This is a genomic window from Flavobacterium cyclinae (assembly GCF_021172145.1).
Lineage (GTDB): Bacteria > Bacteroidota > Bacteroidia > Flavobacteriales > Flavobacteriaceae > Flavobacterium > Flavobacterium cyclinae.
In genome coordinates this window covers 1,210,165-1,267,835 of sequence record NZ_CP089095.1, presented here as the reverse complement: position 1 = coordinate 1,267,835, position 57,671 = coordinate 1,210,165, and the positions used below count along the sequence as shown (strand labels likewise).

Annotated in this window: 56 protein-coding genes and 1 other RNA gene (2 of these 57 only partly in view); 28 read left to right on the top strand and 29 right to left on the bottom strand. The window is 31.5% G+C overall.

What is annotated here, in order from left to right:
- Positions 1-70: the 3' end of a hypothetical protein gene (locus LOS86_RS06025; protein WP_231843718.1), read on the top strand. 491 nt of this gene lie to the left of the window's left edge; 70 of the gene's 561 nt are visible here — the last part of the coding sequence; the start codon falls outside the window, past its left edge; it ends in the stop codon at positions 68-70.
- 1 nt (position 71) lies between these two features.
- Here the strand turns inward: LOS86_RS06025 and LOS86_RS06020 are convergent, their stop codons facing one another.
- Both LOS86_RS06020 and LOS86_RS06015 read right to left on the bottom strand, forming a co-directional pair.
- Positions 72-452: a DUF779 domain-containing protein gene (locus LOS86_RS06020; RefSeq protein ID WP_231843717.1), complete on the bottom strand. Its 381-nt coding sequence runs from the start codon at positions 450-452 to the stop codon at positions 72-74.
- Between the two features lie 190 nt (positions 453-642).
- Positions 643-2,148 (bottom strand): aldehyde dehydrogenase family protein, encoded by a 1,506-nt coding sequence (locus LOS86_RS06015; protein WP_231843716.1) that lies wholly within the window; start codon positions 2,146-2,148, stop codon positions 643-645.
- A 268-nt stretch (positions 2,149-2,416) separates the two neighbouring features.
- Between LOS86_RS06015 and pheT the strand changes: the two genes are divergently transcribed.
- From pheT to LOS86_RS05975, 8 genes are all read left to right on the top strand, one after another.
- On the top strand, positions 2,417-4,846 hold the full coding sequence (pheT, locus tag LOS86_RS06010; RefSeq protein ID WP_231843715.1) for a phenylalanine--tRNA ligase subunit beta: 2,430 nt from the start codon (positions 2,417-2,419) through the stop codon (positions 4,844-4,846).
- A 100-nt stretch (positions 4,847-4,946) separates the two neighbouring features.
- Complete coding sequence (locus LOS86_RS06005) at positions 4,947-5,705, top strand: Rossmann-like and DUF2520 domain-containing protein (RefSeq protein ID WP_231843714.1); 759 nt, start codon at positions 4,947-4,949, stop codon at positions 5,703-5,705.
- Complete coding sequence (locus LOS86_RS06000) at positions 5,689-6,216, top strand: KdsC family phosphatase (RefSeq protein ID WP_231843713.1); 528 nt, start codon at positions 5,689-5,691, stop codon at positions 6,214-6,216. Before LOS86_RS06005 ends, LOS86_RS06000 begins: the two co-directional genes overlap by 17 nt.
- Before the next feature lie 213 nt (positions 6,217-6,429).
- On the top strand, positions 6,430-7,347 hold the full coding sequence (locus LOS86_RS05995) for a geranylgeranylglycerol-phosphate geranylgeranyltransferase (RefSeq protein WP_231843712.1): 918 nt from the start codon (positions 6,430-6,432) through the stop codon (positions 7,345-7,347).
- Positions 7,340-7,933: a Maf-like protein gene (locus tag LOS86_RS05990; RefSeq protein ID WP_231843711.1), complete on the top strand. Its 594-nt coding sequence runs from the start codon at positions 7,340-7,342 to the stop codon at positions 7,931-7,933. Before LOS86_RS05995 ends, LOS86_RS05990 begins: the two co-directional genes overlap by 8 nt.
- Positions 7,917-8,453 (top strand): mechanosensitive ion channel domain-containing protein, encoded by a 537-nt coding sequence (locus LOS86_RS05985; protein WP_231843710.1) that lies wholly within the window; start codon positions 7,917-7,919, stop codon positions 8,451-8,453. Before LOS86_RS05990 ends, LOS86_RS05985 begins: the two co-directional genes overlap by 17 nt.
- 84 nt (positions 8,454-8,537) lie before the next feature.
- On the top strand, positions 8,538-10,985 hold the full coding sequence (locus tag LOS86_RS05980) for a PIG-L family deacetylase (protein ID WP_231843709.1): 2,448 nt from the start codon (positions 8,538-8,540) through the stop codon (positions 10,983-10,985).
- A 183-nt stretch (positions 10,986-11,168) separates the two neighbouring features.
- The gene (locus LOS86_RS05975; protein WP_231843708.1) at positions 11,169-12,851 is read left to right on the top strand and encodes a sodium:solute symporter family protein; all 1,683 of its coding nucleotides are present in this window, start codon (positions 11,169-11,171) and stop codon (positions 12,849-12,851) included.
- Between the two features lie 59 nt (positions 12,852-12,910).
- Here the strand turns inward: LOS86_RS05975 and LOS86_RS05970 are convergent, their stop codons facing one another.
- From LOS86_RS05970 to LOS86_RS05935, 8 genes are all read right to left on the bottom strand, one after another.
- Positions 12,911-13,612 carry a sulfite exporter TauE/SafE family protein gene (locus LOS86_RS05970; protein WP_231843707.1) on the bottom strand — a complete coding sequence of 234 codons (702 nt, stop codon included), beginning with the start codon at positions 13,610-13,612 and terminating at the stop codon, positions 12,911-12,913.
- 32 nt (positions 13,613-13,644) lie between these two features.
- The gene (locus LOS86_RS05965) at positions 13,645-14,094 is read right to left on the bottom strand and encodes a FixH family protein (protein WP_231843706.1); all 450 of its coding nucleotides are present in this window, start codon (positions 14,092-14,094) and stop codon (positions 13,645-13,647) included.
- Between the two features lie 103 nt (positions 14,095-14,197).
- Positions 14,198-15,616 carry a cytochrome c oxidase accessory protein CcoG gene (gene ccoG / locus LOS86_RS05960; RefSeq protein WP_231843705.1) on the bottom strand — a complete coding sequence of 473 codons (1,419 nt, stop codon included), beginning with the start codon at positions 15,614-15,616 and terminating at the stop codon, positions 14,198-14,200.
- A 60-nt stretch (positions 15,617-15,676) separates the two neighbouring features.
- Entirely contained in the window at positions 15,677-16,621 is a 945-nt protein-coding gene (locus LOS86_RS05955) for a cbb3-type cytochrome c oxidase N-terminal domain-containing protein (RefSeq protein ID WP_231843704.1), read from the bottom strand.
- A 102-nt stretch (positions 16,622-16,723) separates the two neighbouring features.
- Positions 16,724-16,894 carry a CcoQ/FixQ family Cbb3-type cytochrome c oxidase assembly chaperone gene (locus tag LOS86_RS05950; protein WP_231843703.1) on the bottom strand — a complete coding sequence of 57 codons (171 nt, stop codon included), beginning with the start codon at positions 16,892-16,894 and terminating at the stop codon, positions 16,724-16,726.
- 5 nt (positions 16,895-16,899) lie between these two features.
- Complete coding sequence (gene ccoN / locus LOS86_RS05945; RefSeq protein WP_231843702.1) at positions 16,900-19,077, bottom strand: cytochrome-c oxidase, cbb3-type subunit I; 2,178 nt, start codon at positions 19,075-19,077, stop codon at positions 16,900-16,902.
- Positions 19,078-19,079: 2 nt separating this feature from the next.
- Positions 19,080-19,277 carry a cbb3-type cytochrome oxidase assembly protein CcoS gene (gene ccoS / locus LOS86_RS05940; protein WP_231843701.1) on the bottom strand — a complete coding sequence of 66 codons (198 nt, stop codon included), beginning with the start codon at positions 19,275-19,277 and terminating at the stop codon, positions 19,080-19,082.
- A gap of 83 nt (positions 19,278-19,360) precedes the next feature.
- Positions 19,361-21,736: a heavy metal translocating P-type ATPase gene (locus LOS86_RS05935; protein ID WP_231843917.1), complete on the bottom strand. Its 2,376-nt coding sequence runs from the start codon at positions 21,734-21,736 to the stop codon at positions 19,361-19,363.
- Between the two features lie 109 nt (positions 21,737-21,845).
- On the opposite strand from LOS86_RS05935, the gene LOS86_RS05930 reads away from it, so the two are divergent.
- The 3 genes from LOS86_RS05930 (at position 21,846) to LOS86_RS05920 (ending at position 23,749) form a co-directional block, all read left to right on the top strand.
- Complete coding sequence (locus LOS86_RS05930; RefSeq protein ID WP_231843700.1) at positions 21,846-22,523, top strand: Crp/Fnr family transcriptional regulator; 678 nt, start codon at positions 21,846-21,848, stop codon at positions 22,521-22,523.
- A gap of 59 nt (positions 22,524-22,582) precedes the next feature.
- Positions 22,583-23,209, top strand: coding sequence for a hypothetical protein (locus LOS86_RS05925; RefSeq protein WP_231843699.1), 627 nt, complete (start codon positions 22,583-22,585; stop codon positions 23,207-23,209).
- A 129-nt stretch (positions 23,210-23,338) separates the two neighbouring features.
- A complete protein-coding gene (locus LOS86_RS05920) occupies positions 23,339-23,749 on the top strand; it encodes a hypothetical protein (RefSeq protein ID WP_231843698.1) in 411 nt (136 codons plus the stop codon).
- Between the two features lie 72 nt (positions 23,750-23,821).
- Here the strand turns inward: LOS86_RS05920 and LOS86_RS05915 are convergent, their stop codons facing one another.
- Positions 23,822-24,130 (bottom strand): rhodanese-like domain-containing protein, encoded by a 309-nt coding sequence (locus LOS86_RS05915; protein WP_231843697.1) that lies wholly within the window; start codon positions 24,128-24,130, stop codon positions 23,822-23,824.
- Positions 24,131-24,259: 129 nt separating this feature from the next.
- Here LOS86_RS05915 and LOS86_RS05910 point away from each other — a divergent pair, with 129 nt between their 5' ends.
- From LOS86_RS05910 to LOS86_RS05900, 3 genes are read left to right on the top strand one after another with little or no spacing between them, the layout of a single operon-like run.
- Positions 24,260-24,712: a MarR family winged helix-turn-helix transcriptional regulator gene (locus LOS86_RS05910; protein ID WP_231843696.1), complete on the top strand. Its 453-nt coding sequence runs from the start codon at positions 24,260-24,262 to the stop codon at positions 24,710-24,712.
- 16 nt (positions 24,713-24,728) lie between these two features.
- The gene (locus tag LOS86_RS05905) at positions 24,729-25,361 is read left to right on the top strand and encodes an NAD(P)H-dependent oxidoreductase (RefSeq protein ID WP_231843695.1); all 633 of its coding nucleotides are present in this window, start codon (positions 24,729-24,731) and stop codon (positions 25,359-25,361) included.
- 32 nt (positions 25,362-25,393) lie between these two features.
- Positions 25,394-25,957, top strand: a complete 564-nt coding sequence (locus LOS86_RS05900; RefSeq protein ID WP_231843694.1) for a YceI family protein — start codon at positions 25,394-25,396, stop codon at positions 25,955-25,957.
- 84 nt (positions 25,958-26,041) lie between these two features.
- Here the strand turns inward: LOS86_RS05900 and LOS86_RS05895 are convergent, their stop codons facing one another.
- Positions 26,042-26,893 (bottom strand): DUF2911 domain-containing protein, encoded by an 852-nt coding sequence (locus LOS86_RS05895; protein WP_231843693.1) that lies wholly within the window; start codon positions 26,891-26,893, stop codon positions 26,042-26,044.
- 135 nt (positions 26,894-27,028) lie between these two features.
- Here LOS86_RS05895 and LOS86_RS05890 point away from each other — a divergent pair, with 135 nt between their 5' ends.
- From LOS86_RS05890 to LOS86_RS05875, 4 genes are all read left to right on the top strand, one after another.
- Positions 27,029-27,493, top strand: a complete 465-nt coding sequence (locus LOS86_RS05890) for an SRPBCC family protein (RefSeq protein ID WP_231843692.1) — start codon at positions 27,029-27,031, stop codon at positions 27,491-27,493.
- Between the two features lie 39 nt (positions 27,494-27,532).
- Positions 27,533-28,231 carry an SDR family NAD(P)-dependent oxidoreductase gene (locus LOS86_RS05885; protein ID WP_231843691.1) on the top strand — a complete coding sequence of 233 codons (699 nt, stop codon included), beginning with the start codon at positions 27,533-27,535 and terminating at the stop codon, positions 28,229-28,231.
- An 82-nt stretch (positions 28,232-28,313) separates the two neighbouring features.
- A complete protein-coding gene (locus LOS86_RS05880) occupies positions 28,314-29,600 on the top strand; it encodes a cryptochrome/photolyase family protein (RefSeq protein WP_231843690.1) in 1,287 nt (428 codons plus the stop codon).
- Positions 29,601-29,636: 36 nt separating this feature from the next.
- Complete coding sequence (locus LOS86_RS05875) at positions 29,637-31,097, top strand: cryptochrome/deoxyribodipyrimidine photo-lyase family protein (protein ID WP_231843689.1); 1,461 nt, start codon at positions 29,637-29,639, stop codon at positions 31,095-31,097.
- Here LOS86_RS05875 and LOS86_RS05870 read toward each other — a convergent pair.
- The 7 genes from LOS86_RS05870 to LOS86_RS05840 all read right to left on the bottom strand — a co-directional run bounded on the left by LOS86_RS05870 (position 31,094) and on the right by LOS86_RS05840 (position 36,858).
- Positions 31,094-31,750: an HAD family hydrolase gene (locus tag LOS86_RS05870; RefSeq protein WP_231843688.1), complete on the bottom strand. Its 657-nt coding sequence runs from the start codon at positions 31,748-31,750 to the stop codon at positions 31,094-31,096. The two genes, LOS86_RS05875 and LOS86_RS05870, sit on opposite strands and share 4 nt — an antisense overlap.
- A 138-nt stretch (positions 31,751-31,888) precedes the next feature.
- Positions 31,889-32,794: a ribonuclease Z gene (locus LOS86_RS05865; RefSeq protein ID WP_231843687.1), complete on the bottom strand. Its 906-nt coding sequence runs from the start codon at positions 32,792-32,794 to the stop codon at positions 31,889-31,891.
- Positions 32,795-32,863: 69 nt separating this feature from the next.
- Positions 32,864-33,196 (bottom strand): ribonuclease Z, encoded by a 333-nt coding sequence (locus LOS86_RS05860; RefSeq protein ID WP_231843686.1) that lies wholly within the window; start codon positions 33,194-33,196, stop codon positions 32,864-32,866.
- Between the two features lie 5 nt (positions 33,197-33,201).
- On the bottom strand, positions 33,202-33,495 hold the full coding sequence (locus tag LOS86_RS05855) for a hypothetical protein (RefSeq protein WP_231843685.1): 294 nt from the start codon (positions 33,493-33,495) through the stop codon (positions 33,202-33,204).
- Between the two features lie 32 nt (positions 33,496-33,527).
- Positions 33,528-34,457, bottom strand: coding sequence for an aspartate carbamoyltransferase catalytic subunit (locus tag LOS86_RS05850; RefSeq protein ID WP_194096931.1), 930 nt, complete (start codon positions 34,455-34,457; stop codon positions 33,528-33,530).
- A gap of 38 nt (positions 34,458-34,495) precedes the next feature.
- Positions 34,496-35,035: a bifunctional pyr operon transcriptional regulator/uracil phosphoribosyltransferase PyrR gene (pyrR, locus tag LOS86_RS05845; RefSeq protein WP_231843684.1), complete on the bottom strand. Its 540-nt coding sequence runs from the start codon at positions 35,033-35,035 to the stop codon at positions 34,496-34,498.
- 203 nt (positions 35,036-35,238) lie between these two features.
- Positions 35,239-36,858, bottom strand: coding sequence for an ABC-F family ATP-binding cassette domain-containing protein (locus LOS86_RS05840; protein WP_231843683.1), 1,620 nt, complete (start codon positions 36,856-36,858; stop codon positions 35,239-35,241).
- A gap of 154 nt (positions 36,859-37,012) precedes the next feature.
- Between LOS86_RS05840 and LOS86_RS05835 the strand changes: the two genes are divergently transcribed.
- Together LOS86_RS05835 and LOS86_RS05830 are read left to right on the top strand one after the other, a co-directional pair.
- The gene (locus LOS86_RS05835) at positions 37,013-38,416 is read left to right on the top strand and encodes a TlpA family protein disulfide reductase (RefSeq protein ID WP_231843682.1); all 1,404 of its coding nucleotides are present in this window, start codon (positions 37,013-37,015) and stop codon (positions 38,414-38,416) included.
- Between the two features lie 15 nt (positions 38,417-38,431).
- Positions 38,432-38,944 carry a hypothetical protein gene (locus LOS86_RS05830; protein WP_231843681.1) on the top strand — a complete coding sequence of 171 codons (513 nt, stop codon included), beginning with the start codon at positions 38,432-38,434 and terminating at the stop codon, positions 38,942-38,944.
- A 54-nt stretch (positions 38,945-38,998) separates the two neighbouring features.
- Here LOS86_RS05830 and fsa read toward each other — a convergent pair whose 3' ends face one another.
- From fsa to ffs, 4 genes are all read right to left on the bottom strand, one after another.
- Entirely contained in the window at positions 38,999-39,655 is a 657-nt protein-coding gene (gene fsa, locus LOS86_RS05825) for a fructose-6-phosphate aldolase (protein WP_231843680.1), read from the bottom strand.
- Between the two features lie 211 nt (positions 39,656-39,866).
- Positions 39,867-40,670 carry an SDR family oxidoreductase gene (locus tag LOS86_RS05820; RefSeq protein WP_231843679.1) on the bottom strand — a complete coding sequence of 268 codons (804 nt, stop codon included), beginning with the start codon at positions 40,668-40,670 and terminating at the stop codon, positions 39,867-39,869.
- A 37-nt stretch (positions 40,671-40,707) separates the two neighbouring features.
- Positions 40,708-41,706: an enolase C-terminal domain-like protein gene (locus tag LOS86_RS05815; protein ID WP_231843678.1), complete on the bottom strand. Its 999-nt coding sequence runs from the start codon at positions 41,704-41,706 to the stop codon at positions 40,708-40,710.
- Positions 41,707-41,774: 68 nt separating this feature from the next.
- An RNA gene (gene ffs, locus LOS86_RS05810) (signal recognition particle sRNA small type) lies at positions 41,775-41,872 on the bottom strand.
- 88 nt (positions 41,873-41,960) lie between these two features.
- Here ffs and LOS86_RS05805 point away from each other — a divergent pair.
- Positions 41,961-43,028 (top strand): glutaminyl-peptide cyclotransferase, encoded by a 1,068-nt coding sequence (locus LOS86_RS05805; RefSeq protein WP_231843677.1) that lies wholly within the window; start codon positions 41,961-41,963, stop codon positions 43,026-43,028.
- A 21-nt stretch (positions 43,029-43,049) separates the two neighbouring features.
- Here LOS86_RS05805 and LOS86_RS05800 read toward each other — a convergent pair whose 3' ends face one another.
- Positions 43,050-44,000 (bottom strand): NAD(P)H-dependent flavin oxidoreductase, encoded by a 951-nt coding sequence (locus LOS86_RS05800; protein WP_231843676.1) that lies wholly within the window; start codon positions 43,998-44,000, stop codon positions 43,050-43,052.
- A gap of 177 nt (positions 44,001-44,177) precedes the next feature.
- Here LOS86_RS05800 and LOS86_RS05795 point away from each other — a divergent pair, with 177 nt between their 5' ends.
- Positions 44,178-46,718 carry a zinc-dependent metalloprotease gene (locus tag LOS86_RS05795; protein ID WP_231843675.1) on the top strand — a complete coding sequence of 847 codons (2,541 nt, stop codon included), beginning with the start codon at positions 44,178-44,180 and terminating at the stop codon, positions 46,716-46,718.
- Positions 46,719-46,774: 56 nt separating this feature from the next.
- Here the strand turns inward: LOS86_RS05795 and LOS86_RS05790 are convergent, their stop codons facing one another.
- The 3 genes from LOS86_RS05790 to dnaK all read right to left on the bottom strand — a co-directional run bounded on the left by LOS86_RS05790 (position 46,775) and on the right by dnaK (position 51,080).
- Positions 46,775-47,386 carry a hypothetical protein gene (locus tag LOS86_RS05790; protein WP_231843674.1) on the bottom strand — a complete coding sequence of 204 codons (612 nt, stop codon included), beginning with the start codon at positions 47,384-47,386 and terminating at the stop codon, positions 46,775-46,777.
- A gap of 101 nt (positions 47,387-47,487) precedes the next feature.
- Entirely contained in the window at positions 47,488-49,107 is a 1,620-nt protein-coding gene (locus LOS86_RS05785) for a T9SS type A sorting domain-containing protein (RefSeq protein ID WP_231843673.1), read from the bottom strand.
- Between the two features lie 86 nt (positions 49,108-49,193).
- The gene (gene dnaK, locus LOS86_RS05780; RefSeq protein ID WP_231843672.1) at positions 49,194-51,080 is read right to left on the bottom strand and encodes a molecular chaperone DnaK; all 1,887 of its coding nucleotides are present in this window, start codon (positions 51,078-51,080) and stop codon (positions 49,194-49,196) included.
- A 317-nt stretch (positions 51,081-51,397) separates the two neighbouring features.
- Here dnaK and LOS86_RS13690 point away from each other — a divergent pair, with 317 nt between their 5' ends.
- The 3 genes from LOS86_RS13690 to LOS86_RS05765 are packed head-to-tail and all read left to right on the top strand — an operon-like array spanning position 51,398 to position 54,570.
- Positions 51,398-52,720 carry a DUF6056 family protein gene (locus LOS86_RS13690; protein ID WP_374107582.1) on the top strand — a complete coding sequence of 441 codons (1,323 nt, stop codon included), beginning with the start codon at positions 51,398-51,400 and terminating at the stop codon, positions 52,718-52,720.
- Between the two features lie 51 nt (positions 52,721-52,771).
- Complete coding sequence (locus LOS86_RS05770; protein ID WP_231843670.1) at positions 52,772-54,187, top strand: L-serine ammonia-lyase; 1,416 nt, start codon at positions 52,772-52,774, stop codon at positions 54,185-54,187.
- Positions 54,187-54,570, top strand: coding sequence for a ribosomal maturation YjgA family protein (locus LOS86_RS05765; protein ID WP_309508789.1), 384 nt, complete (start codon positions 54,187-54,189; stop codon positions 54,568-54,570). Before LOS86_RS05770 ends, LOS86_RS05765 begins: the two co-directional genes overlap by 1 nt.
- On the opposite strand, the gene LOS86_RS05760 is transcribed toward LOS86_RS05765, so the two are convergent.
- Positions 54,532-54,966 (bottom strand): nuclear transport factor 2 family protein, encoded by a 435-nt coding sequence (locus LOS86_RS05760; protein ID WP_231843669.1) that lies wholly within the window; start codon positions 54,964-54,966, stop codon positions 54,532-54,534. The genes LOS86_RS05765 and LOS86_RS05760 overlap by 39 nt on opposite strands.
- Positions 54,967-54,977: 11 nt before the next feature.
- Complete coding sequence (gene nhaD, locus LOS86_RS05755) at positions 54,978-56,264, bottom strand: sodium:proton antiporter NhaD (RefSeq protein WP_231843668.1); 1,287 nt, start codon at positions 56,262-56,264, stop codon at positions 54,978-54,980.
- A 120-nt stretch (positions 56,265-56,384) separates the two neighbouring features.
- Here nhaD and panB point away from each other — a divergent pair, with 120 nt between their 5' ends.
- Both panB and LOS86_RS05745 read left to right on the top strand, forming a co-directional pair.
- Positions 56,385-57,203 carry a 3-methyl-2-oxobutanoate hydroxymethyltransferase gene (gene panB / locus LOS86_RS05750; RefSeq protein WP_231843667.1) on the top strand — a complete coding sequence of 273 codons (819 nt, stop codon included), beginning with the start codon at positions 56,385-56,387 and terminating at the stop codon, positions 57,201-57,203.
- 18 nt (positions 57,204-57,221) lie between these two features.
- On the top strand, positions 57,222-57,671 hold the 5' portion of the coding sequence (locus tag LOS86_RS05745; RefSeq protein WP_231843666.1) for an RluA family pseudouridine synthase. 246 nt of this gene lie beyond the right edge of the window; only the first 450 of its 696 coding nucleotides appear in the window; its start codon is at positions 57,222-57,224; its stop codon lies off the right edge, out of view.

Below are 57,671 nucleotides of genomic sequence, written 5' to 3'. Positions count from 1 at the left end.
TATGGATTTATATGAATTTAAAAATGGAAAATGGGAATTTGTTAAAATTATTGAAGGATGGATTGGCTAATCTATTCATTCAATCTGATTTCTTCCAAATTCTGAACTTCTTCTTCGGTAAATAATCTGTAATTTACTTTGAATGTTTTTCCGTAAGGGGTTTCTAATGAAAATCCGCCTGCTCCTATTCCATCGGTTACATCTAGTGTAAAATGTGCGTGTTTCCAATATTCAAACAAATCTTTGTCGACCCAAAATTCAAAACCTAGAATTTTTCCAATACAAACATCGCCATAACGCAAATAAAATCCGCCTTTTTCAAAACATTGCGGTTGGGTTCCTTCGCAACAGCCACCAGCTTGATAAAACATCAAATCGCCAAACTTTTCAGAAAGCATGGTAATTAGTTCAAGTGCTTTTTCGGTAGCATCTAATCGTTTTATTTTTTCCATATTTTGAAAAATTACACAAAGTTTCACAAAGTTCAACACAAAGTAACACCAAGTTTTTTTTCCATTTACGTTAAATTCTATGCGCACTATGTAGAGTTAAACGCCTAAAAATTAACTCAAAGCATAACTATTGTGTCTATGTATTTTTAAAAAACAAACCCAGTATTACACTGGGTTCGTCTATCATCTACTAAAAGAAACCTAATTTGTTTTTGTTATAAGAAATCAACATGTTTTTAGTTTGACGGTAATGGTCTAACATCATTTTGTGATTTTCTCTACCAATTCCTGATTGTTTATAACCTCCAAATGGCGCTCCAGCTGGATAAGCATGATATTGGTTTACCCAAACACGACCCGCTTGAATAGCTCTTGGTACTTGATATAATTCATGTGCATCACGTGTCCAAACACCTGCTCCTAATCCGTACATGGTATCGTTAGCAATTTCTAAAGCTTCCTCTGTAGTTTTGAAAGTGGTAACCGCTAACACTGGACCGAAAATCTCTTCTTGGAAAATACGCATTTTGTTGTGTCCTTTGAATAACGTAGGTTGAATGTAATATCCTCCTTCTAAATCGCCACCTAAATGATTCACATCACCACCACATAACAATTCAGCACCTTCTTCTTTACCTAATTTAATGTACGAAAGAATTTTATCTTTTTGAATTTGAGAAGCTTGAGCTCCCATCATCACTGTTGGATCTAATGGATTTCCTGTTTTAATTGCTTTAACGCGTTCTAATACTCTTTCAATGAATTTATCATAAATCGATTCGTGGATTAACAATCTTGACGGACACGTACAAACTTCACCTTGATTTAAAGCAAAAAGAGCAACGCCTTCTAATGCTTTATCTAAAAATTCATCATCAGCATCCATAACTGATGGAAAGAAAATATTTGGTGATTTTCCACCTAATTCTAATGTAACTGGAATAATGTTTTCTGTAGCATATTGCATTACCATTCTACCTGTTGCTGTTGAACCTGTAAAGGCAGCTTTTGCAACTTTAGGATTGGTTACTAATGTTCTTCCTAACTCAGCACCAAATCCGTTAATAACATTCACTACACCTGCAGGAATTAAATCTCCAATTAGTTCCATTAATACCATAATCGAAATTGGTGTGCTTTCTGCAGGTTTTAACACAACACAATTACCCGCAGCTAAAGCTGGAGCCAATTTCCAAACGGCCATTAAAATTGGGAAGTTCCAAGGAATGATTTGAGCTATAACTCCTATTGGCTCATGAACAATGATAGAAACAGTGTCTTTATCTAATTCGGTAATCGAACCTTCTTCAGCACGAATTACACTAGCAAAATATCTAAAATGATCAATAGCTAACGGAATATCAGCTGCCATAGTTTCGCGAATAGCTTTACCGTTGTCTAAAGTTTCAACCGCAGCTATGTAATCCAAATTGGCTTCAATTCGATCTGCGATTTTGTTCAACATAATACTTCTCTCCGTAGCCGAAGTTTGACTGAATGTTTTGAAAGCTTCGTCAGCTGCATTTACTGCCATTTCAATGTCTAATTTTGCTGAATGTGCCGCTTTCGACATTAATTTTCCATCTACTGGAGATAATACTTCGAAATACTGTCCAGTTGAAGGAGCAGTCCATTTTCCGTTGATATAATTATCGTACTTTTCTTTTAATTGGGGTCTTTGAACTAAATTACTCATAATTTTGATTTTAGGTTTGTTTCTCAAAATTAGTTTCAATTCTTATTTTAGAATAGCACAATTATTTCATTTAATAGCACAAAATTGATATTAATAAAATTTTAACGTGTAAAAAATAAATATTTAAAATTTTTTAGAATCATTAATTATCAAATTATTAACAAAAACTAAAATATATTTTCGAAGGTTGAAATTCAAAATTTCTAAATTCTAATTTCAAAATTCTAATTTTATAAAGTATCTTTGCCGTTTTAAAAATCGATACAAAATGCGTATATCTTACAATTGGTTAAAACAGTTCATTAAAACCGATTTAAAATCTGAAGAAATTGCCGACATTCTTACCGATTTAGGTTTAGAAGTTGAAGGTGTAGATAAATATGAAAGTTTAAAAGGAGGTTTACAAGGAGTTGTTGTAGGACATGTACTTACTTGCGAAAAACATCCTGATGCTGATAAACTAAAAATCACAACGGTTGATTTAGGTGACGGAAATGCTCCTGTTCAAATTGTTTGTGGTGCTCCAAACGTAGCAGCGGGTCAAAAAGTTCCTGTGGCAACTATTGGTACCAAGTTATTTGACAAAGAAGGAAACGCATTCGAAATTAAAAAAGGGAAAATCCGAGGACAAGAAAGTCACGGAATGATTTGTGCTGAAGACGAATTAGGTCTTGGAGAAAGTCATGACGGAATTATGATTTTAAACGAAGATTTAAAACCAGGAACTTTAGCTTCAAAAGTATTCCAAATTGAAACAGACGAAGTATTCGAAATTGGTTTAACACCAAACCGTGCTGATGCTATGTCTCATATGGGTGTAGCTCGCGATTTACGTGCAGGATTGTTACAAAAAGGAACTACATCGGAATTGATTACGCCATCGGTAAGTAAATTTAAAGTAGAAAAACGTACTTTAAAAATCGATGTAAAAGTTGAAAACGACAAATTAGCTCCAAGATATTGTGGGGTAACTATTTCAGGAATTGAAGTAAAACCTTCTCCTTCATGGTTACAAAACCGTTTAAAAGCCATTGGATTAACTCCAAAAAATAACGTAGTTGACGTTACAAACTATGTTTTACATGAATTAGGACAACCTTTACACGCTTTTGATGCGGCTCAAATCAAGGGCAACAAAGTAATTGTAAAAACTGTTCCTGCAGGGACTAAATTTGTAACATTAGATGATATTGAACGTACGCTTCATGAAGAAGATTTAATGATTTGTAATGAAAATGGGCCAATGTGTATTGCAGGTGTTTTTGGAGGAAAATCTTCAGGAGTTTCTGAAAGTACACAAGCTATTTTCTTGGAAAGTGCTTATTTCAATCCGGTTTCGGTTAGAAAAACAGCAAAAAGACATACTTTAAGTACTGATGCTTCTTTCCGTTTTGAAAGAGGAATTGATCCAAGTATTACGGAATATGCTTTAAAACGTGCGGCTTTGTTAATTCAAGAAGTGGCAGGTGGTGAAATTACTTCGGATATTATTGATATTTATCCTAAAAAGATTGAAGATTTCAGCGTATTTATTCATTTCAACAAAGTGAATAAAATCATTGGAGAGGAAATTAAACCAGAAACGATTAAAAAGATTTTAGCTTCTTTAGATATTAAAGTAAATAGTATTACCGAAGCTGGTTTAGGATTAACTATTCCTTCTTATCGTGTTGATGTTACTCGCGAAATTGATGTTATTGAAGAAATTTTACGTGTTTACGGTTACAACAACATCAAAATTCCATCAAAAGTAAATGCTACAACTGCTTATTCTTCTAGAACAGAAGAGTTTAAAGTTCAAAATATTATTGCTAACCAATTGTGTTCGTTAGGATTTAACGAAATGATGGCAAATTCTTTAACTACGCCAGATTACGTTAAACTTTCTGATAATTTAAAAGAAGAATTCAATGTAATGATGTTAAATCCGTTAAGTAGCGATTTATCAGCAATGCGTCAATCGTTATTATTTTCTGGATTAGAAGCAGTTTCGTTCAATATCAATAGAAAAAGAAGCGATTTAAAATTCTTTGAATTTGGAAAAAGCTACCACAAATTACCAGGTGGTTATGAAGAAAATAAACATTTAACACTTTTAGTAACTGGAAGTCGTCAAAACGAAAGTTGGACAAATCCACAATCAAAATCTGACTTTTTCTTATTTAAAGGTTATATCAATACTGTTTTAAGTCGTTTTGGATTAGATAAAAAAGTAACGTCATTACCTTTTGAAAATGATGTATTTGCAGAAGGATTAGCATTAGCAGTTGGTAAAGAAATAATTGTAGAATTCGGAACAGTTAAAAAATCGGTTTTAAAACATTTCGACATCAAACAAGAAGTGTTATATGCTGATTTTGCTTGGGATAAAATTCAAAAATACGTATCAAACAAAATTAAATTTAGTGATATTCCTAAATATCCTGAAGTTCGTAGAGATTTAGCCTTATTATTAGACGAAAATGTAGCTTTTGAACAAATCTATACGATTGCAAAACAAACAGAAAAAGGCTTATTAAAAGACGTGAATTTGTTTGACGTTTATCAAGGAAAAAACTTACCAGAAGGAAAAAAATCCTACGCCATAAGTTTCATTTTACAAGATGATTCTAAAACGCTAACTGATACTCAAATTGATAAAATTATGAGTAAACTTCAAAGTAATTTTGAAAGTCAGTTGGGCGCGAGCTTGAGATAGTATTTAGTTTACAGTATCAGTTTACATAATAAAACGCTTGATTCAATTGAGTCAGGCTTTTTTGTTGCAAATTCTCCTCAAAATTCACTATTTTTACCACATGATAAAAGTAGTTTTAATAGGTTCAGGAAATGTGGCGCAGCACTTAATTCAGGTGTTGTTACAAAGTAAAGAAGTTGATTTGGTACAAGCATTTGCTCGTAACCCAAGTCATTTATCGCATTTGCTTGCTGAGGAAAAAATTACTGCTGATTATCAAAAAATTACAGAAGCCGATTTGTACATAATTTCGGTTTCAGATAATGCTATTGCGGAAGTTTCTGCTAAATTGCCGTTTGAAAATCGTTTGGTGGTGCATACTTCGGGTTCGTCTAATATCTCGGTTTTAAATGAGAAGAATCGTAAAGGTGTTTTTTATCCATTGCAAACCTTCACTAAAGGTAAGGATATCGACTTCACTCCTATTCCTATTTGTTTAGAAGCGGAAAATGAATCCGATTATGAACTATTAGAAAAATTAGGCAATTGCATTTCGCAAAAAGTGGTTCACATTTCTTCGGAACAACGTAAAAGTTTGCACGTGGCCGCTGTTTTTGTTTGTAATTTTGTGAATCATTTGTATGAAATTGGAAATGAAATTTGCGAAGAAAACAATGTGCCTTTTGAGGTTTTACATCCGTTAATTCAGGAAACGGCTCATAAAATAACAGAACTTTCACCAAGAGAAGCACAAACAGGTCCAGCATTACGAAACGATACCAAAACCATTGAAAAACATATAGATTTTATAGAAAATCCAGAATATAAAAACCTTTATCAATTACTTACACAATCGATACAACATGTCAAAAAGTTATAAAGAAATCATGAACCAAATCACCACTTTCATCTTCGATGTAGATGGAGTGTTAACCGATGGAAGTATTCACATAACACCAACAGGTGAAATGCTTCGTAATATGAACATTAGAGATGGCTATGCGATGAAAGCCGCTGTAGAAAATGGTTATACGGTTTGTATTATTTCGGGTGGAAGTAATGAAGGGGTTCGCGTTCGTTTGCGAAATTTAGGAATTACTGATATTCACTTAGGCGTACCTAATAAAGTAGAAACCTTCAAAGAATTTACAGATATATACAATATCCAACCTGAAAATGTGTTATACATGGGAGATGATATTCCAGATTATCATGTAATGCAATTAGTAGGTTTACCAACGTGTCCGCAAAACGCAGTGCCAGAAATCAAAGGAATTTCGAAATATGTATCCCATGTAGAAGGTGGAAAAGGTGCCGTTCGTGATGTAATTGAACAAGTAATGAAAGTACAAGGCAAATGGATGGAACATTTTGATGCCAAGTTTGATTAAAAGTTTGTTTTAACGCAAAGGGCGCAAAGATTTTACGCAAAGCACGCCAAAATAACTCTTTTAGCTTTGTGTATAAACCTGAAATAAAAAATTAAAACATTTGAGTCATTGAAGTAAAACTTAAGCTATATTTCACTTCAATAAAAGTTCATAAGAGATTTAATCCGTGTTCTAAAAAACTTGAAACCTGAAACCTGAAACAAAAAAACAATCATGAAATACTTAAAACTAATTCGATACCAAAATTTACTAATGCTTGCTTTTATGCAATTGGTATTTCGTTTTTTATTTTTAAAAGAATCTAATATTTATTTAGCACTAACGGATTTTAACTACATATTGTTAATCATTTCAACTGTTTGTATTGCAGCTGGTGGATATGTCATCAATAATATAATGGATCAAGATACTGACGAAATTGCGAAACCTCAAAACCGTGTTGTAGGTGTCTCCATTTCTGAAGCAACTGCCTATAATTGGTATATTGGGTTAACAATTGTGGGTGTTGGAATTGGGTTTTATCTGTCTAATGTGATTTACAAACCTACATTTGCTTCCCTATTTATTTTAGTAGCCACATTACTTTATGTTTACGCTACTAACTTGAAACAAATTCCGGTTGTAGGTAATATAGTTGTGGCTTTATTACTTTCGATAAGCATCATCATTATAGCATTATTTGATGTATTTCCAGCTACTTATGATGCTAATAGAAGTAGAATGAGCGAAATATTTAGCATCATAATTGATTATGCCGTTTTTGCCTTTCTTATCAATTTTATTCGTGAAATTGTAAAAGATATGGAAGATATGGATGGTGACTATCAAACCGGAATCAATACGCTTCCTATTGCAATAGGTATTAAAAAAACAAAAATCATTGTTGGAATTATAACTGCAATTTCCATTGGTATATTAGCCTACTATGTAAAAGTTAACTTATTTGAACTTGATTTTGTTATTTATTACGCATTACTTTTAATTATTGGCCCCTTATTATATTTTGGAGTTAAATTACTTAATGCATCAAATAAAAAAGAGTTTCATCATTTAAGTTTGGTATTAAAAATAGTCTTGTTCTTCGGCATTATTTCAATAGCTGTAATTGTTTTCAATTTAAAACATGCTTAAAGAAAAATTAAATAAAATCAATATCATTTTAGCTTCCGGTTCGCCAAGAAGACAACAGTTTTTTAAGGAAATGGATTTGCATTATTCCATTCGTCTTAAAGAAATTGAAGAAATCTATCCCGAACATTTACAAGCGGAGGAAATCACCAATTTCTTAGCCAAATTAAAAGCCAGTGCTTTTGAAAATGAATTGGAAGAAAATGATATTTTAGTGACAAGTGATACTATTGTTTGGTTGAATGGAAAAGCTTTAGGCAAACCAAAAGATTATGATGATGCTTTTCAAATGTTGCAACAATTAGCGAATCAAACGCATGAAGTTATAACATCTGTTTGTTTGAAATCAATTGATAAAACAGAAGTTTTTCACTGTGTGACCAAAGTAACTTTTAGTAATTTATCGGATGAAGCCATTCGTTATTATTTAGAACATTACAAGCCCTTTGACAAAGCAGGAAGTTACGGAATTCAAGATTGGATTGGTTTAGTAGGAATATCAAAAATTGAAGGATCGTATACCAATGTCGTAGGTTTACCAACCGAAATGTTATTTCAAAAATTAATGAATTATGCTGAAATTTATTGATAATCCTTATTTACACGAAGAAATAGGAACACTTGTCGTAATCCTAGTATATCTTATTTTACGATTTAGTATCGTAAAGGTTGTGAATCGATTTGCAAGATTGAATGAAGTTTTAGAACATCGTACCAACTTGATTATCAAATACATTAATTTACTTCTAGGTATTTTAGCTTTGACCTCTATAACCATTATTTGGGGGGTTAAAAAAGACCAAATTTTATTATTTATTTCGTCTGTATTTGCTGTTGTAGGGGTAGCTTCGTTTGCCCAATGGTCAATTTTAAGCAACATAACGGCCGGAATTATTATCTTTTTCTCCTATCCTTTTAAAATTGGTGATAAAATAAAAATTCACGATAAAGAATATCCAGTTGAAGGAGAAATCGAAGATATCAAAGCATTTTACATTATTTTAAAAACAAATGGTGGTGAAATTATTACCTATCCTAACAACCTTTTAATGCAAAAAGGGATATCGATTGTAAATCAACCAATTGAAGAAAAAGAATTTTTTGATTAGACCAACTTATAAAAAACTGTTAAAAAGGAAGCGAATAAAACTTCCTTTTTTTTATTTCCTTATTTTTGAAACAAAACCTTTGCAATGAAACGAAGCATTACTTCATTATTTATATTTTTTATCTCAATAGCAGCAATTGCTCAAGCGCCTCAAAAACTGAATTCAGTTGAAATTTATGAACAACTTCAAAAACTGAATTTTTTAGGAAAAGTATTGTATGTTGCGGCTCATCCTGATGATGAAAACACCAAGCTTATCACCTATTTTTCAAATCATTATCACGCGCAAACTGCGTATTTGTCTTTAACTCGTGGTGATGGTGGACAAAATTTAATTGGGACCGAATTAAGAGAGAAATTGGGTGCCATAAGAACGCAAGAACTTTTAGCTGCCAGAAGAATTGATGGTGGCGAACAGTATTTTACCCGAGCTAATGACTTTGGGTTTTCAAAAGAACCAAATGAAACTTTTTCGATTTGGAACAAAAATGAAGTCATGGAAGATGTAATCCAAGTAATTGAAACGTTTCGACCTGATATTGTCATAAATCGTTTTGCACATAATACGCCAGGAACTACACACGGGCACCACACGGCTTCGGCTATGTTGAGTTTGGATGCATATGATTTGGTATACAACAAACCTAAACGCATTTTTTTCAACACATCATGGTGGTTTTATGGTAGCCAGGAAGCGTTTGATGCTGCCGATAAATCGAAATTATTAGCCATAAATTCCAATGTTTTTTATCCGCTAAAAGGGAAAAGTAATAATGAAATCGCTGCTTTAAGTCGAAGCCAACACAAATGTCAAGGTTTTGGAACTTTGGGAACTCGTGGCAATGAAACCGAATATTTAGAATTACTAAAAGGAGATTTACCAAGCAATACGAATCTTTTTGAAGGAATCGATACCTCATGGAATCGAGTAAATGGCGGAAATGAAATTGGTAAAATTTTGTATGAAATCGAAAAGAATTTCAATTTTGGAAATCCTTCCGTTCATATTCCGAATTTGATTAAAGCGTATGATTTGATTCAAAAATTAGAAGATACACATTGGAAAGAAATCAAATCGAAACAAATCATTAAAATCATTGAATCATGTAGTGGTTTGTTTATGGAAGCGGTTGCGGACACAGAAACGATTACGAAAGACAGTAAATTTAATCTTCAATTAGAAGTAATTAATCGAAGTCAATCGAATGTAAAATTAATTTCGGTTAACGCATTGAATATTAAGAGTGAAACTCAAAATAAACCTTTGAAAAACAACGAAAAAGTAAGTTTTCAGTTCAAAGATGTTGTTGTTGGAAATGCCGTTGATTATTCGAACTTATTTTGGTTAAAAGAACAACAAACCGAAGGAATGTATCAAGTTTCGGATAAATCTATTCGTATTTTACCTGAAATATCCTCATCATTTCCTGTAATTTTTACTTTGGAAATTGAAGGAAAAACCATCGAATTTGTAAAGAATATTTGCTATAAATTCAATAATCCAGATGACGGTGAAACCTATGTTCCTTTCACGATTTTACCTGAATTTACGTCTTCCATTGAGCCAAAAGTTGTTATTATTAACGCTACGCAACCAAAAGAAATTACAGTCAAAGTAAAAGCGCATAAAGCTAATGCTTCAGGAAAATTGTCGTTAGTAATTCCACAAGATTGGAAAATTGAACCAAAAGAAATTCCGTTTACAATAGCAGCAAAAAATGAAGAACGTAATTTTACTTTTAAAGTATATCCAACTAAGCCTGAAGTTACTTCAAAATTAGTAGCCCAAATTACGACTTCAAATGGAATATTAGATAAAGAATTAGTTACGATTCAATATTCACACATTCCAAAACAAACCATTTTAGTGACTTCTGAATCTAAAGTGGTGAAATTAGATATTGCTACAAAAGGTAAAAATATTGGTTATATTATGGGGGCTGGAGACGAAGTGAATAAAAATTTAGAGAACTTAGGTTTCCAAGTTACCAATTTGAATCCGAACGATATTACAACAGAGAATTTAAAATCTTTTGATGCTATAATTCTAGGAATTCGCGCTTTTAATGTGGTGGACGAATTGAAATTTAAAAATAAAATATTGTTTGATTATGTGGCTAATGGTGGAAATGTTATCGTACAATACAACACAACAAACAACCTGATTACCAAAGAAATAGCACCTTATCAATTAAAAATTTCAAGAGATCGCGTTACTGATGAAAATGCAAAAGTTACTTTCTTGGCACCGAATCATAAAGTATTAAATCAACCTAACAAAATTTCGGAAAAAGATTTTACAGGTTGGGTTCAAGAGCAAGGATTGTATTATCCAAACGAATGGAGTTCAGAATTTATTCCTATTTTAGCCTCTAATGACGAAGGTGAAACGCCTAAAAAAGGTGGATTATTAATCGCCAAACACGGAAAAGGAAATTATATTTACACCGGATTGAGTTTCTTTAGAGAACTTCCTGAAGGCGTGAGTGGCGCTTATAGATTATTGGCTAATTTAATTGCTTTGGATAAATGATGGAAGATGGATGAAGGAAGATGGATGAATGATACATAATTTGATTTTTAACAAGATAATTAACTTGAAACTAAAAATTCATGGAAGAAAAACACCGTTGGAAAAAAAGTTATAGCATTGTACTGATATTAAATGCTATCTACATTTTAATATTCTACTTAATAATGGAAATTTATACGTAATATGGAAATATTAGATTGGATAGTATTATCAATAACCTTATCGTTTATCGTTATTTATGGAATCCTAAAAACAAAAGGAAGTGCCAATGTAAAAGACTATTTATTAGATAACAACGAAACCCCATGGTTTACGGTTGGAGTTTCAGTTATGGCTACTCAAGCTAGTGCTATTACTTTTTTATCAACACCAGGACAAGCCTATCATGACGGAATGGGATTTGTACAATTCTATTTTGGATTGCCTTTAGCTATGATTGTTATTGCCTATACTTTTATTCCTATTTATCATCGATTAAAAGTATATACCGCTTACGAATATTTAGAACAACGATTCAACATCGAAACCCGGACTTTAGCGGCTGTTTTATTTTTAATACAAAGAGGATTAGGTACCGGAATTACTATTTATGCACCATCGATTATTTTATCGGCATTATTGGGTTGGAACCTAAATATGTTGAATATTATCATTGGAATTTTAGTGATCGTTTACACCGTAACTGGTGGAACTAAAGCAGTAAACGTAACCCAAAAGCAACAAATGTTCGTCATTATGTCGGGAATGTTTATTATTTTCTTCTACATATTAACGAATTTGCCTCACGAAGTTGATTTCTCCAATGTTCTTCATATAGCGGGTGCCAATGGAAAAATGGATATTTTAGATTTCTCTTATAATCCAGAAACACGTTATACTTTTTGGAGTGGTATTACCGGTGGATTCTTTTTAATGCTCTCTTATTTTGGTACAGATCAATCGCAAGTGGGAAGATATTTATCTGGAAAATCGGTAAAAGAAAGCCAAATGGGATTAATCATGAATGGATTATTAAAAGTTCCTATGCAATTCTTTATTCTTTTAACTGGTGTTTTGGTATTTGTTTTCTTTCAATTTAACGATGCCCCATTGCACTTTAACCCTACCAATGTTGAAAAAGTAAAAACTTCAAAATACAAAGCCGATTACGAAAACTTAGAAGAAAAGTTATCCCAAATTAACACCGATAAAAAGATTGTAAATCAAATTTATATTGAGCAATTAAAACATAATGAATTTGATAATCCCATCTTAAAAAAGCAAATGGTAGCGCTTTCATTGAAAGAGAAAGATTTAAGAGAAAAAGCTAAAGTGGTTATTTCTAAAGTTGATGAAAAAACGGAAACCAATGACAAAGATTATGTATTTCTATACTTTATCTTAAATTATTTACCAAAAGGCCTTTTAGGATTGTTATTAGCGGTTATTTTCAGTGCTGCGATGTCTTCTAGTGCCTCAGGATTAAATTCGCTTGGAGCCACTTCTGCTATTGATATTTACAAAAGAAACGTTAGCAGTAAATCCGACAAACATTATGTAGTAGCTACTCAGTATTTCACTGTTTTTTGGGGAGTTGTAGCAATTGGATTTGCTTGTATAAGTTCGTTATTTGAGAATTTAATTCAATTGGTAAACATCATTGGTTCTATTTTCTATGGAACAGTATTAGGTATTTTCTTGATTGGTTTTTATATCAAATACATCAAAGGAAAAGCCGCTTTTATTGGAGCCTGTATTAGTCAATTAACTATATTTTACATTTTCTATTTAGATGTAGTAAGTTATTTATGGCTGAATTTCATTGGAGCTATACTTACTATTGGATTATCATTTTTATTACAAAAAGTAATCTATAAATCAGAATAATAAAAAAGAGTGATAAAGCATAAAACTCCATCACTCTTCTACCCTATTAACTAAAATATTTAATGACAATTGGCTTCGGGTTGCACAAATAAACTCATATTACTTGGTGATAAATATGGAATATCTAACCCTAAACCTCTTATTATAAATAACATTCCAATTATAACCGCTACTAACGGTATTGCTTTTTGAATCGTTCCTCTGAATGAGAAAGAAAGTAAATTAGAAACATAAACCACAGCAGCAAGCATTGGTATAGTTCCTATTCCGAATAAAATCATATACAAAACACTTAATGAAATACTTTGCATAGCAATTGCTCCAAAAAGCGCTACATAAACCATTCCGCAAGGTAAAAAACCATTCAATAATCCAATTGTGAATAACGATTTATAGCTTTTGTTTTTAAACTGTTGGCCTAAACTCGATTTTACTTTTGTAATGATTCTATAAATTGGTTTTGAAAAATTGTACTTGGCAAATACTCGTTCTGGAATTATCGCTACCATAATCATTAAAATCCCAACGATTATAGAAAGTTGTTGTTGCATTCCGGCTAAATAGAAAGTTCTTCCTAAAAGTCCAAAAATTAAACCTAATGTACCATAAGCTGTTAGTTTTCCTATATGATACGTAATTATCTGAGTTACTTTTTTAGCTTCATTGCTTCTATCTACTGGTAACATCATAGCAATTGGACCGCACATTCCTATGCAGTGAAAACTACTAATTAAACCAAATATAAAAGCCGAATATAACATAAACTTCAAATTCCAAATTCAAAAGAAAGAAATTATTCCATTCTAAACGAATTTTTGTTCAAATATTTCACTCCGTCGTATTCCCAATCAATAGAAATGTCCCAAAGACCGCCAGCAAAATTACTTTTAGGTATGAGCAAATGTGGACTAGATAATGAAATCGGAATTTCAAAATCTAATTTCTGACTTGACGGTCTGTATAAGGACACTTTTCCATTTATTTTTGAATAATCAAAATCAGCTGGAAATTGAATTTTCATTCCTTCCGCAGTTTTTTCGATTGTTACTTTATTGATTAATGCATTTGCATTTTCTTGTTTTTCAATATCGCCTTGAACTAATGCTTCTTTTTTGTAATAATCCTCTACTACTAGTTCATGATCATATTTATCGTTAGATTGCACTTTAAAAACGTATGACAAAATAAATGTCATAAAAAGAGCAAAAGCAATAACAATTCCGGTTCCCCAATTAAATTTCATATGTTTAAATTTTATTTATCATTGGTAACATATGGTATCGCCTTTTAAATTATTGGTGTTTGCTTACGCAATTTTTTAGTGGCGATTTCATAGCTGTATTTTTTTAATTAAAGTTTCTTGGTCCTTGGAAATTAGTTGATGTTTCTTCAATCAATTTATCTCCATTATATAATTCCAATTTTAAATGAACTTTTTCTTCTTGTAATGAGTTTTCTGGAATATCAATATATAATGTTCCGCTTACTAAACCTTGTTTTGGCACCTTAATTACTGGACTTCCCACTAATTTTATTTCTCCTTTGTAATTGACAATTTTAACCGTTACTTGGTCAAATTCCTGTTCAGTTTTATTGACAATTTTATACGTATAGAAGTTACGAATGTTTTCTCCGTTGTGTTGGAACAATTGCCCTGACATTGGTAAGAAATTGGCTTCTACATCATTTCGTAAGAACAACATTCCGATTAAAACGCCTACTAACAAAGTTAAAACGGCGATGTAACCTTTCATTCGAAGTGTTAACTTGAACTTTTCTTTCTTAACGATTTCATCTTCACTTGCATAGCGGATTAATCCTTTTGGTAATCCTACTTTCTCCATAACGGTATCACATTCATCGATACAAGCGGTACAGTTGATACATTCTAACTGAGTTCCGTTTCGAATATCAATTCCTGTTGGACAAACTACCACACATTGGTTACAATCGATACAATCTCCATGACCTAATGCGGTTCTATCTTCACCGTTTCTCCATTTTTTTCTTCCGTTTGTGCCTTCTCCTCTTACATGGTCATAGGTTACATTAATTGATTTATTGTCTAATAAAACACCTTGCATTCTTCCGTAAGGACAAGCAATAATACATACTTGTTCTCTAAACCATGCAAATACGAAATAGAAAACTCCAGTAAAAATCAATAGAGCAATTAATGTACTTAAGTTATTAGAAGGACCTTCGGTTATCATCTTGATAAGTTCATCGCTGCTAATCAAATACGCTAGGAAAACATTGGCAATGAAGAATGAAAAAATAAAAAAGATAGTCCATTTAGTTACTCTTTTTCTTATTTTTTCAGCATCCCATTTTTGTCTTTCTAATCGCATTTGAGCTCCTCTGTCTCCATCAATCCAATATTCGATACGTCTAAAAACCATTTCCATAAAAATAGTTTGAGGACAAAACCAACCACAAAAAATACGTCCAAATGCAACTGTAAATAAGGTTAGCCCCACTACTCCAACAATCATTGAAATTACAAACAAATGAAAATCCTGTGGCCAAAATGCAAATCCGAAAATACTAAAACGTCTTTCCAGTACATTAAACATTAAGAACTGATTTCCTCCTACCTTGACAAATGGAGAGGCAATTAAAAAAACCAAAAGAAAATAGCTTACTAATTTTCTCTTATCATAAAAAGGGCCAGAAGGTTTTTTAGGATAAATAAAATTTCTTTTCCCTTCTGCACTTATTGTTGCAATGGTATCTCTAAAACTTTCGTCATTTAAATTTGACATAATTCTGCAATTTTTAGTTTAAAAAAGGTTTTGAGAATTTCCCAAAACCTTTTTTACATTTTATTTTTCTGCTGGTGCTTCTACTTTTGTAGAATCTACAACTGCTTCAGCAGCTGGTGCTGTTTCTACAGGTTCAACCCATAGTTCCCCTTCTGCTGGTTTTCCTCCTTGTGGATTTGTACCTTGTAATGTTAAAATATAACTTGCTACACTTTGAATATCTTTAGAAGATAAATTAGATTTCCAAGCTACCATTGAAGGATTGTTTTTACTACCTTCAGATATTAATTTGAAAATATTTTTAATACCTCCACCATTAATCCAATGTTTATCGGTTAAGTTTGGTCCTACTAAACCTCCACCATCTGCTTTATGACAAGCTGCACAAGCATTCGTAAAGATTTCTTTCCCTTTTGCTAAACTTGTAGCATCAGTTACAGCAACTACTGTTTCATAACTTACTTCATCAGCAGGATCTTTAGGTAATTTTGATTTTTCTAATTCTGCTAATTCAACTTCTTTATTAAATTCTTCTGCTTGATTATAATCTCCTACAATGTGGAAACGAACTAAATAAACAGCTGCAAAAATAATTGTAACATAAAATAAATACACCCACCATGGCGGCAATACATTGTCTAACTCTTTGATACCATCGTAGTCATGGTCTAACATAATTTCACCTTCACTCTCCATTTCTTTTGAGCGAGTTAATTTGCTAACAATATTTTGGTACCATTTGCTTTCGGTAAAAGAAACAGATTGTGCTTCTGCTAATTGCTTCTTTTGCTCATCTGTTAATAAATGATAGGTTACTTTATCAACTGCATCTACTACAATTTCAATTGCAATTAATAAAAATAGAAACACTCCTAAAAATAAAGCAACCATAGGGAACTTTATAAAAGCTGGCCTGTCTCCTGAATCGATAAAATATTCCAAAGCTGCAAATACTACTGCAAACAGTAATGGAACTCTTACGTATGATGGAATTAATTTTTTCATTTGTTGAAAATTTTGATGTTATGAGAATCTAAACAACCATGTTACTAACCAAAATAACACGAAAACATGGTTGTAATAGTTTCTCGCTAGTTATAATTATGACTATTCGTCGTTCAAAGGCATTTCACTAATTTCTTTAATTTTATCTTTACTATAGGTAAATGCCCAAAGTGTGAACAATACAAATGCAGTAAAGAAAATTGTCAAAGAAATGATTGGATAAATATCTACTCCAGTAATAGTTTCTAAATTATGTTTAATAAACTTTAGCATAACTTTTATTTTTTAACTTGAGTATCAGTACCTAATCTTTGTAAGTAAGCAATTAAAGCTACAATTTCTCTATCTTTTAATGGAGAAGCTGTTTCATTTCCAAATGATTTCTTAATTTCTGGATTAGCTAATAAATTAGTTTCAATTTTAGTAGCTTGTACTTCCATATTTTTAAGAGCATTATTAATATCATCTTCAGTATAAGGAACTCCTAATTTTACCATAGTTCTCATTTTATCCTGAATAGTAGAATTATCTAACTCATTTTTGATTAACCATTGGTATCTTGGCATAATTGATTTCTCATTTAAACCTTGAGGATCATACATATGGTTAAAATGCCATACATCATCTCTACCTCCGTTAAATGGTTTTCCTTTAACACCTTCTCTTGCTAAATCTGGTCCTGTACGTTTAGAACCCCATAAGAATGGATGATCGTAAACAAATTCACCTGCTTTAGAATAATCTCCATAACGCTCAACTTCTGAACGGAACGGACGAATCATTTGTGAGTGACATCCCACACATCCTTCACGGATATATAAATCTCTACCTTGTAACTCTAATGGTGTATATGGTTTTACTGATGAAATTACAGGAATATTAGATTTTACTAAAATAGTTGGTAAAATTTGAATTAAACCTCCAATTAAAATTGCAACCGTAGTTAAAATCATGAATTGAACTGGTTTTCTTTCTAACCAAGAGTGTAATTTTTCACCTTTTAAACGGTTAGGAGAAATTACAGCTAAAGCTGGTGCTTCTGCTAATTCATTTTCTACTGGAGAACCTTGTCTTACTGTTCTAATTACATTGTAAACTAATACAATTACCCCAACTAAATACAATGTTCCACCTACAGCACGCATCCAATACATTGGCATTAATTCCGTTACTGTTTCAAGGAAGTTACCATATTGTAAAGCGCCTCCATCTGGTTTGAATTGTTTCCACATTGAAGCTTGAGTAAATCCTGCCACATACATTGGAAGTGCATATAAAATAATACCTAAAGTACCAATCCAGAAATGGAAATTCGCTAATTTATCAGAGAATAATTTTGTTTTTGTCATTCTTGGGATTAACCAATAAATCATACCGAATGATAAGAAACCATTCCAAGCTAAAGCTCCAACGTGAACGTGAGCAATAATCCAGTCTGTAAAGTGGGCAATAGCATTAACGTTTTTCAATGATAACATTGGACCTTCAAAAGTAGCCATACCGTAACCAGTAATTGCCACTACGAAGAATTTCAATACTGCATCTGTACGAACTTTATCCCAAACTCCTCTTAAAGTTAATAAACCATTAATCATACCTCCCCAAGATGGTGCAATCAACATTACAGAGAACACAACTCCTAAATTTTGAGCCCAATCTGGTAAAGCAGAATATAATAAGTGGTGAGGCCCAGCCCAAATGTAAATGAAAATCAACGACCAGAAGTGAATAATTGATAATCGATAAGAATATACTGGACGATTAGCAACTTTTGGCACAAAGTAATACATCATACCTAAGAATGGAGTGGTTAAGAAGAATGCCACCGCATTGTGTCCGTACCACCATTGAACTAACGCATCTTGAACACCCGCATAAACCGAGTATGATTTCATACCTGATAATGAAACTGGTAATTCTAAACTGTTAAAAATATGAAGTACAGCAACCGTTACAAACGTTGCGATGTAAAACCAAATAGCAACATAAATATGACGCTCTCTTCTTTTAATAATAGTTCCAATCATGTTGATACCAAACACTACCCAAATAAGTGCAATTGCAATGTCAATTGGCCACTCTAATTCAGCATATTCTTTAGAAGTAGAATATCCTAATGGTAATGTTATAGCTGCAGCAACAATAATTAATTGCCAACCCCAAAAGTGAACTTTACTTAAAAAGTCACTCAACATTCTAGTCTTTAATAAACGTTGCATTGAGTAATAAACTCCTGCAAACATGGCGTTACCAACGAAGGCAAAGATTACCGCATTGGTGTGTAAAGGTCTTAAGCGTCCAAAACTTAAAAACGAAATGCCGCTGGTTAAGTTTGGAAACAAAAATAGGAAAGCTAAAATAAGCCCCACCAACATCCCCACTACACCAAAGACTATACTAGCGTAGAGGAAATTCCTTACAATTTTGTTGTCGTAATAAAATTGTTGCTTCTCCATAATTAGATTGATTTTTGTTTTTCTGTTTGTATTAATTTGTTAGGATTTTCTTTTTTCACTACTTCATCATCAAATAACATTCTTACCGATGGTGTATAATCGTCATCATACTGACCACTTTTAACTGCTTTAATGAAAGCAATCAAAAATACTACGGCAACTATTATACTGATAGTGATTAATAAATAAATGACACTCATACCTTAAATTGTGTTAACAAAGTTACTTCCACTCGTTTTTATAAAACATGACTTTTATCATGTATTAAAATTTTCTTAAATAATTACTTTTTGTTGGCAAATATATTGGTCATTATAGTTACAAAACTTACTATAGTTATCGTACTCAATGGCATTATTATAGCCGCTACAATTGGATCTAATTGTCCTGTTATTGCATAACTTAATCCTACAATATTATAAAGTAACGAAAGACCAAAACTCATGTAAATGGTTTTCATAGCATTTTTAGAGTAGCGCATAAAAAAGGCAATTTTATCAAACTGTGAAGCATCTAAAATCCCATCACAAGCTGGAGAAAATACATTTACGTTTTCTGAAATAGACAATCCTAAATTACTTTGCGCTAAAGCTCCAGCATCATTTAAACCATCGCCAACCATCATTACATTTTTGCCTTCTTTTTGCAATTGTTCAATGTATTGTAACTTTTGTTCTGGTTTTTGATTGAAAACTAAGGTCGTTTTTGCTGGTAACATTTTTTCTAAAATTCTTCTTTCGCCATCATTATCGCCTGATAAAACCACCAAATTGTAATGTTTATTCAAATCAGTAAACAATTCTTCTAATCCTTTTCTATATTGATTATTAAACACATAACTTCCTTTATAAACGCCATTGATTTCCACATGTACTTTCGTTTTCTTATGTGTATTTTCGGTCATGGTTTTTAGGAATTGTGACGAACCTAATTTTATTGTATTTCCTTCGATTTCAGCGAAAATTCCTTTTCCAATAATTTCCTCAAAGCTTGAAGTTTCTACTTTTTCTTGATTCGGAATAAAATCGTATAATCTTCTACTTAATGGATGATTTGAACCGCGTAAAACGTTTTTCAATAGTCTTAATTCGGAAACATTTAGTTCGGTTCCTTCGTAAGTAATGGCGGTTTTTTTATTGGTTGTAATCGTTCCTGTTTTATCGAAAACGATAGTATCTACTTTGGCTAATTGTTCGACTACCAACGCATTTTTCAAGTATAATTTTCGATTACCTAATATTCGTAACACATTTCCTAATGTAAACGGAGCCGTTAATGCCAAGGCACAAGGGCAAGCCACAATTAATATCGCCGTGAAAACATTAAAAGCAGTAGTTACATCAATAAAAATCCAATACACAAAAGAAAAGACTGCTAATAGTAATAAAACAGGTGTAAAATAGCGACTAATTTTATCAGTAATAGTCTTGTGCTGTTGTTCTACGCGTTTTTGGAAAACATCGTTGCTCCATAATTGGGTTAAGTAACTTTGGGAAACTGAAAATAACACTTCCATTTCGATGACTTTTCCCATTTGTTTTCCACCTGCGAAAACTTTATCACCTGATTTTTTCTCGATTGGAACGGCTTCACCTGTAACAAAGCTATAATCTATAGAAGCTTTTTCAGAAATTAATATCCCATCAACCGGAATTAATTCTTGATTTCGAATTAAAAGCCTATCCCCTTTTTGAATATCATATACTTGAACCGATTCTTCTTCTCCGTTTGGCAACACTTTTGTAATTGCAATTGGGAAATACGATTTATAATCGCGCTCAAATGATAGGAAATCGTAGGTTTTTTGTTGGAACAATTTTCCTAATAGCATAAAGAATATCAATCCTGCCATACTATCAAAGAAACCTTGACCGTAATCGAAAAAAATATCCACCGTACTTCTTACGAACATCACTACAATTCCTAAAGCAATCGGAATATCAATATTCAACAAGCCTGATTTCATACTTTTCCAAGCCGAAACATAATAACCCGAAGCGGAATAAATAAAGGTAGGAAGCGATAATCCGAAAATCAACCAACGGAAAAATCCGCGGTATTGGTCAATCCAATATTCTTCTACTTCAAAATATTCGGGAAACGAAAGCAACATGATATTTCCAAAACAGAAAAACGCTACTCCAATTTTATAGATTAAAGTGCGATCGATTTTTTTCTTGCCTTCATCAAAATTTTCTAACGAAATATAAGGTTCGTAACCTATTGAACTCAATAAGTACACGATATCTTTTAAAGAAGTCTGTTCAGGATTGAACGTAACTCGGACTTTCTTTTCGCCAAAATTAACTTGCGAAGCACTTATTCCTGATTGAAGCTTTTGTAGATTTTCCAGAATCCAAATACACGAACTACAGTGTATATGAGGAATGTAGAGTGAAACAATATGTGTTGTACGCTCTTGGAATTCCAGTAATTTAGTACTAATTTCTTCATTGTCTAAAAAGTCATATTTACCCTGAATGTCTTGTGGAGTGGCTCCGGGTGAAGCCTGAAAGTCGTAATAACACGTTAAATCGTTTTGACTAAAAATCTCGTAAACGGTTTTACAACCATTGCAACAAAACTTCTTTTCATCGAATACAATTTCGTCTTTTTTTATAATTTCATTACCACAATGGAAACAATTTTCTGTGTCCATAGATTTGCTCATTTTACCTGAAACAAAATTGGTAATTGTATGCATAAAAAAATATGATAATTGTCATGCTTTTTTTATATTTGTAGAAGAATTTTAAACATTACTTAAGATGGGTAAATGTGAGCAATGCATTGTGAGGCAATTTAGTTCGTTAAAGGCTTTAAATAAAGACGAACTATTAAGAATGGCCGAGTGTAAAACTTCTTACACAATTAAAAAAGGAGAACCTATATTTGAAGAGGGTGAAGTGATTAATGGAATTTATTGTGTTAAAGAAGGCGTTAGTAAATTATCCAAACTAAGTGAAAACGGTAAAGACCAAATCGTAAAATTAGTAAAACCGGGTGAATTATTAGGACAACGTTCTATGATTAGTGATGAGCCTGCCAATTTAAGTGCAGTAGCTTTAGAAGATATGGAAGTTTGTTTTATTCCTAAAAGCGAAGTGATGCAATTTTTTACTCAGAACAATCAGTTTTCTATGAACGTAATGCGAACTATTTGTGATGATTTAAAAGGAGCCGATGACCACATGGTAAACATGGCCCAAAAAAATGTAAAACAACGCTTAGCCGAAACGCTTATCTACTTAGAAGAAACATTTGGTAAAAACGAAGATGGTACTCTGCGCATTCAATTATCTAGAGAAGAATTAGCGGGAATGATTGGTACTGCTACTGAAAGTTGTATCCGATTGTTATCCGAATTAAACAAATCCGATTACATAGAGTTGATTGGAAAGAAAATAAAACTTTTAGATAAGAATAAATTAAAACGCTTAACATAAATGAATCCGCTGGAAAGCGGATTTTTTGTTTGATAAAAAACCATTATTAATATTATAAAATGCATAAAAATCGATTTATTGAAAAATTTGAATCTAAATCAGATAAAGAATTAGAACACATTGCTTTTAATTCTAAGATTTTTGTATTGGATGCAAGATATGCCGCAATATTAATTTTAAAGAAAAGAGGTAATAATTCGCAAGCAATTAAAAAAATCGAAAAAGAATATGAAAATCGCATTCAGGAAGAAACAAGAAAAAAAGAAAATAATATAGAAACCAAAAAGCAAATAATAAAACATTTAAAAAATATTCCTATAAAAGAAAAAAAAATAACACCTCTTAAAAACGGTAATAAATTAGAAATTAAAAGACTAAGCAATAATAATTTTGAAGTAAGAATTGAAGATAATTTTAGGAGTGCTTTAGCTCCCGTAATTATTTGTAAAATCATTACTAATTCAAATTATATCCTCTTTCCCTTCTTTTATGTAAAGTCAATACTTATTTATGGAATTGGAGGAACATTTTTATTTCTAATTTTATCATCAGTTGGAATTTTAAAAAATGACGCATTATTAATTTTATTACCCATAATTACTGTAATTTTATTTCAAATTATTTTGACACCATTTATTTATTTTATTACGGTTTACTTCTTTAAAAATCAAATTAAACAACAATAATATTTCAAAAGCACAATAAAACTGATTTCATAAATTACATTTAAAATCAAATCCTTTTTATTTCTTAAACACAGTAATTCATCATCAATTCATTTCAATATATTTGTAGAAAATATACAATTTAATCCAATGAAAAAAATCTTATTCTTTTTAATGTTATTTAACTTTACATTTTCACAATCAAATAATGAAAATGCATTTATTGGTAAATGGCAGGTAATTCCAAATTCTAATACTAATTATATAAAAAATAAAGAAATAAAGGAAATAAATCAAGCTTTTGATAACGGAATTATTGAATTTGAACTTAATAATTCATTTAAGATTACATTAAAAAGTAAGAGTGAATTTGCTTTAATGCTTATGGAAATGACTAAGAAAAATAAATGGCGATATAATAGGAAAAAAAATCAGATAATGGTTGGTACTGATAAAGATAATTACACCACTATAGGATTTGAATTTTTCACTAAAAATAATGAGTATTTTTTTAAGTTATTAGAATCCGAAATTATTCTTAAGGTTCAAAAAATTAAATAAATTAAACCTATAAGCGCGGAATTGCATTCCGTACCCACAAAAACAAAAAAATCCGCTCTTCAGCGGATTTCTTTATTCTGTTGGTCCTTCCCAATTAGAAAAACCACCTAATAAATTAAAAGTGTTTTCAAAACCTAATTGTTCCATAGCGTTACAAGCATTTGAACTACGTACACCAGCGGCACAATAAACATAATAATTTTTCGATTTATCTAACTCTTCTACTCTATAGATAAAACCTTGTCCTTTATATATGTCAATATTAATGGCTCCCGGAATATGTCCGTCGTTAAATTCATCATCAGTTCGTACATCTACTATTACACCATTTGCATCTTGCAAAAACTGGCTCCACCACGTGTTTTGATCTAAGTTTGTCATCGTATCTTTTTTTTTTCAAAAGTACTATCAAAAAATGCATTTTAAAAACTTTAACAAAAATTTATCAAACATTTGTACATACAAATAAAATTATTACTACATTTGTACATACAAATTTTACAACATCAAATGAGAATAGAAGACATCATAAAACCTAACTCGCCAATGGCCATGGAGAAGAAAACATTACTTAACGTAATGTATACTCAAAATGTCATTTCGGAAAAGTTTAATGAAATATTAAAACCATTTGACCTTTCGCCTGAGCAATTTAATGTGTTACGCATCTTAAGAGGTCAGAAAGGAAAACCAGCTAATATGTGTATGATACAAGAACGCATGATTGCAAAAACTAGTAACACCACACGTTTAGTTGACAAATTGTTATTGAAAGAATTGGTAATTAGAGAAGTTTGCCCTATTAACAGACGCAAAATGGAAATTACCATTACGGAGAAAGGTCTAGAACTTTTACTACAATTGGATCCTTTAGTAGAAGCTCACGAGCAATCTTTTTCTAGGAATTTGAGTGTTGCAGAATTAGAATTATTAAACGAATTGCTTGAAAAATTTAGAAATTAAAAACCCAAAAATTACTATGACAAATTTTATAGAAAATCAAAAATGGCGTTATGCTACCAAAAAATTCGATGCTACTAAAAAAGTATCAGATGCTGATTTAGAAACCTTGAAAGAAGCGATTCAATTGAGTACTTCTTCTTATGGTTTACAATTATACAAAGTATTCATAATCGAAAATCCTGAAGTAAGAGCAAAATTACAACCAGCTTCTTGGGGACAATCACAAATTGTAGATGCTTCTCACCTATTGGTTTTTGCTAATATTGTGGATGTAAAAGACCAACATATTGATGAATATATTCAAAATATTGCCAACACAAGAGGTTTATCTGAAGCCGATTTAAAAGGATATGCTGACTTTATGAAATCGAAAATTGTACCGCTTCCAGTTGATAAAAAATCGGTTTGGACATCAAAACAAACATATTTAGCATTAGCTAACTTAATGAATGCTGCAGCTGAGTTAAAAATTGATGTTACACCAATGGAAGGTTTTGAACCTGAACAATACAACGAAATTTTAGGTTTCAATGCATTAGGATTAAACGCTTCACTAGTGGCGGCTGTGGGGTATAGACACGAAGAAGATGCAACCCAACACTATGCAAAAGTTAGAAAATCAAAACAAGAATTATTTACAACAATTTAATAATAACCCTTAACATTAAAAACAATTAAAACATGAAAAATTTAAAATCAATCGCTTTAGCTTTAGTAGCTTTCGTATCGTTTGCAGTTAATGCACAATCAAAAAAAGTAGATGTTACAAAAAGTACTATCAATTGGGTAGGTAAAAAAGTAACAGGTTCTCATGAAGGTACTATTACATTAAAAGAAGGTGCTTTAGTTTTCAAAGGTAAAAAAGTAGTAAACGGTAACTTTACTGTTGATATGACAACTATCAACACAACAGATTTAGAAGGTAAAGGAAAAGCAAATTTAGACGGACACTTAAAATCAGACGATTTCTTTGGTGTTGAAAAATTCCCAACAGCTACTTTAGTATTCAAAACTATTGGAGAAAAAAGTAATGGTGTTTATGCTGTAACTGCTGATTTAACAATCAAAGGAATCACTCACCCAATCAAATTTGAATTAACTGTTAATGGAAATATGGCTTCAACTACATTAAAAGTAGATAGAACTAAATACGATATCAAATATGGTTCTGGAAGTTTCTTCTCAGACTTAGGAGATAAAACTATTTATGATGAGTTCGAATTAACTGTTAAGTTAGCTTTCTAATAGAAAGGGAAATTTTGCTATGAAAACAAAAAAGCCTTGAAAGAAAATTTCAAGGCTTTTTCTATGTGTTTAAACTAAATCTAATTATTTAGACCATTCAGCAATACTGTCTTTATTCATTTTTTCATAGTCAGCATTTCCTGCTTTTACAGATAAAGCTAAAGACTCTTTTGCAGTTGCTATAGCTCCTTTTTTATCTCCTAATTTAGCTTGAATTAATGATTTTAATCGTAAATACCAAAATGGAACATCTCTATCTTTAGGTGCATTAGCAATTGCATTATTGATCCAAGTTAACGCTTTATTCATGTCGCCATTTGATTGATAAAAATACTGAGCAGAAGAAAAATAATCATTTGCAGAAGGACCTGCTAATGTTTTTTCAATACTTTTCATTGCAATATCTTGTGTAGGAACTGTAAATGGAATTGCCACCATAGTTCTTTCCCAAGCCAATTCAATTACTCCTGAATCATTAGTTAAATTGTTTAAGAAAATTGATAATGATTCTACAGGTTTAGACAAAGTTTCTGGTTTAACTGTACATTTTAAAACCACTTTTGATTCGTCCCAACTTTCTGGTAAGCCCCAATTGTTTGTGTCAGAATAGAAAATAATGTCCCAACTGTCTGCTTTTGGAGTTGTGTAAAAGGCATATTTTCCTTTTTTTAATTCTTTTCCAGCAATTTGTACATCTTCACTAAATGTAATTGTAGTGTTTGCATTCGCACCTGTTCTCCACATTTTTCCAAAAGGTACTAAATCACCATAAACAGTTCTTCCTTTTGCACTTGGTCTTGAATATTCAACTTGTACGTTAGTTAGTCCTACAACTTGTTCAACTTTTGCTAACGGACTTGATTGTGGCGTTTTTACTTGTGCCTCAACCATAAAATTGGCTAATACTGCAGCCAACATTACAATAATTTTTCTCATAGGTTTCGTTTTTGATTTTCAAATTTACAAATTGTCAGGAAATCAAATGTTAATTTATACTTAAATGATTTTATTTTGTTTAATAAAATTTTAAAATGTTTAAACAAATTGGTACATTTACAAAAAAAATTCGAAATGAAAATCTACAGATTACATACCAAACAAAATTTACCCATTAGCATCGACAAAGCTTGGGAACTATTATCAGATCCAAAGAATCTACAATTAATTACACCTGACTACATGGGATTTAAAATCCTTTCTGGTGCTGATAGACCTATGTATCCGGGTCAAATAATTCAATATATCGTAACTCCAGTTTTAGGAATCCCTACTAAATGGGTTACCGAAATCACTCATGTAGTAGACAAACAGTATTTTGTAGACGAGCAACGTTTTGGACCTTATGCACTATGGCATCACAAACACTTCATTAAAGAAATTCCTGGTGGTGTAGAAATGGAAGATATTGTGGATTATAAAGTGCCTATGGGAATTTTAGGTCAATTGTTTCATCCTATTCTAGTGAAACCAAAATTGAATGAAATTTTTGAGTACCGAAGAAAAAAACTAATCGAATTGTTTGGAGAGTTTAAGTAAAGAAGTGATTTATCGCATCTCTAATAAAAAGTAAATACCATGAAAAATATATTATTAATTGGCGGTTCTTACGGAATTGGATTAGCAATAGCAAAAGAATTACAATTTGAAAATAACGTTTATATCGCTTCAAGAAGCAATGAAAACTTAGCTGACGTCAAAGCGACTCACATTGCATTCGATGCGACAACTGAAACAATTGATATATCTAAATTACCAACAGTTATTGATGGATTAGTGTATTGTCCAGGAAGCATCAATTTAAGACCATTTAAAGGATTAAAACCAGAAGCATTTGAAACCGATTTACAAATTAATTTCCTAAGTTTGGTAAAAGTAATTCAATCGGTTTTACCTAATTTATTAGTATCTGAACAAGCGAGTATCGTAGCATTTAGTAGTGTTGCCGCAACGATGGGAATGCCATTTCACACCAGCGTTGCCGCTTCAAAAGGTGCTATTGAAGGATTTTCAAAAGCATTAGCGGCTGAATATGCACCAAAAATAAGAGTCAACGTAATTGCACCATCATTAACCGATACGCCTTTAGCCGATAAATTCTTGAATAACGAAACGAAACAAGAAAAATCAGCAGAGCGTCATCCACTAAAACGATTTGGAAAACCTGAAGATAGCGCACAAATGGCAACGTTTTTATTAAGCGATAAAAGCAGCTGGATTTCGGGACAAATTTTCCACGTTGATGGTGGGATGTCAACATTGTTAGTAAACGGATAACAAGTTCAAGAGCAAGGGCAAGTACAAGTTCAAAAAACAAACTTGAAACAACAAATCATAAACTAGTAACAACAAACATAAAATGAACATCTTTTGGTTTAGACGCGATTTAAGAGTAGATGACAATGTAGGCCTTTTTCATGCTTTAAATAGTAATGAAGAAGTGTTACCTATTTTTATTTTTGATGAAAATATTCTATCGCAATTACCAAAAAATGATGCTCGCGTTAATTTTATTCACGAACAATTAGAAAAAATTCAATCGGAATTGAAGAAGCACGGAAAATCATTAGCGGTTTTTCATGGAAATCCAATTGAAGTTTTTACCAAATTAATTTCCGAAAATAAAATTACTTCAGTTTATACCAATCACGATTACGAACCTTATGCTCGCAAGCGTGACAAGGAAATAAATCAGTTATTTGTTACTAATAGAATTTCATTTTTAACTTCAAAAGACCAAGTAATTTTCGAAAAAAGCGAAGTGGTGAAAGACGATGGAAGTCCATATGTAGTTTACACACCTTATTCGAAAAAATGGAAAGAGAATTTTAAAAAAATAAAATTAGTTCATTATCCTTCCGAAGAAAAATTGGATAAAATAACAAATCACTCCTATCCTTTTTTATCATTGGCTGATATTGGTTTTGAAAAATCTGAAATCAAAGTTACGCCTTTTGATGTTTCGGAAAGTTTAATTCAAAATTACGAAGCTACTCGAAATTTTCCAGCTATGAATAAAACTTCTTATTTAGGTATTTATCTCAGATTTGGAGCAGTTTCTATCCGAAAAATGATTTCCAAAGCGATTGCTGAAAAGAACGAAACCTTTTGGAACGAATTGATTTGGCGCGAATTCTTCATGCAAATTTTATGGCATTTTCCTCATACATCTAACAGAAGTTTCAAAGAAAAATACGATGCTATTCAATGGGAAAATAACGAAGATCTATTCAAAAAATGGTGTCAAGGAAAAACAGGCTATCCTTTTGTTGATGCTGGAATGCGTGAATTGAATAAAACGGGTCACATGCATAACCGCGTTCGTATGATTGTTGCTAGTTTCCTATGCAAACATCTCTTAATTGATTGGCGTTGGGGCGAAGCTTATTTCGCTCAAAATCTTTTGGATTATGAAATGGCGAGTAACGTTGGAAATTGGCAATGGGCTGCAGGTTCTGGAGTCGATGCCGCACCTTATTTCCGAATTTTCAATCCAACAGAGCAAATCAAAAAGTTTGATAAAGACTTAAAATACATCAAAAAATGGGTTCCTGAATTGGAAACTCAATATTATCCAAAACCTATCGTAGACCATAAAGATGCTCGAGAAAAATGTTTAAAAGTCTATAAAGAAGCTGTTGGTTAGGATAACGTTGCCCTAAACACTATAAAATGTAGAAAAATGAAAATTGTTTGGTTCAAGAGAGATTTGCGTTTGCACGATCATGAAGCCTTACATGAAGCCTTATCGACTTCTGGGAAAACGTTATTGCTTTACATTTTCGAACCTTCGTTGATGAAAGATTATCATTATAGTCAACGTCATTTTGATTTTGTCAAACAATCATTAGAAGCATTACAGAAAGAACTTTTAAAATATCACACTCAAATCTTAATTGTTCAAGGCGAAGCAGTTGCAGTATTTGAAAAACTATCCAAACTTATTTCTATTAGAGCGGTTTATTCGCATCAAGAAACGGGAATTAAATTAACTTTTGATAGGGATTTGGCTGTTGCTAAATTATTGAAAAACAATGGAATTATTTGGAACGAATACATCACAAATGGTGTTATTCGTGGAATAAAAAATAGAAAAACTTGGAAAGAAGATTGGTATGATTTTATGGATAAAGATTGTCTTCCGTTTCAGCCTACACCAAGAAGTTTTATCAAGTATATTGAGATTGAAGAATTAGAAAATCATTTCGAAATTCCATCCATAAAAACTGTTCATAATCCCAATTTTCAGAAAGGTGGCGTTCCAACAGCTTTGCGCTATATGAAATCTTTTTTTGAAGAACGCGTACAAAATTACAGCAGTCACATTTCAAAACCTGAACTGGCTAGAAAAGGTTGTAGTCGATTATCTCCTTATATCGCTTGGGGAAATTTATCCATTAGACAAGTGTACACTAAAGCTTGGGAATTGCATCAGCAAGGAAAATTCAAACGTCAGATTTCTAATTTTGCTTCTCGATTACGTTGGCAAGCCCATTTCATCCAAAAGTTTGAAATGGAATGTTCGATGGAATTTATCGCCGTAAATAAAGGCTATCGCAATTTGAATCAAAAAGTTAACGAAAAATATCACAAAGCATGGATTACAGGAAAAACGGGTGTACCGTTAGTTGATGCTTGTATGCGGTGTTTGAATACAACGGGTTATTTGAATTTTAGAATGCGTGCTTTAGTTGTGTCATTTTATACGCACCATTTGTTCCAACCTTGGCAAAATTGTAGTCCACATTTAGCTCGACAATTTTTAGATTTTGAACCTGGAATTCACTATCCACAAATTCAGATGCAAGCTGGAGTAACAGGAATAAATACGCTTCGTGTTTATAATCCAGTGAAAAATTCGTACGAACATGATGAAGATGGAAATTTCATCAAAAAATGGGTACCAGAATTAGCTAATATTCCAAACGAATTCATTCATGAACCTTGGAAATTAACTCCAATTGAATCTATGCTATATGGATTTGAATTGGGAAGAGATTATCCATTTCCTATTGTAAATTTGGAAGAAGCCAGAAAGTTTTCGAGCGATTTCTTTTGGTCGATGCGAAAAAATGAATCGGTTAAAAAAGATAGTAAGCGCATTTTAGCAAAACATACGCTGCACGATCAAGAAATGAGTTAATTCAAATCTCGAACTTTTTCAAAATTCAATTCGTTGAAATTTCGAATAACTACATTAGCTTTTGACAAATCTTGGTCTTTAGAATGAAAACTATCGTAACCAACGCAGAAAATTTCCGCTGAAACTGCGGCTTGAATTCCGTTGGTGCTGTCTTCAATTACGATGCAATTTTCTTTTGGAGCAACTGATAAACTCGCAGCATGTTCAAAAATAGCAGGATGTGGTTTCGACTTTGGAAAATCTTCTCCTGATACAATATGGGTAAAATATTGATGCAAATTAAATCGAGTAAACACTCTATTAATCGTAACATTCGAAGCTGAAGACGCTACAATCAATTGGATTCCGTTTGTGTGCAAATCTCTGATTAACTCTTCTACTCCATCAATCAAATACAAATCTTCTTTTAAATCGAAAGCTTCATTAAACAAATGACGTTTTCTCAAGATTAAATCTTCTACATCTTCTTGCAAAGCGAATTGTGCTTTTAATTTCTGAAAGATATTTCGAGTAGAATTACCTGTAAACGAACGATACATTTCATCTGAAACATCGATATTTAACTCCTTAAAATGTTGGTAATACGCAAAATGATGCACCGGTTCGGTATCTACAATTACGCCATCCATATCGAAAATTACAGTTTGTATCATTAGTTTAGTCTAAAAATTTAAAAACACAAATTTCACGAATTATCACGAATTATTCTATGTTTACTTAATAAAGTGAGAAAAGTTCGAAATTTCTCTATAATTAACACATTTCTATTGTGACTATGTGTTTTTAAAAAATTAAAATTCAAATTCTCTACCATCATCCGCCAAAAGCACATTTTCAAAAATCGTTTGTGCTTCTGTTTTAAATGGTTCAATAGAACCGTAACGTGTAGAATAATGTCCTAAAATTAAATTTTTAGCATTCGCTAATTTTGCGATTTTAGCCGCTTCTTTTGCCGTTGCGTGTTTGGTTTTTTCGGTGTATTGCATTTCCGAATCTAAGAAAGTAGATTCGTGATACAACACATCAACATCTTTGATAATCGAAACGATAGATTCATCATACATTGTATCGCTACAAAAAGCATAACTCATTGGAGCATCTGGCGGAAACGAAAGCAATTCATTGTCAATCAATTCGCCTGAGTCTAACGTTACATTACCACCGGATTTAATTTTATCGAAATACACTTTTTCAATTTTATATTTGGCAACCGCTTCTACATTCAAATGGCGTTTTCCTAGCTTTTCTTGAAATATAAAACCATTCGTATAAACACGATGATTTAATGGAATCGTTTTTACAATTACGGTTTCGTCTTCAAAAATGACTTCGCTTTCCTTGGATTCTAATTCGTGGAAATACAAATTATACCCCGTAAACGAACCCGAAGCTCGCAATTGCAATAAAATAATTTCTTTGATTCCTTTTGGACCATAAACGTGCAAATCGTTTTCGCGATTTAACAACATAAACGTTGAAATCAAACCTATTAATCCATAAAAATGGTCTCCATGTAAATGCGAAATAAAAATATGATTAATGCGAGAAAACTTGATTTTATGCTTGCGCAATTGCACTTGTGTTCCTTCACCACAATCAATTAAAAACATATGATTTTTTATGTCTAAAACTTGTGAGGTAGGATTGGTAATGGTTCTAGGAGTGGCTGCGTAACAACCGAGTATTTGTAGTTTCATTTTTTAGTGTTCAGTCGCAGTTTTCAGTCGCAGTTACTGAATACTGTAAACTGAGACTGTAAACTTTTATTAAAATCCTAAATCGCGTTCAATTTCGTCCATTTCAATCATATCGTGGGCTTCTAAAACGGAAGGAACCACGTTTAAATAACTAGGAACTTTATTAAAATCAACTGAATCAGTTACCACAATCATTGATTTTTTAGCTTTTTTATGAGTTTTAGCTAATTCTTTGAAATGAGACAAATCAGCATTCGAAATGGCTTTATCTTGCGATACATCCAAAATCAAGTTTTGACCTTGAAACGCATGATATTCATTAGTTAACTTTTCCACAAAAGTAGCCACATTATTTTGTGTATCTTTAATGATAGTAGTATGTCCTTTTTGATCGACTTTCATTCTGGTTAGGATTTTCTATTTGGTTTTGAATTTATTATGTAACTCTCACCTAATTCAATTGCTCTTAAATATTGTTCTTTAAGCAGATCGTTTTCAATTTCGTTAAAAATTAGTACTTTTTCATCAATACAATTTCCAAGTTTCCAATTATAATCTTTAACTGATTTTTCTACTATAAATTTTGCTTCTTTGAAAGTTTTACAATTTATTAAACATTCAATATTTGAGTTTATATCTTCATATTCAGAAAAATCATCATGAATTTTTATTTCAAATTTTAAATACTTCATTTCAACCATTTCAATTGAATTTCTGATTTTATGCTAAGATACTAATTTTTAATCTTACTTGCCAATAAATAAATCACTGCCATTCGCACTGCAACTCCATTCTCTACTTGCTCCAAAATTACGGATTGTTGAGAATCGGCTACATCTGAAGTAATTTCTACTCCTCTGTTGATTGGTCCTGGATGCATGATTACGATTTCTTTATTTAGCGAATCTAATAATTCTTTAGTTACACCGTATTGTTGCGTATATTCTCTTGTCGTAGGGAAATAACTCACATCTAAACGTTCGTTTTGCACACGTAACATATTCGCCACATCTGCCCATTCTAAGGCTTTACGAAGATTCGGTTCTACTGTAACTCCTAGAGATTCGATGTATTTAGGAATTAATGTTTTGGGTCCGCACACTTTTACTTCTGCACCTTGCATTTGCAGTGCGAAAATATTAGATAACGCTACTCTTGAGTGTAAAATATCACCTACAATTACGATTTTCTTTCCGCCAACATCGCCTAATTTTTCTCTAATTGTAAAGCTATCTAATAAAGCTTGTGTTGGATGTTCGTGTGCTCCATCTCCAGCATTTACAACACTTGCTCCAATATTCTGCGACAAAAAATGAGCTGCTCCTGGGCTACTGTGACGCATTACCACCATATCTACTTTCATAGATAGAATGTTGTTTACTGTGTCAATCAAAGTTTCTCCTTTTTTAACCGAAGATTGCGCTGCCGAAAAACTAATCACATCGGCTGAAAGTCGTTTTTGAGCTAATTCGAAGGATAATTTAGTTCTCGTACTGTTTTCGAAGAAAATATTGGCAATGGTAACATCTCGTAAAGAAGGTACTTTTTTGATGGGACGATTGATAACTTCTTTGAAATGGTCAGCCGTTTCGAAAATTAAATCAATATCTTGTTTGGTAATATATTTTATTCCGATTAAATGATTTACTGATAATTCTTTCATTTATTTTGGTTGTTTGTAGTTAGTGGTTTATTATTACATTATTTTGTTACCAAATACACAGCATCTTCTCCATCATTTTCTTGCCATTTTACAATTACTTTTTCATTGTTTATGGCATCCACCTGTCTTCCTCTGTAATCGGGCTGAATGGGTAAATGGCGACTGAATCTTCTGTCGATTAGCGTTAAAAGTTCTACTTCAGATGGTCTTCCGAAAGATTGTATTGCCGTTAAAGCCGCATTAATACTTCTACCGGTGTATAAAACGTCATCGATAAAAACTACTTTTTTGTTTTCAACCAAGAAATCGATTTGGGTTTTATTGGCTTCCAATGGTTTTTCACCTCTTCTGAAATCATCTCGGAAGAATGTAATATCTAAAAAACCTAATTGAATGTTAGCAATATTGTAGTCCGATTCTAAAATTTGTTTGATTCTTTCGGCTAAATATTTACCTCTTGGTTGTAATCCTATTAAAACAGTGTTGGAAAAATCTAAATGATTTTCAATTAGTTGACAAGCTAATCGGTGTAAGATAATGTGTACTTCTTTTGAAGTGAGCAAAACTTTTTGACTCATAGTGTGTTGTTTGTACAAATTTAGAATTTATATTTCTAATAGCAATCGTAATCTAAAAAAAAGAGAATATTCATAATTTATTTTTGCCACTGATTTCATGGATTTAAAAGGATTCCCATTAGATAAAATCTTTGATAATCAATGCAATCGATGGCTTTCATGCAAAAAAAATCCCGTTACTAAAAATAGAAACGGGATTGATATTAAGAATACATTTTCTTTCTTAATTCTTTGATTTTGTCATCTTCAAGATATTCATCAAATGTCATATATCTGTCGATAGCTCCATTTGGAGTTAATTCTAAAACTCTGTTGGCAACTGTTTGCGCAAATTCGTGGTCATGTGTGGTAAACAATACCGAACCTTTGAAATTTTTCAATGAGTTATTAAACGCTGTAATTGACTCAAGATCTAAGTGATTCGTTGGTTCGTCTAACATTAAAACATTAGCTCTAATCATCATCATACGCGATAACATACAACGCACTTTTTCTCCTCCAGATAAAACGTTACATTTTTTTAAAGCTTCTTCTCCTGAGAAAATCATTTTTCCTAAGAATCCACGAACGTATACTTCATCGCGTTCTTCTTCTGTTTTTGCCCATTGGCGTAACCAATCCACTAAATTCAAATCTACACCATCAAAAAACTCGTGATTTTCAACTGGTAAATACGATTGTGTTGTTGTAATTCCCCAATCAAATGTTCCTGCATCTGGAGTCATTTTATTATTCAAAATTTCATAAAAAGCTGTTGTAGCTCTTGAATCTTTAGAGAAAACTACAATCTTATCCCCTTTAGCCATGTTTAAATCAATGTTTTTAAACAAGGTTTCTCCATCAATTGAAGCAGCTAAATTTTGCACATTTAAAATTTGATCTCCCGCTTCTCTTTCGGTTTCAAAAATGATGGCTGGATATCTTCTGCTTGAAGGTTTAATCTCGTCTAAATTTAATTTTTCAATCATTTTTTTACGAGAAGTTGCTTGTTTCGACTTAGCAACGTTCGCACTAAAACGACGGATAAACTCTTCTAATTCAGCTTTTTTCTCTTCAGCTTTCTTATTTTGTTGCGCTTTCTGACGAGCCGCTAATTGCGAAGACTCGTACCAAAACGTATAATTTCCTGAATAGTGTGTGATTTTTCCAAAATCGATATCTGAAATATGCGTACAAACGGCATCTAAAAAGTGACGGTCGTGAGAAACTACTAAAACCGTATTTTCATAATTAGCTAAGAAGTTTTCTAACCAACCGATAGTTTCAAAATCCAAGTCATTAGTAGGCTCATCCATAATCAACACATCAGGATTTCCGAATAAAGCTTGTGCTAATAACACACGAACTTTCAGTTTTCCATCTAAATCAGCCATTAATGTGTAATGATAATCTGGACCAATTTCTAAATTTGAAAGTAAGGTTGCTGCATCACTTTCTGCGTTCCAACCGTTCATTTCATCAAACTGCAATTGCAATTCCCCAATTCTGTTAGCATTTTCATCCGAATAATCAGCGTATAAAGCATCCATTTCTGTTTTAACAGCATGTAACACTTTATTTCCCATCATTACAGTATCTAACACTGTATATTCATCAAATAAGTTGTGATTTTGGTTTAAAACCGACATACGTTTTCCTGGCTCAAGAATAACTCTACCCGAAGTAGGGTCCATTTCTCCAGCAATAATTTTCATGAAAGTCGATTTTCCGGCACCATTAGCTCCAATGATTCCGTAGCAATTTCCTTGGGTAAAAGTGGTATTTACTTCATCGAATAAAACTCGTTTTCCAAATTGAACCGATAAGTTTGAAACTGTTAACATTTTTATATTTTTATTAAAATTGTTGCAAAAGTACTAAAAATAGTAGATTTTTGAACACTTAATTTAGAATAAAAATAGGTTTATTTTAACTGAACGTTAACAAGCTAATTTAATAATTTCAAATACATTTGTTTTCAAATCAAGATATAATTGAATGAATCATAATTACTTAAAATATTTTCTCCCTTTCAGCTTTATCATTTTATCCACTTTAACTTCATGTAAGAAAGTATTTTCTGAAGATAATTACGTTGCGTATTTTGGTGGTGAAATTTTAAATCCGCAGGAAAAATATGTTTTATTTTTAAAAGATGACGAAGTAATTGATACGATTTTTTTAGATAAAAATAATCGTTTCATGCACAAATTCGACTCATTAGTTCCTGGTTTATACACTTTTAAACACAATCCCGAATATCAATATGTTTATTTTGACAAAAATGACAGTTTGATGGTTAGAGTAAACACTTTTGACTTTGACAATTCTATTGTTTTTTGTGGAAGAGGTGATGAAAAAAACAACTTTTTAATTGAATTATTTCTTAAGAATGAAGCAGATCGTTCTTTGATGTATGATAAATTTGACAAGGATGTAAAAAGTTTTATTAAAAATATTGATTCAAGTTATGCCATCAGAAAATCATTTTATCTTAAAAGAAAAGCTGAAATTGGTTGGGATGCTAACTTTGATTTAATTGCAAAAGCTAGCCTTGATTTTCATCACATAACAAAAAAAGAGATTTATCCTTATGCACACCAATTTAGAACTGGTGAGAACATTAGATCAAGTTTACCTAAAGATTATTACAACCATAGAAAAACAGTTGATTTTAATAATGCTGTATTAACAAATTATTCGCCTTACATTAAATATGTTAGTGTTTTATTGAATAATGTGGCTTTACAAAGTAACAAAGATGATTTAAACGAAAATTCTTTAGAAAATAACATCACAAAATTAAACATAACCGATACTTTAATTCACAATGAAAAAGTAAAAAATGTGGTTTTGAATAATGTAGCAATGATGTATTTACTTGAAGATCAAAATATGTATAACAATCAGAAATTCATTGAACGTTATCTTCAATTAACAACAGACAAGGATAACAAAAAAGAAATTTCTGAAATTTACAATTCGGTTCAAAATTTAAAAGTAGGGAATCGATTGCCAAAAATTGATTTAATAGATAAATCTAAACAAGTAATTGATATTAACTCATACATTAAAAAACCAACCGTATTATTTTTTTGGACAAGTCATGCAGAATCGCATTTTGCTGCTTCTCACAGAAAAGTAACTGAATTACAAGCCAAATATCCTCAATACGATTTTATTGCCATAAACGTTAATGACAATGATGCTAAATGGAAAAATGCATTAAAAAAATACAATTTTGAAAACATTCAAGAATTTCAAGCTGTAGATTTTGAATCAATTCGTAAAAAATGGGTTATTACTAAAATTCATAGAATAATCATCTTAAATGCGGATGGAACCATTAAAAATGGCTTCGCCAATTTATTTGACGTGAATTTTGAACAAAATTTAAAATAAATTAATCATTTCTACATGAAGCATTATATAACTGCTCTATTGCTATTTTTTTTCACCTTAAGTTTTTCACAAAATATTGATTTCGAAGACATTTTAAATATTAAAACAAAAAATGCTTCAGAAGTAAAAGAATTTTTATTAAATAAAAATTTCAAAATAGCACAAGAACATTACTCAAAAGAAATGAAGTTTGGTGATATATTATTCTTATCTCAAAACAAACAAGATAATGAAATTCCAACTTCTATTGCATTTTATTATGAAGGTAATGATTTAACAAAAAACCGAATTAATTTTGAAATGAATAATCAAGAAGTTTTTGATAGGTATTTAAACCAATTAAAGGAGTTGAATTTTAAGGTTGTTAGTACAAAAACTGAAAAAAATATTACTATAGAAAGTTATAAAAACGAAACTACTACTATTGAAGTAAAGATTAGATTTGTTGAAAACCATTTTGGTAAACAAAGAACATTTTATAGTTTCTATATAACTGATACTAATTACACTCAAACCAAATATTATTAATCATAAAAAAAGCGTTCTAATTAGAACGCTTTTTTGTTTTTATATATTAAGAAATTATTTATTTCCTTTTTCGTAATCTGCAATAAACTGAGCAATTCCGATATCTGTTAATGGGTGTTTTAACAATCCAGTAATTGAAGATAAAGGTCCTGTCATAACGTCTGCACCAATTTTAGCACAGTTAACAACGTGCATTGTGTGACGTACAGAAGCAGCTAAAATTTGTGTTTCAAAACCGTAATTATCGTAAATATCTCTAATTTCTTGGATTAAATTTAAACCATCAGTTGAAATATCATCTAATCTTCCTAAGAAAGGAGAAACATAAGTAGCACCTGCTTTAGCCGCTAATAAAGCTTGACCAGCAGAGAATACTAATGTTACATTCGTTTTGATTCCTTTATCAGAGAAATATTTACAAGCTTTTACACCTTCTTTAGTCATAGGTAATTTTACAACGATTTGTTCGTGTAAGTCAGCTAATTCCTCACCTTCTCTAATCATACCTTCTAAATCCATTGCATTTACTTCTGCACTTACATCACCGTCAACAATGTTACAAATGTCTACGTAATGTTTTAGGATATTGTTTTTTCCTGTAATGCCTTCTTTAGCCATTAATGATGGATTTGTAGTAACTCCATCTAAAATTCCTAATTCTTGTGCTTCTTTAATTTGCTCTAAATTAGCTGTGTCAATAAAAAATTTCATCTTTTTAAATTTTTAAAATATTGTGTGTTGTTTTTTCCTTCGACAAGCTCAGGATTAATTGTTTGCAAAAGTACAAATAAAAATTCCAAATTCAAGGGCAAGGACAATGGCAAGTTCAAAAAACCATTAGAAGCTGAAACAAGTTAAGCTTACAACACCCAGCACCCAGCACCCATCACCCAGTACCCATCACCTTTCAACCAACACCAATCTACAACTTATAATGATTCATCAACATTTTCTCATACATTGTATCAGGTAAAATGCGTTTTAAAACAATGGAAAATTTCTGTAAAAAAGCCCCAACTTTATAATGTACTTTTGGTTTGTCTGTTTTGATAATAGCAAAAATTGCTTCTGCCATTTCGTTTGGATTACTGCCGCTATCCACGTGCGAATCCATCTCTTTTAAGGTGTTTCCGTAAGGAACTTCATAAGCCGAACCTTTGATTACTGGTGCATGATAACGTCCAGCAGCTATATTGGTAGCAAAATCACCTGGAGCAACATTGGTAATTTGGATTCCGAAGGATTTTACTTCCATTCGCAACGCTTCAGTAATTAATTCTAAAGCGCCTTTGGAAGCCGAGTAAATTCCACGATAAGGCAATCCCATATAACCTGCAATAGAAGTAATATTAATAATCAAACCCGATTTTTGTTCCCGCATTTGAGGCAAAACTGCTTTCATTACTTCTATTGGACCAAATAAATTGGTCTCGAAATTATTTCGGATTTCTTCGGTTGGAATTTCTTCAATTGGACCAGTAATTCCAACTCCAGCATTATTAATTACTATATCCAAACGTCCCGATTTTTGAATTACTTCATCCACGCAATTCACAATACTTTGCTTATCGCGAACATCCAAAGCTACTAATGGAAATATCGAATTCGTGATTTTTTCAGGATTTCGACTTGTACCATACACTATAAAACCTTTTTGATGCAAAAACTCGCCAATTGATTTTCCAATTCCTGATGAACCACCTGTAATTAATACTACTTTACTCATTTTAGTGTGAATTATAGTGCGAAAATACAGCTTTATATTATTTCAAGGAAATTCCTAACCCAACTTTCTCCGAAAGCAACACTTTTCCTTTTTCGATGGTGCTTCCAAAAGCGATGTCTTTGGCAATTAAATTGGCGCCATCTAAATCTACATAATCCACTAACGGCACCAAAACCGCTCCGGCTGAAATTCCTACGGTAGATTCGGTCATGCAACCTATCATGATTTTGAAATCGTTTGCTCGTGCTTCATTGATTAGTTGTAATGCTGGAGTTAATCCACCTGTTTTGACCAATTTGATATTGATGGTTTTATAATGCGATTTTAATTCGGAAAGTTGGGTTTGTTCTTGGCAATCTTCATCGGCCATCCAATTCGCAAATTTAGAAGCATTCAAATGACTGTAATTTGAAAATCCAATTTTCATCGGTTGTTCAATGTAAGTAAATTGAGCTGATAGCGGATTTTCTTCCAATTGCTGACATTCGGAAATAGAGAAACTTCCGTTGGCATCTAAAGCGATTTCTTTTTCGCAATTCAGTAATAAATTCAATGCTTTTTCATCGTAATGATTCCATTTTACTTTGAATTTATTCCAATCGGATTTTGCTATCTTTTGCAATTGTTCTTCGATGGGTGCTACACTGATTGTGATGGAAGATTCGGGTAATTGTTGAATTTCAATCGAATTTAATTCCAAGAAACTCTTATTTTCTAACTTCCCAAATAAATCCCAATAGGCGCAATCTAAAGCCGAACGTAAAAAAGAATGCAATTGTAAATTTTCTAAAAAAGTATAAAATTCGATTGGGTGATTTATGTATTGTTTTTCGATTTGAGTTTTAATTTCGGCCAATTTCTGAGTGAAATCGGATAAATTAATTCCGTAGTAATCAATTGAGGTGCATTCGCCATAACCTGTTTTTCCATTCTTGGAAAGCGAAATAATTAAGGCTTCTCTAAACGAGTAACTTCCATAACTAATTGAAAACGTTTCTTTTAGTTGTAAGCGAACAATTTGCCAAGTAATTTGCATAGGAATTAGAATTGGTGTAAAAATAAAAAATCCCGAACAATCGGGACCACAATTCAAAAGAAATAAAAAATGGCAAGCGACCTACATCGCACCGCTACAACCACATACCTTTGCTGTGTTCCCACCCTGGAGGAGTCTGCAGGAGCTGGTCGTGTAGGACTTGCCGCTGCAAATATACAACCTTTTTATATTTTTGCAAGGCAATTGTGAGTATAAAAAATCATTGTATATTTACCTTATTAAATTTTTCAACCATGTTAAAAGTTAAGCTATTCGCTTTCATAGTATTAGGCATTATTTCTACCTCATGTAAAGAAGATGAAAATGAATTAAAAAATTTATTTTCAATTGAAAATCCAACTATAAAACCAATTCTTAAGTTAGAGGAAAGCATTGATTTGGTCTTACAAAACAAAGAAAACAAAACGATTGATTCTGTAATATACTACATTAATGATGTTAAAATTGGATCGGTAAAAGGAAACGAAAAATTACCATTTTCATTGAATAATCAAAAATTAGGTAATAAAACAATTAAAGCCTTAGTTTATTTTGAAGGAAAAAATATTGATATTACGACTGGATTTACAATATACGCTAGTTCAGAACCTAAAATTTTAAAATATAAAATTTTGAACACCTACGCTCACGATATGAAAGCGTACACACAAGGTTTTGAATTTTATCGTGATACTTTGTTTGAAGGCACTGGAAATGGAGCCGGAAATACTACAGGTATAAAAGGAAAATCAAGTTTAAGAAAAACCGATTATAAAACCGGAAAAGTGTTGAAATCTATTGAATTAGATGATCAATACTTTGGTGAAGGAATAACTATTTTAAACAATAAAGTGTATCAATTGACTTGGAGAAATAAAGAAGGTTATGTTTACAATGCCGATACATTTAAAAAAGAGAAAACATTTTCATACAACATGGAAGGATGGGGCTTAACAAATGATGGTAATAAGTTGTATATGAGTGATGGTTCTGAAAAAATTTACATTTTAAATCCCGAAACTTTTCAAGTTGAAGATTATATAAGTGTATATACGAATGGTTCAAAAATTGAAGAACTTAATGAATTAGAATGGGTAAATGGAAAAATTTTCGCTAATGTTTACCAAAAAGATGCAATTGCAATAATTAACCCTAAAAATGGAGCAATTGAAGCCATTCTAAATTTAAGTGATTTGAAAAATAAAGTTACCAAACATCCCGACATTGATGTATTGAATGGAATTGCTTACAACCCAAAAACAAAAACGTATTTTGTAACAGGAAAAAACTGGGATAAAACTTTTGAGATAACAGTTGAGTAAAATAAAAATTGGTTTCGCAAATTACGAAACCAATTTTTTTACAATATCTTTCACTGGTAAAATGGCTTTAGTATCTTCAATACTTGGACCCGCAACCCAAACGGTTTTATAAGTTACTTGAGTTGCTGCTTTTTCAGTAGCCTTCATACCGATATAAAAACGAATCATTTTGACCCATTTTTTAAGGCTTTTATTTTTGTTTAATATTGTTTCTAACCAAGTCTGATTGGTTCCCACTTTTTGAACATACGGTGTATTGATAACCGTACAAGGCGTTCCTGAGATACGTTCGGTCATCACAATATCATTTGCACCATAATCCACACAGGCTTGTTTGTATTCTTGAGAAACACCTGCTTCATTAGAGGCAATAAACGGACTTCCTACGGAAACACCAACTGCTCCATAACTTAACATTTTATCCAAATCCGCTTTATTCCCTACTCCACCAGCTGAAATTACAGGTAACGAAGTATTTTCATTTAATTGTTTAATTAAAGTTTCTGGATCAATATTACCTCGATGACCACCAGCTTGATTGTTTACTGCAATTATGGCATCAGCACCTAAACTTTCTACTTTTTTTGCGAAAGCTAAATCAGTAACATCACAAAACACTTTAATCCCAACTTTATGCGCTTCATTTATAGTTTCTTCAGGCGAACCTAAAGAAGTGATTATAAAATCTACACCTTCTTCACAAAGAACTCGTAATTGTTCTTTGTATTTTACATTCGACTTATTAACTATTAAATTAAAACCAAAACTTCCCCCTAAAACTTTCGCAGTTTTTAATTCGTTTATTGCTCCTTTTAATTCTTCTAATGTTCTATAATTTAAAGCCGGAATACATCCAGCAACACCACTTTTCATACCTTCAATAACCATTTTAGTATTGGATACTAAAAACATAGGTGCCATTATTATAGGATGTGAAATTTGTAGAATAGTAGTAAGTGATTGTTTTTGCATAACTAAAAATTTATATCCAAATATAAAAAATAAAATATTATGCATGCATATTAAATTTATTTATTCTTGATTTATTGAAAAAAATGTGATAATAAATGTTAAAAATCTTAATAAAAACTTAATATGAAAAGGGAAATAATAAGAATAGAATAAATTTGAAAAACTAATCTAAAACGTATGAATAAAAAACTTACTGTACTGAGTTGTCTTTTCATTTTCTTTTTAACCGTAGATACCTGGGCTCAAAAGAAGAAAAAAGATCAAAAGAAAACTGCTACTGAAGCGGTGGCATCTGATGCAAAAAAGCCTGATGCAAAAAAAGAACCAAAGCCTTATAAAAGAGTAATAGACTCTACAGCTATTACCCAAAGAGGATTAATTGACGTACATAAAGTAGGTGACAAATACCTATTTGAAGTAGCAGATTCTTTACTTGGAAAAGAAATCATGACTATTACACGATATTCTAAAACTCCAGCTGGAGGAGGAATTTTTGGAGGAGAAGAAGTAAACAGACAAGTTATTAAGTTTGAAAAAGGATTAAACCACAATATTTTACTTCGTTCTGTAACTTATGTAATATCTACTCCTGATGAAGATAAACCCATTACAAAAGCAGTAAAAAATTCTAGTGCTGATCCTATCATAGGAAATTATGAAGTTCTAGCTTATAAAAAAGATGCTAAAGGAAAAGAAAATGTGGGATATGTAATTGATATGACTGCCGCTTTTGATTCTGATTTACAAACGTTCTCATTGAGTCCAATAAACAAACAAATGCTTAAAGTTCAGTCGTTTCAAAAAGATCGTTCTTTTATTCAAAGCATAAAAAGTTTCCCAATAAACACTGAAATTAGAACCGTAAAAACCTTTACTACTGTTCCAAGACAAATCTCATTATCTCCTGCTCCAAGAATTGGAACTGATTTACCTGCTGCATTAGATGCAGGTGTTTTGACATTTGAGTTTAACACTTCAATGATATTATTACCTCAAAAGCCAATGAGAAAAAGAGCTTTTGACAAACGTGTTGGGTATTTTGCTAACGATTATGATGTATTTGAAGAAGATTCTCAAAAATCAGATAAAGAAATTTTTGCGGTTAGATGGAGATTAGAACCTAAAAATGCAGAAGATGCAGAAAAACAAAAAAGAGGGGAATTAATTGAACCAAAAAAACCTATTGTTTATTATTTAGATCCAGCTACTCCAGACAAATGGAAACCTTTCATTAAACAAGGTATTGATGACTGGCAAGAAGCATTTGAATTTGCAGGTTGGAAAAATGCAATTCGTGGTGAATATTGGCCAGAAAACAATCCAGATATGAGTTTAGAAGATGCTCGTTTTTCTGTATTACGTTATTTTGCTGCCGACATTCAAAACGCTTATGGTCCTAATGTACATGACCCACGAACTGGAGAAATCATGGAAAGTCATATTGGATGGTACCATAATATTATGAGTTTATTACGCGATTGGTATTTAATTCAAACTGCGGCAGTTGACCCACAGGCTAGAAACAAAACATTTGACGATAAATTAATGGGCGAATTAATTCGATTTGTGGCTGCGCATGAAGTGGGACACACTTTAGGTTTACGCCACAATATGGGGGCAAGTTTTGCAACTCCAGTTGAAATGTTAAGAGATCCTGAATTTCAAAAGAAAAATGGTCACACCTCATCTATCATGGACTATGCTCGTTTTAACTATGTAGCACAACCAGAAGATGGCGTAAAAGATTTATTCCCAAGAATTGGAGATTACGATAAATGGGCAATTAAATGGGGTTATTCGTATTTTAATGATGCTAAAGATGAAGATACTGAAAAAGCATTATTAAATGAAATGACTAAAGATGCCTACAAAAATCGCCGTTTGTGGTTTGGTACCGAGACAAATCCGTATGATCCACGTTATCAAACAGAAGATTTAGGTGATAATGCAATGAAAGCTTCGGCTTATGGAATTAAAAACTTAAAAAGAATCTTACCTAATTTAATTGAATGGAGTAAAGAAGATGGTGAAGATTATGATGAATTAAACGGTTTATATAATTCGTTAACAGGTCAGTATAGAAGATATATGGGACATGTTACTAAAAATGTTGGAGGTATTTACGAAACACCAAAAACATATGATATGGAAGGTAACAAATATGAAGTAGTACCGTCTGCTATTCAAAACGAAGCGGTGGCTTTCTTAAACGAACAACTTTTCAAAACTCCAAAATGGTTATTAGATCAAAATGTATTGTCTAAAATTAAACCAGAAAATGGTGTAGAAGCTATAAAATCTATTCAAGATGGAACTTTATCAAGTTTATTAGCAGGAGATCGTTTAGTACGCTTATTAGAAACTTCTTCACAAAGTAAAGCTAATTATTCTGTAGATGAATTAATGAGTGATTTAAGAAGAGGTATTTTCTCAGAATTGAGAACTAAAGCACCAATTGATATTTACAGAAGAAATTTACAAAAACTATTTGTATCAAAATTAATTGAAACTATGTCAAGCGATAAAACAAATACTGCTTTTTTTAATGGTAGAAGAATTGTTTTAGCAGATACTGATATTCCATCTATTGCACGTGGTCAATTAAATGAATTGAAAAATCAGTTAAAAGCTACTGCAGCAGTTACTACTGACCGATTAACTAAATTCCATTTAAATGATTTAGTAGCTAGAATTGAAAACGCAATGAAACCAAAATAAATTTTGATATTAATTAAAAAAGGGGAAAGTTTTATAACTCTCCCCTTTTTTATACTTTATTTTTTCTTTTTTGTATTAGTCTTTGGCGTCCCTTTAATTTCATATTTGTTAGCCATGACATTGTAAATATATTGGCTATTTTGTGTTTTGGTTTTTAGATTAAAACTTCCATCAGAATTAAGAGTAAATTCAAAACCTTCACTTCTATTTTTTTCTACTTCATGCGATGCCGTTTTATTTTTATCTAAATAAACTGTTTCTTTAATATGAGATGATTTATGAGTATTTCCCAATAATAAGGTCTTGGTTTCAATATCCCAAATTTGATCTTCAGTAAGATTGCCATTTTCTTTTTTTATTTTGGTATCCACTTTAATTTCTTCTTTCCAATTTACATGATAGAACTTCTTTCCTTGAGCAGTAAAACTTTTTAAAGTGAAATTTGTAGGTTTAAAATCTGTTTTTTTTACTTCTAATGTATCGGTAATCTTACCTTCTTTTTTAACAAATAAAACTACTCTTTTTCCAGTTTTTTCAGAAATAAATTCGGCCGAAATATTGTCAACTGTGGCTAGAACAACATTTTTTGGGGCAACTTTTGCTTTGCTTTTTTGAGCAAATCCAAAAGATGTTATTAATAATAAAAGAAAGAAAGTTAATTTTTTCATGATAGTAGGGTTTTGAATTAAGTTCCTAATATACAAAAAAATAGATACCTTTCATTTTAAAACAAAAAACCGAATCATTTCTGACTCGGTTTTTAGAGAAATTAATTTTTAATTATTTTCTTTATACTTTTAGAATCATTTGTCGTTATTTGGATCAAATAAATTCCAGATTGTAAAGATTCTAAAGAAATCTTGGAAACATCTTCTACTATGTTACCTTCTAAAATTTTTCTTCCATTTATGTCTAATAAAGTATATTTAGGTTTTTTATTCAATATCTCTTGTTCTAATTGAATTGTAAATTGATTAACTATTGGATTTGGATAAATAACATAATCAAATGTTTCGAAATCAGAATTAGATAAAGCAATTGATAATAAAGCATTTTCAGAATATTTTATATCAGTAGCACTTGTCATTTGAACTCTTAATAAACTTCCATCATATGCCGAAGGCAAATTATCTAAAATTAATGTATTTGAATTTACCCCACTAATTATTGGTGATACACCTCCATCAACTAAATTAATCCAACTTGCACCACCATTTGTACTTCTTTGCCATAAATAACTATTTGTATTTAATGTATTAGTGGTAAAAGTTCTACTTTCTCCAACGTTGAAAGATTGATTACTTGGATGTGAAACAATAATAATCTCTGAAGCAGGACAATCAATATCCAAAAATAAAAAAGTGTCATAGGAACAACCTGAATTAATATTATCAAAATAAACAAAAACAGTTGTATTTTCATTAATACTAAATGATTCTGGATTTGAAATTAAATTATAATTTTCATCATAGTATGAAATATTAAAATAATTTTGGTTCATACCATTAAGTATAATAGGTTCATTTTGAGTTAAGTCAAATGTTGGAAAACAATCTCCTGGTTGACCATTTAAAGTCATTGGATTTGAATTAATTTCATTTGAATCAAAAATTACAGACACTTCATCTTGAAGTATAGTAATACAATCCGTTCCATTAACAACAACTTTCCAAATCCCAGATTGGCTTACAGTTACTGTTTGTGTTGTTAATTGTGGCTGTAAAACACCATTTAAATACCATTCATATGTTGCATTATTAGTATTAATTCCAGAATTTATGTCAAAGCTTGCTGTTAAAACAGAATTATTATTTGAACTACCACAAAAAGTTCTATCAGGGCCCAAACTTACATTACATATTAAAGTACAATTTATATTTCCAGCTCCAACATCATTAGAATTTGTCTGTTTGATTTTTAAAAAACCACTTTGATTGCTAAAATTTGTAGTTAATATAATGTAATATTCATTTTCAAATGCATTTGGAATAGTAAGTGTTTCAGTTGCTGTTGCACTATAACTACAACTAAAAATATTATTTGGAATAGTAGTATTACTATTATAACCATACAAACTTGTATCACAATTTGGTATTGATGTGAAGGGCCCCCAACAAATATAATCAACATCCAAATTATTATAATCAGGAATATTATTACCTTGACTTAAGGAAAAAACTAAATCACCAGATGATCCTACCTTGAAAACAAACCAACTTGGGTTTTGAGTACCACCTAAACATCCTATTTGACCTATTGAAGGCATATTTGTTACAGACAGATAAGAAGACTCTAATCCACAAACATAAGTTGCATTATTACAATTTGGTGACTGAGAAAAAGAAAATGTTATAATAAACAAAAATAGAAAAGTAATTTTTTTAGTCATTTCTTATAGATTAATTTCTTACAAAAGAACAAAAAAAAACCGAATCATTTCTGACTCGGTTTTTAAATTTATTAATAAATCGTAAATTACTTCACTTCTTCGAAATCTACATCTTGAGTTTGATCTCCTGAAGCATTTGCTTGTGGTTCTGCTTGAGCGGCTCCACCTTCAGCTTGTGCTTTGTACATTTCTTCTGATGCATTTTTCCATGCTTCGTTGATTTTATCTAAAGCTGGAGTAATTGTTGCAACATCTTTAGTTTCGTAAGCCGCTTTTAATTCATTTAAAGCACTTTCGATAGCCCCTTTATTTGCTTCTGATAATTTATCTCCAAACTCACCTAATTGCTTCTCTGTTTGGAAAATCATTGAATCAGCTTCGTTTAATTTATCCGCTTTTTCTTTTGCTAAACGATCTGCTTCAGCATTCATTTCAGCATCTTTTTTCATTTTTTCAATTTCTTCTGGAGTTAATCCTGAAGAAGCCTCTATACGAATATCGTGTGATTTTCCAGTTCCTTTATCAGTAGCCGAAACTTTAATGATACCATTCGCATCAATATCAAAAGTTACTTCAATTTGAGGAACTCCTCTTGGTGCTGGCGGAATACCATCTAAGTGGAAACGACCAATTGTTTTGTTATCATTTGCCATTGGTCTTTCTCCTTGTAAAACGTGGATTTCTACCGATGGTTGGTTATCTGCTGCTGTAGAGAAAACTTGTGATTTTCTTGTTGGGATAGTTGTATTTGCTTCAATTAATTTTGTCATTACACTTCCCATAGTTTCAATACCTAATGAAAGTGGCGTAACATCTAATAACAATACATCTTTAACATCTCCAGTTAAAACTCCACCTTGAATAGCAGCTCCAATTGCTACAACCTCATCTGGATTAACTCCTTTTGATGGTTTTTTACCGAAGAATTTCTCAACTTGTTCTTGAATAACTGGGATACGTGTTGAACCTCCAACTAAGATTACCTCATCAATATCTGAAACTGATAAACCAGCATCTTTTAATGCTTTAGCAACTGGTTCCATAGAACGTTTTACTAAAGATTCTGCTAATTGCTCAAATTTAGCTCTTGTTAAAGTTTGTACTAAGTGTTTTGGTCCAGAAGCTGTAGCTGTTACGTATGGTAAGTTGATTTCTGTTTGAGTAGAAGCAGATAATTCAATTTTAGCTTTCTCAGCTGCTTCTTTTAAACGCTGTAATGCCATTGGATCTTTACGTAAATCAACACCTTCTGCAGCATTGAATTCGTTTGCTAACCAATCGATAATTACTTGGTCAAAATCATCTCCTCCTAAGTGAGTATCTCCGTTTGTAGATAATACTTCGAAAACTCCGTCTCCTAATTCTAAGATAGAAATATCAAAAGTACCTCCACCTAAATCGTAAACTGCGATTTTTTGGTCTTTTCCTTGTTTGTCTAATCCATAAGCTAAAGCTGCTGCTGTAGGCTCATTGATGATACGCATTACTTTTAAGCCTGCAATTTCACCTGCTTCTTTAGTAGCCTGACGTTGTGCATCGTTAAAGTAAGCTGGAACAGTAATTACTGCTTCAGAAACTGAATGACCTAAATAATCTTCGGCTGTTTTTTTCATTTTTTGAAGTGTCATTGCAGACAATTCTTGTGGTGTGTATAAACGGCCATCGATATCAACACGAGGTGTATCGTTGTCTCCTTTTACCACTTTATAAGCTACCGTTGAAGCTTCTTTTGCACTTTCAGAATACTTATTACCCATGAAACGTTTTACAGAAGCAATCGTTTTTGTAGGGTTAGTTACTGCTTGTCTTTTTGCCGGATCTCCAACTTTAATTTCTCCACCTTCTACAAAAGCAATTACAGATGGTGTTGTTCTTTTACCTTCTGCATTAGCAATTACAACAGGTTCTCCACCTTCCATAACAGCCACACATGAGTTGGTTGTTCCTAAGTCGATTCCAATAATTTTGCTCATTTTTATACTTGTTAAATTTTAAATTTCAATTTTAAACTCGGAAATACTATTTCAATGATTGTGCCACATCAAAAAATAATAAAAATTGACAGAAATAGGCTTTTGTCAGACAAAACAAACTGACAAACTGTCACCAATTTTAATTTGATTTATTCAATACTATCTTGAAAAAATGATTTTTAAGGTGATTCGATTATACATGTCAGTTATATTTCTTCTTTTATTGTTAAGTGGAAATAAATAATATCATTAATTTTACATTTGAATCAAAAAATCATTTTGGTTTTAAATGAATTCAATAATCAATTTATAAAGATTTGAAACAACTAACGATTTTAAATAGTATTGCTGTAATAATCTTACTTATAATACTATCATTAAATTTAAACACTTTTTATTGGGCAGATGATTATGCCATATTAAACGAAGTAGAAAATCTTGGTCTTTATAAAAGATGTCTAAATGGTTATTATAACTGGGATGGTAGATACTTAACAATAGGCGCTTTTTTACAAGGTTTTTTTCTAAAATATCTTCCAGTTCAAATTGTTACATTAATTTGGTCTTTGTTATTTCTATTAAGTGGATATTTTATTTCATTATTCATTGAGAAGGAATTGAGTCTTAATTTTAAAACTAAAATTTCAAATCGGATTTTTTTTAGAACATTTATTATTATTCTCTTTTGTTTTGTTTCAAGCTCTCATTTTTCTCAAACGGTTCATTGGGCCACCGGAGGAGTTTATACTTTTAATTTATTTATAGGAAGTTTATGGCTTTATTTTAACAACAAAAGAAATGGTAATTTTTTTTATTATTTATCAGTCGTTATTTTAACCCTATTATTAAGTACAAGCACACAAAATTTATTACTTCCGTTAATGGTATATATTATTATAAAGATTGTATTTGATTCAAAAAACAATTTAAAACTCAATCTGTTTTTATTAACAATAATGATTTGCGGATTTTCGATAATAAACTTTGCACCTGGAAACGGCATAAGGTTGGGCGAAATAAACGATAACTTATTAACTAATTTTAGTTTTATCAAACTATTAAAATATATTGTAAAGTTCAGTTTTTTATACACCAAATATTCTATTTTCCTAATCTTCAGTATGCTTTTTTTATATTTTGCTTTTAATAAAAAAATCCAATTTCATTTTTTTAAAAATTCAAAAGCTATTAAATATTATTTTACAAACTATCAGTTTCTATTAATTGCTGTTATTTCCATTGTTCCATTTATTGTACTACCTAGTTTAGCTTCTGAAAGAACGTCAATTTATTTCCTGTTTTTTATTTTCATTCATGTAATATTGAAAATTATACCGCTTGAAACTGAAAAAATGTTTTCGCTGATTCAGAATCAATTTAAATTGTTTTTTGGTTTTTACTGTTGTCTTGTTTTATTTTACAGCTACAATCTAGTAGAAGGAATTGGTTTAAAAAATCAAATTGAAAAGAGAGAAATTAATTTAAAAAACGCTAAAAACAAATCCATTACAATAGCATTAATTCATTCGAAAAACATTCCCATTTTGTATCAGTTTAGAGAATATAGAAGTAACGAAGATTGGTCGCTAGAAGAAACCAAGAAATACTACATGATAAAAGATATTCATATTGCAAAATAAGTATTGTATTAGCATTCAATTTTTAGATATATTTGTCATTATTTTTTACATATGGAATGTATTTCTGTTTTTGATATGTTGAAGATTGGTGTTGGACCTTCGAGTTCACACACTCTTGGACCTTGGCGAGCTGCTGAACAATTTTTAAAAGAATTACGCAATCGTAATCTTATTGATACTGTAATTACTGTTAAAGTAGATTTGTATGGATCACTTTCATTAACAGGTAAAGGGCACGCTACCGATTTGGCCGTAATGTTAGGTTTAAGTGGTGCTGACCCAGAATACATTCCAGTGGAAAGTATTGATGTGATTATTTCGGCTATTAAAAACAAGAAAGAAATTTTCTTAGGAAATGAAATTATTATTCCGTTTTGTTTTGAAACAGATATTGTTTTCAATAGAAACTTTTTACCTTTTCATGCCAACGGACTAACATTTACCGCTAAAACCGATACTGAGACTTTTTCAGAAACCTATTACTCAATTGGTGGCGGATTTGTTGTGAAAGAAAAAGAAGACCATCATAAAGAAGAAATCTTGCATTCTTTCCCATTTCCTGTTGAAAAGGCAGATGAACTTTTAACTTATTGTACTGCTGAAAACAAGAAGATTTCGGAAATCGTTTACGAAAACGAGAAAACCATGAGTAGCGAAGAAGAAATTCACAACGAATTGCTTCGCATTTGGGATACAATGTTAGAATGCATGTACATAGGTTGTCATTCAGAGGGAATTCTTCCTGGCGGATTAAACGTTAAGAGAAGAGCTTATGAAATGCATAAAAATTTGATTGGCGTTTTACCCTATGAAGATCCGTACTCTTGGTTACAAATCATAAGACAAACCGAAGTTAAATTTCGCCAGATATTAAAATGGGTAAGTTGTTTTGCCTTAGCCGTAAATGAAGTTAATGCTTCTTTAGGCCGTGTAGTAACAGCTCCAACGAATGGAAGTGCTGGAGTTATTCCAGCGGTTTTAATGTACTATTTAGTGATTGAAAACCATGATGCTGGTGAAAAAGAAATCAAACAATTTTTGATGGTTGCAGGTGAAATTGGTTCCATTTTCAAAAAAGGAGCTACTATTTCAGCAGCAATGGGTGGTTGTCAGGCAGAAATTGGTGTTTCGAGTGCTATGGCAGCAGCTGCTTTGTGTGAATTAATGGGTGGAACTCCTGCCCAAGTTACTATGGCGGCGGAAATTGCTATGGAACATCACTTAGGATTGACTTGTGACCCGATTGGAGGTTTAGTTCAAGTTCCATGTATTGAAAGAAATACAATGGGTGCAATAAAAGCCATCAACGCAGCCGAATTAGCCCTTGAAACAGATGCATTACATGCAAAAGTACCTTTAGATAAAGTTATTAATACCATGTGGGAAACAGCAAAAGATATGAATACGAAATATAAAGAAACTTCAGAAGGTGGTTTAGCAGTTGCGGTTGGATTAGCGGATTGTTAATGAAAAAAGTACAGCTGAATTATTTTCTTTCTCTTGTAGTCGTTTTGATTCTTGGCATACTTTCAAGAAAAATTTCAGGCATACCCTTATTTATTGGTGATATGCTGTATGCAATTTTAATCTATTTTGGTTGTAGATTTCTATTTACTAATTATAATAAATCAACTTCACTCCTATTGGCTCTACTTTTTTGTTTTGGAATCGAATTTTTTCAATTAGTACAAATGGATTGGTTAATTACCATTCGTAAAACCACTTTAGGACGCTATATTTTAGGACAAGGATTCCTTTGGACCGATTTACTTTGTTATCTTATTGGCGCATTAATTGCGTATTATATTGATTTATTTCTTTCTTCTCGTATCAATCAAATGAATAATTAACCATTTTCCATTATCATTATACAAGGTAAATGCATTGGCTCCTATATGGCTTAATTTATCATTTACATAAAACTCATAAGGTGTCCAAACATGGGCAAGATTTCCATCAATTTCTACTTTATAATCTATTAATTTTTCAAAAAAAATCATTGATGAAGGTATTGATGCAATTGATTTTAAGAATTCGTTAAAATCCTCCTCAACTAATTTATTTCCATCTTTTGTATTTGCAATGGTTCGCATCTTAATATCAGAATGACAAATCTGCTTTAAACTCAGCGTATCTTTGGCATGAAATGCATTAAAAAAATCATCAACAACTTGCTTTGGCGAAGTTTCTTGAGCTATTAATACCCCAGAAAAACTAAATACAATAAAAAATATAATTGATTTCATAAAAGAGAATTTTAATGAATTAGTAACGTTTGTATCAAATACGTTACAATTCCTGCTATATAACCTGCAACTGCTAATGGTGTAATCTTCTTCAAATACCACATAAAAGTTATTTTTTCTTTCTCCATTACTGCAATACCAGCAGCAGATCCTATGACTAACATACTTCCTCCAGTTCCTGCACATAAAGCAATGAATTCCCACAAGGTATGATCTGTAGGATAATCTGTTAAAGAAAACATACCTTGAGTTGCCGCCACCAAACTGCCATTATCCACTATTGATGATAAAAATCCTATTGAAACAATCATAGAATCTTTATTAGGTAAATTTTCAATTAAAAAGTTTGCCATTTCTTTTAAAATTCCAACTTCTTGCAATGCAAAAACCATTAACAATATTCCCATAAAATAAAAAATTGAGCTAATATCTACTTTAGTTAAAGCATAAGCTACAGAAAATTTATCTTTTTCTTCTTGTGGTTTATTTTTATGATAAATAATTGAAACCAATGATACCATTGATAAAGAAATAAGTACTCCAATAAAAGGTGGTAAACCTGTAATTGTTTTAATAATTGGTACTAAAACTAAACCTATAACTCCAGCTGTAAATACACTTACACTTCCACGCATTTTTTCTTCTTGTCGTACTTGAGCCATAGAAACTTGAGCTCTCAATACTGCAAAACCTTTCATTCTTATACTAGCAATTAAAAGAGGAACCAATAATACCATAATTGAAGGTAAGATTAAGGCTTTAACAATTCCAAAAGAACTCACTTGTCCACCAATCCATAATAATGTTGTTGTAACATCTCCTATCGGACTAAATGCTCCACCAGCATTGGCTGCAATTACTACAATTCCTGTTAACATCATTCTAACTTCGCCTCTAGGCATTAGCTTTCTTAATAATGTAACCATAATAATAGTCGTTGCTAAATTATCTAATAATGCCGATAAAATAAAGGTTACGAAAGCAACAATCCACAATAATTTAAAAACCGATGTGGTTCTAATTCTTCTTGTTATAACGGTAAATCCTTTGTGAATATCTATTAATTCTACAATAGTCATGGCACCTAAAAGAAAAATCAAAAGCCCCGAAATCTCTCCAAAATATCCCATTAATTTTTCTGTAACTAAATGATGATCATCGTGACTAAACAGTGCAATAACAACCCAACAAATTGTTCCTGTTAAAATTGAAGTTATGGTTTTATTTATTCGAATAGGCGATTCTAAAATAACTGATAAATATCCAAGAATTGCAACGAAAAGTAATATAGGAATCATTTTTACTATTTTTAATACTATGCTAAATTACTACAATAATCTAATATTTTATTTTTATTTTCCTTAAATCAAAAAACAAAATAACATTTATTACATTTGTATTCTAAAATCAATAAAAACATGTCTGTAGCAAAAAAAGATTACAAAAGAATTACCACTAAAACATTGTTTGAAATGAAAGAGAATGGAGAAAAAATCTCTATGCTTACAGCTTATGACTATACAATGGCTAAAATTGTTGATAGTTCTGGCGTAGATGTTATTTTAGTTGGAGATTCTGCAAGTAATGTTATGGCCGGACATGAAACAACTTTACCTATTACTTTAGACCAAATGATTTATCACGCTTCAAGCGTTGTAAGAGCATGTGAAAGAGCACTTGTTGTTGTAGATTTACCGTTTGGAAGTTACCAATCTGACCCAAAAGAAGCATTGCGTTCTGCCATTAGAATTATGAAAGAAAGTGGCGGACATGCTGTAAAATTAGAGGGCGGAAGTGAAATTAAAGATTCGATCAAGAAAATTTTAAATGCCGGTATTCCTGTTATGGGACATTTAGGATTAACCCCACAATCTATTTATAAATTTGGAACTTACACTGTAAGAGCTAAAGAAGAAGCCGAAGCTGAAAAACTTATTGAAGATGCTAAAATGTTAGAAAGATTAGGATGTTTTTCTCTAGTATTAGAAAAAATCCCAGCTCATTTAGCTGAAAAAGTAGCAAAAAGTATTTCGATTCCGGTAATAGGTATTGGTGCTGGTAGTGGTGTTGATGGACAAGTTTTAGTTTTACATGATATGATTGGAATGACACACGAATTTAGTCCAAGATTCCTTAGAAGATATATGAATTTGTATGAAGAAATGACGGCTGCAATTGGTCAATACGTTACAGATGTAAAATCTGAAGACTTTCCTAATGCAAACGAACAGTATTAATTGATTTTACTTTTTATTTTGAAAGAAAAAATAGTTTCTACAAAAGACAATCTTCAAGTTATTTATGAAGACAATCATATTATTGTTATAAATAAGCGTGTTGGTGATATTGTTCAAGGAGACAAAACAGGAGACAAACCACTTTCAGATGTTGTAAAGGAATTTCTTAAAGAAAAATACAATAAACCTGGTGAGGTGTTTTTAGGAGTTATTCATAGATTAGATCGCCCTACTACTGGAATTGTAGTTTTTGCTAAAACCTCTAAAGCATTAACAAGATTAAACGAAACTTTTAAAAATAGAGAAACACAAAAAACGTATTGGGCTGTTGTAAAAAATACGCCTCCAAAAGATTCCGATACTCTTGTACATTTTTTAAAAAGAAATACAAAAAATAATACTTCAAAAGCACACTTAAAAGAAGTTCCAGATAGTAAAAAAGCTAGTTTAAGTTATCAAATCATCAAA

What these genes read in the sequence shown, in the direction of transcription:
- LOS86_RS05950 (WP_231843703.1), bottom strand. Translation starts at nt 16,894, where the DNA reads ATGCTAAAGTTTATTAAACATAATTTAGAAACTATTACTGGAGTAGAT.
- LOS86_RS05870 (WP_231843688.1), bottom strand. Translation starts at nt 31,750, where the DNA reads ATGATACAAACTGTAATTTTCGATATGGATGGCGTAATTGTAGATACC.
- LOS86_RS05990 (WP_231843711.1), top strand. Translation starts at nt 7,340, where the DNA reads ATGCTTAAAGAAAAATTAAATAAAATCAATATCATTTTAGCTTCCGGT.
- LOS86_RS05855 (WP_231843685.1), bottom strand. Translation starts at nt 33,495, where the DNA reads ATGGTTGAAATGAAGTATTTAAAATTTGAAATAAAAATTCATGATGAT.
- LOS86_RS05985 (WP_231843710.1), top strand. Translation starts at nt 7,917, where the DNA reads ATGCTGAAATTTATTGATAATCCTTATTTACACGAAGAAATAGGAACA.
- LOS86_RS05830 (WP_231843681.1), top strand. Translation starts at nt 38,432, where the DNA reads ATGAAGCATTATATAACTGCTCTATTGCTATTTTTTTTCACCTTAAGT.
- LOS86_RS05820 (WP_231843679.1), bottom strand. Translation starts at nt 40,670, where the DNA reads ATGAGTAAAGTAGTATTAATTACAGGTGGTTCATCAGGAATTGGAAAA.
- pyrR (WP_231843684.1), bottom strand. Translation starts at nt 35,035, where the DNA reads ATGAGTCAAAAAGTTTTGCTCACTTCAAAAGAAGTACACATTATCTTA.
- LOS86_RS05905 (WP_231843695.1), top strand. Translation starts at nt 24,729, where the DNA reads ATGACAAATTTTATAGAAAATCAAAAATGGCGTTATGCTACCAAAAAA.
- LOS86_RS05865 (WP_231843687.1), bottom strand. Translation starts at nt 32,794, where the DNA reads ATGAAACTACAAATACTCGGTTGTTACGCAGCCACTCCTAGAACCATT.
- ccoN (WP_231843702.1), bottom strand. Translation starts at nt 19,077, where the DNA reads ATGGAGAAGCAACAATTTTATTACGACAACAAAATTGTAAGGAATTTC.
- LOS86_RS05785 (WP_231843673.1), bottom strand. Translation starts at nt 49,107, where the DNA reads ATGACTAAAAAAATTACTTTTCTATTTTTGTTTATTATAACATTTTCT.
- LOS86_RS05795 (WP_231843675.1), top strand. Translation starts at nt 44,178, where the DNA reads ATGAATAAAAAACTTACTGTACTGAGTTGTCTTTTCATTTTCTTTTTA.
- LOS86_RS05765 (WP_309508789.1), top strand. Translation starts at nt 54,187, where the DNA reads ATGAAAAAAGTACAGCTGAATTATTTTCTTTCTCTTGTAGTCGTTTTG.
- dnaK (WP_231843672.1), bottom strand. Translation starts at nt 51,080, where the DNA reads ATGAGCAAAATTATTGGAATCGACTTAGGAACAACCAACTCATGTGTG.
- LOS86_RS05760 (WP_231843669.1), bottom strand. Translation starts at nt 54,966, where the DNA reads ATGAAATCAATTATATTTTTTATTGTATTTAGTTTTTCTGGGGTATTA.
- LOS86_RS06005 (WP_231843714.1), top strand. Translation starts at nt 4,947, where the DNA reads ATGATAAAAGTAGTTTTAATAGGTTCAGGAAATGTGGCGCAGCACTTA.
- ccoG (WP_231843705.1), bottom strand. Translation starts at nt 15,616, where the DNA reads ATGTCAAATTTAAATGACGAAAGTTTTAGAGATACCATTGCAACAATA.
- LOS86_RS05885 (WP_231843691.1), top strand. Translation starts at nt 27,533, where the DNA reads ATGAAAAATATATTATTAATTGGCGGTTCTTACGGAATTGGATTAGCA.
- LOS86_RS06020 (WP_231843717.1), bottom strand. Translation starts at nt 452, where the DNA reads ATGGAAAAAATAAAACGATTAGATGCTACCGAAAAAGCACTTGAACTA.
- LOS86_RS05835 (WP_231843682.1), top strand. Translation starts at nt 37,013, where the DNA reads ATGAATCATAATTACTTAAAATATTTTCTCCCTTTCAGCTTTATCATT.
- LOS86_RS05955 (WP_231843704.1), bottom strand. Translation starts at nt 16,621, where the DNA reads ATGAAAAAATTAATTCCATCATACGTAAGAGTTCCATTACTGTTTGCA.
- LOS86_RS05860 (WP_231843686.1), bottom strand. Translation starts at nt 33,196, where the DNA reads ATGAAAGTCGATCAAAAAGGACATACTACTATCATTAAAGATACACAA.
- panB (WP_231843667.1), top strand. Translation starts at nt 56,385, where the DNA reads ATGTCTGTAGCAAAAAAAGATTACAAAAGAATTACCACTAAAACATTG.
- LOS86_RS05770 (WP_231843670.1), top strand. Translation starts at nt 52,772, where the DNA reads ATGGAATGTATTTCTGTTTTTGATATGTTGAAGATTGGTGTTGGACCT.
- LOS86_RS06015 (WP_231843716.1), bottom strand. Translation starts at nt 2,148, where the DNA reads ATGAGTAATTTAGTTCAAAGACCCCAATTAAAAGAAAAGTACGATAAT.
- fsa (WP_231843680.1), bottom strand. Translation starts at nt 39,655, where the DNA reads ATGAAATTTTTTATTGACACAGCTAATTTAGAGCAAATTAAAGAAGCA.
- LOS86_RS05875 (WP_231843689.1), top strand. Translation starts at nt 29,637, where the DNA reads ATGAAAATTGTTTGGTTCAAGAGAGATTTGCGTTTGCACGATCATGAA.
- LOS86_RS05815 (WP_231843678.1), bottom strand. Translation starts at nt 41,706, where the DNA reads ATGCAAATTACTTGGCAAATTGTTCGCTTACAACTAAAAGAAACGTTT.
- LOS86_RS05965 (WP_231843706.1), bottom strand. Translation starts at nt 14,094, where the DNA reads ATGAAATTTAATTGGGGAACCGGAATTGTTATTGCTTTTGCTCTTTTT.
- LOS86_RS05910 (WP_231843696.1), top strand. Translation starts at nt 24,260, where the DNA reads ATGAGAATAGAAGACATCATAAAACCTAACTCGCCAATGGCCATGGAG.
- LOS86_RS05920 (WP_231843698.1), top strand. Translation starts at nt 23,339, where the DNA reads ATGAAAAAAATCTTATTCTTTTTAATGTTATTTAACTTTACATTTTCA.
- LOS86_RS05925 (WP_231843699.1), top strand. Translation starts at nt 22,583, where the DNA reads ATGCATAAAAATCGATTTATTGAAAAATTTGAATCTAAATCAGATAAA.
- LOS86_RS05915 (WP_231843697.1), bottom strand. Translation starts at nt 24,130, where the DNA reads ATGACAAACTTAGATCAAAACACGTGGTGGAGCCAGTTTTTGCAAGAT.
- LOS86_RS05895 (WP_231843693.1), bottom strand. Translation starts at nt 26,893, where the DNA reads ATGAGAAAAATTATTGTAATGTTGGCTGCAGTATTAGCCAATTTTATG.
- LOS86_RS05790 (WP_231843674.1), bottom strand. Translation starts at nt 47,386, where the DNA reads ATGAAAAAATTAACTTTCTTTCTTTTATTATTAATAACATCTTTTGGA.
- pheT (WP_231843715.1), top strand. Translation starts at nt 2,417, where the DNA reads ATGCGTATATCTTACAATTGGTTAAAACAGTTCATTAAAACCGATTTA.
- LOS86_RS05840 (WP_231843683.1), bottom strand. Translation starts at nt 36,858, where the DNA reads ATGTTAACAGTTTCAAACTTATCGGTTCAATTTGGAAAACGAGTTTTA.
- LOS86_RS05975 (WP_231843708.1), top strand. Translation starts at nt 11,169, where the DNA reads ATGGAAATATTAGATTGGATAGTATTATCAATAACCTTATCGTTTATC.
- LOS86_RS05980 (WP_231843709.1), top strand. Translation starts at nt 8,538, where the DNA reads ATGAAACGAAGCATTACTTCATTATTTATATTTTTTATCTCAATAGCA.
- LOS86_RS05850 (WP_194096931.1), bottom strand. Translation starts at nt 34,457, where the DNA reads ATGAAAGAATTATCAGTAAATCATTTAATCGGAATAAAATATATTACC.
- LOS86_RS05805 (WP_231843677.1), top strand. Translation starts at nt 41,961, where the DNA reads ATGTTAAAAGTTAAGCTATTCGCTTTCATAGTATTAGGCATTATTTCT.
- LOS86_RS05970 (WP_231843707.1), bottom strand. Translation starts at nt 13,612, where the DNA reads ATGTTATATTCGGCTTTTATATTTGGTTTAATTAGTAGTTTTCACTGC.
- LOS86_RS05935 (WP_231843917.1), bottom strand. Translation starts at nt 21,736, where the DNA reads ATGGACACAGAAAATTGTTTCCATTGTGGTAATGAAATTATAAAAAAA.
- LOS86_RS05930 (WP_231843700.1), top strand. Translation starts at nt 21,846, where the DNA reads ATGGGTAAATGTGAGCAATGCATTGTGAGGCAATTTAGTTCGTTAAAG.
- LOS86_RS06000 (WP_231843713.1), top strand. Translation starts at nt 5,689, where the DNA reads ATGTCAAAAAGTTATAAAGAAATCATGAACCAAATCACCACTTTCATC.
- ccoS (WP_231843701.1), bottom strand. Translation starts at nt 19,277, where the DNA reads ATGAGTGTCATTTATTTATTAATCACTATCAGTATAATAGTTGCCGTA.
- nhaD (WP_231843668.1), bottom strand. Translation starts at nt 56,264, where the DNA reads ATGATTCCTATATTACTTTTCGTTGCAATTCTTGGATATTTATCAGTT.
- LOS86_RS05995 (WP_231843712.1), top strand. Translation starts at nt 6,430, where the DNA reads ATGAAATACTTAAAACTAATTCGATACCAAAATTTACTAATGCTTGCT.
- LOS86_RS05800 (WP_231843676.1), bottom strand. Translation starts at nt 44,000, where the DNA reads ATGCAAAAACAATCACTTACTACTATTCTACAAATTTCACATCCTATA.
- LOS86_RS05880 (WP_231843690.1), top strand. Translation starts at nt 28,314, where the DNA reads ATGAACATCTTTTGGTTTAGACGCGATTTAAGAGTAGATGACAATGTA.
- LOS86_RS05890 (WP_231843692.1), top strand. Translation starts at nt 27,029, where the DNA reads ATGAAAATCTACAGATTACATACCAAACAAAATTTACCCATTAGCATC.
- LOS86_RS05900 (WP_231843694.1), top strand. Translation starts at nt 25,394, where the DNA reads ATGAAAAATTTAAAATCAATCGCTTTAGCTTTAGTAGCTTTCGTATCG.